Genomic DNA, 56,794 nt, shown 5'->3' with positions numbered 1-56,794 from the left:
CACGGTCACCCCGGTCGAGGCCACCAGGCGGCCCAGAGCGCGGGCGGGGCAGCTGTGCGGACCGGCGCCGAAGGTCAGGTGGGCGCGGCTGCCGCTGGAGAGCCCGGTGTCCGGGTCCGACCTGCCGCGCCGCACGGCCGGGTCGCGGTGGGCCGCGTCGACCCCGAGGTACAGGGCGTCGCCCTTGCGGACCCGCGCGTTGCCGATCCGCACGTCCTGGAGCGCGACCCGCCCCGCCAGCAGCTGGAGGGGGCTGTCGTTCCACATGACGTGGTCCAGGAGGTCGTGCGTGGACAGGCGCGCGTCCGTGTTGGCGGAGCGGATGCGGTCGTCGGTGAGCAGGGTGCGCATCGTGTTGCCGATGAGGTGGACGGTCATCATGTGGCTGGCGCTGACCACCAGGGACGCCGCGTAGGCGACCTCCTCCTGGGTGAGGTCCGTGGAGCGTTCGAGGATCCAGCTGGTCAGGTCCTGCCCGGGCTTGCTCGCCTTGCGGGCGACCAGCCCGGCGAAGTACTGCTGGAGGCCGGTGATGGACCCCTCCGAGCGCTGGGAGTCCTCACTGAAGATGGCCGCGGTGAGGTCGTTGAGCATGTGGCCGTAGCTGTCGGGCAGGCCGAAGAGCCGGTTGGCGACCAGCGCGGGGAGCATCTGGGAGTACTCCCCGATGAGGTCGGCCTCGCCGTCCTCGACGAACCGGTCCACCAACCCGTCGGCGATCCGGTGCACGGTGCGGGCCATGGCGGTCATGTCGATCCTGGCCAGACCGTCCATGATCGGAGCGCGCAGCCGGACGTGCTCGGACCCGTCCGCGTAGAAGGCGTTGGGCAGCCAGGTCATCATCGCGACGGTGTTGTCGAGGTCGACGCGGCCCTCGGTCGCCTCGCGCCAGTTGCGGGTGTCCCGGGAGAACAGGTGCGGTTGCTGGAGGACGGCGAGGCTCTCCTGGTAGCCGAGCAGCAGCCAGGCGCGCACCCCGGGTTCCAGCTGGACCGGGACGATCGGACCCTGCCGCTCCCGCAGGTGCTGCCAGAGTTCGGCACGCCCCTCGGGCGGGGTGGGGTCGTAGAGCCGGACGTGGTCGACCGGGCACCCCTGGGTGGGGGGTCCGGAGTTCTGGGCGCCCTGGTCCGCCCCGGACCCCGTTTCCTGGGATTCACCGTGCTGAGTCGTGGTCATTTCGGGTGCGGACACCCGGAAAAAGGTTCGCGGGGCCGCTTCCCTCCCTTCGAGGAGACGTGGCACTGGCGTGGTGACGGGAAGGGGGAAGCGGGAGATCCCGAAATCGCTTCGGGGCGGCGGCCGGGGATCGAGCCAACCTGGTCGTGGCATTCTAGGATCGTCGACACCGGATTTTCAACAGGAACGGATTATCTGGGTCGCCCCCTTTGTTATCGACGATTGTTTTATCTTGTTTGTCCCGTCCTGGGTGACTGTCCAGAGGGTCCCGGATTGTCAGTGGTGCTCCCTAGAGTTACCTGTGTGAGCGATCGATGGAGTACCGACGAAGTCTGGGCTCTGGCTCCGGACCCCTCTTCACACAAGGCCGCTCTCAAGGTGGCCAAGGCGGGATCGTGGCCCCAGAGCGGAGTGGTCGCCGCCGACGGCGGCGGCACCTCGGCCGTCTGGGGTGAGTGCAAGGGGAGCGGGAGCAAGCCCTATCTGGCGGCAGCACACCTGGACGGGGACAAGGGCCCCGCCTACAAGTGCAGCTGCCCCAGCCGCAAGATCCCCTGCAAGCACGTCCTGGCCCTACTCTCCCTGTGGAGCCAGGGCACGGTGGCCGAGCGCGAGGACCGGCCCGAATGGGTCACCGCGTGGCTCTCCGGCCGGGTGGCCCGCCAGGAGCGCGCGAGCGCCGCCGCCTCGGCGCCGGTCGACCCGGAGAAGGCCGCCGCCACCCTGCGCGCCAGGGAGCGTTCGGTCACCGCCGGGCTGGAGGAGCTCCGCCTGTGGCTGCACGACCAGGTGGACGGCGGCCTCGCGGAGGTTTCCCAACTCGGCTACGGGCACTGGGACCGTATGGCCAAACGCCTGGTGGACGCCAAGGCGGGCGGTGCCGCCACCCTGGTCACCCAGCTGCCCCAGAACGTCGGGGCCGACGGCTGGACGAACCGCCTCCTGGAACGCCTGGGCATGCTGCACCTGCTGGTCGACGGCTACCTCGCCGGTGAGGGCGGTGACGACCCCCGGACCCGCGCGGTGCTCCGCTCCCGCGTGGGGATCGCCACCCGCGCCGAGGAGGTTCTGTCCAGCGGGGAGCGGGTCCGGGACACCTGGCGGGTGCTCGGCCACCGCGACGCCCTCACCCCGGACCGCATGCGCGGCCGCCGCCAGTGGCTGCACGGCGCGACGACCGGCCGCCACGCCCTCTCCCTCACCTTCGCCCGGCCCACCGAGACCCCCGACTCCGCCTTCCGCCCCGGTACCGAGTTCGAGGGCGAACTCGCCTTCCACCCGGACGGCCGCCGCGCGGTCCGGGTCGGCAAGGGAGACGAGGCCGCCCCGGCCACGCCCCCGCCCGGGGGCACCGTCGAGCAGGCCCTGGACTCCTTCGCCGCGGCCCTGGCCGGGGACCCGTGGCTGGAGGCCTGGCCGGTGGTGCTGGAGAACGCGGTCCCCGCCCGTGCCGAGGGCTGGCACCTGGCCGACCCCACCGGGGCCTCCCTCCCCCTGACCGGAGGCGAGCTGTGGCGGTTCCTCGCCGCCACCGGCGGACGCCCCGCCACCATCGCCGCCGAGTGGTCGCCGGACACCGGCCTGAGCCCCATGACCCTGTGGGACGCCGACGGAAAGGCAGTCGCCCTGTGAACCCGACCCCTCCCGACCCCGCCGGGTCGGCCTCCCCCGAGACCCCCTCCTGGGACCGGCTGGTCTCCACCGCGCTGGTCGGCACCGCCCGACGCGCCGTCCCGGACCTGCCCGACCTGCCCCGGGGCACCCGTGACGGCGCCGCCGGGCTGCTGGACCTGGTCGCCCTGGACGCCGTGCGCACCCGCGCCGGGTACACGGCACACACGGCGGAACCCGTCACCCCCGACGCCCCCGACACCCGTCCCGAGGTCGGACCGGCCGCCGACCACCGGCTGGCCGTCCTCCTCGCCAGCCGCTCCGAACTCCTCCCCGAGTGGCTGGAGCACGCCGCCCGGGGCGGGCGCCGGGTCAGCCACGTCCACATCCCCGAGCTGCTGGAACGCGCCTCCCGGGACAGCTCGCTGCGCCCCCTGGTCGCCTCCGTCGTCGGTGACCGGGGCACCTGGCTGGCCACCCACAACGGCGCGTGGTCGTTCATCGCCCGGGAACCCCTGCCCACCGACGTCCACACCGACGCCGCCTGGCACGAGGGCACCCCCGCCCAGCGCCGCCGGTCCCTGTTCGCCCTGCGCGCCACCGACCCGGCGGCCGCCCGCGACCTGCTCTCCGAGGCCCTGCCCAAGGAGAGCAGGGGAGAGGAGCGGCGCGGCCTCCTGGAGACCCTGGCCGTCAACCTCGGACCGGACGACGAGGCGGTGCTGGACCGGGCCCTGGACGACCGCGGCGCCAACGTGCGCGGCCTCGCCCTGGCCCTGCTCACCCGGCTGCCGGACAGCGCCCACGCGCACCGGCTCCGCGCGCACCTCCGCGCCCACCTGGGACGCGACCAGGGGCCGCCGCGCGCCGTGGACGTCGTCGACATGGCCGTCCCGACCGCCGAACGGCTCCGCGACCTCGCCCTGGTGGCGCCGAAGGAGCGGCCGGAGACCCGTCGCGCCCGCTGGGAACTCGGCCGCGTCCTGATCACCCACGCGCCGCTGGACACCTGGACCGCGTTCCTGGACACCGACCCGGCGGGGGTCCTCGACCTGGCCGAGGACGAGCAGGACCTGCGCGAGGCGCTGGCCGACGCGGTCTGCCTCCAGGCCGACCCCGTGTGGGCCCGCGCCCTCCTCGACCACCCCCGGAGCGGGCTGGCCCAGCTGCTCGGCGCCCAGGGCCGGAACCGGCACTGGCCGCGCACCCGGGAGCTGCTGGCCGCACTGCCGGTCGAGGAGCGGTGCGACCGGGTCGTGGCCGCACTCGGCTCCGACGGGAACGGCCCGGCCCTCGGCGGGAGCGACGTCCTCGGCCAGGTCCTGCACGCGGTCGACGCCCCGTGGACCCGCCCGCTCTCCGACGCGGTCGTGCGCCGCCTCACCGGCCCGATCACCACCCGTGACTCACGCGGCTACCGCTTCCTCTGCGAGGCCGCCGCCGAGCACATGCCGCCCGAACACCTCGACCTCCTGCCCAGGGAACCACCCCACGAGGAGGAGGGACCCTCCTACCTCCGCCTCCGCGACACCCTCCGATTCCGGCTCGACATGCACAGGGAGCTCTAAGTTGACCACCTCCGCCACCGGCTCTGGCCTCAGCACCGACACGGCCAGCGCACTGCGCCCGCACGCCGAGCAGACGTACGCCGCCGAGCTCGAGGCCCTGGCCCAGGCCGACGACCGCCAGCGTCCCCCCGGCTGGCGGCTCTCCCCGTGGGCGGTCACCCGGTACCTGCTGGGCACCACCCTCGACGACGGCACCGAGATCACGCCCAAGTACATCGGCTCGCGCCGCGTGGTCGAGGTGGCCGTGGCCACCCTGGCCACCGACCGCGCACTGCTGCTCATCGGGGTCCCCGGCACCGCCAAGACCTGGCTCTCCGAACACCTCGCGGCGGCGGTCTCCGGCGACTCCACCCTGCTGGTCCAGGGCACCGCCGGGACCTCCGAGGAGGCGGTCCGGTACGGCTGGAACTACGCGCGCCTGCTCGCCGAGGGTCCCTCGGAGGCCGCGCTCGTCCCCAGCCCGGTGATGACCGCCATGGCGCGCGGCACGATCGGCCGCATCGAGGAACTCACCCGCATGCCCTCGGACGTGCAGGACGGCCTCATCACCGTGCTGTCGGAGAAGGCCCTGCCCGTCGCGGAACTCGGCGTGGAGGTGCAGGCCCAGCGCGGGTTCAACATCATCGCCACCGCCAACGACCGCGACCGGGGAGTCAACGACCTCTCCAGCGCGCTGCGCCGCCGCTTCAACACCGTGGTGCTGCCCGTGCCGGACAGCGCCGAGGACGAGGTCCGCATCGTCACCCAGCGGGTGGAGCAGCTGGGCCGCTCCCTGGAGCTGCCCGAGGTGCCCACCAGCCTCACCGAGATCCAGCGCGTGGTCACCGTCTTCCGCGAGCTGCGCTCCGGGGTCACCGAGGACAACACCACGAAGGTCAAGTCGCCCAGCGGCACCCTGAGCACCGCCGAGGCGATCTCCGTGATCACCAACGGCATCGCGCTCGCCGCGCACTTCGGTGACGGTCAGCTGCGCCCCGCCGACGTCGCCGCGGGAATCCAGGGCGCCGTCGTCCAGGACCGCGTCTCCGACGGCGTGGTCTGGCGCGAGTACCTGGAGACCGTCGCCCGCGAACGCGACGGCTGGGGCGACTTCTACCGCGCCTGCCGCGAGGTGGGCGCCTGATGGGACGACCCCGACAGGGCACCGACAAGGTCAGTGTCCTCGGTGTCCGCCACCACGGTCCGGGTTCGGCCCGGGCCGTGGCGGCCGCCCTGGACGAGATCAAGCCCGACATCGTACTGATCGAGGGGCCGCCCGAGGCCGACGCGATCACCTCCCTGGTGGGCGGCCTGGAACCACCGGTGGCGCTGCTCGTCCACCTGGCCGACACCCCCAAGGCGGGGACGGCACGGTCCCGGGAGGGCTGGGGGTTCTGGCCGTTCGCGTCCTTCTCCCCGGAGTGGGCCGCCCTGGTCCACGCCCACGGACGCGGTGTTCCGGTGCGCTTCTGCGACCTGCCCGCCTCCCACACGCTCGCGGAGCGGATCGAACGGGCGGAGGCCGCCGAGCAGGAGAGCGGACCGAAGGAGCCCTCCCCGAGCGAACCCGCCAGGGTCCGGACCGACCCCCTCGGGGTGCTCGCGGAGGCCGCCGGGTATGACGACGCCGAACGCTGGTGGGACGACGTCGTGGAGCAGCGCGGCGACGGCGAGCCCTCGCCCTTCCCCGCGATCACCGACGCGATGGCGGCCGTCCGCGCCGAGGCCGGCCCCGAGACCGGCCGCGACGCGCGCCGCGAGGCGTACATGCGCCAGACCCTGCGCGCCGTGCTCAAGGAGGGGTACGAGCGGGTGGCCGTGGTGTGCGGAGCCTGGCACGCACCGGCCCTGCGCGACCTCTACGACCACCCCGTCAAGGACGACGCCGCCCTGCTCCGGGGGCTGCCCAAGGTGAAGACCACCGCCACCTGGGTGCCGTGGACGCACGGGCGGCTCGCCACCGCCAGCGGCTACGGCGCCGGGGTGACCTCACCCGGCTGGTACCACCACCTGTTCACCTCGCCCGACCTGCCGATCCACCGGTGGCTCACGGAGGCCGCCCGGCTCCTGCGCGACGAGGGCCAGCCGGTCTCCTCCTCGCACGTGATCGAGGGGGTCCGGCTCGCCGAGAGCCTCGCCGTGCTGCGGGGACGGCCGCTGGCCGGGATCGACGAGGTCTCCGAAGCGGTCACCGCCGTCCTCTGCGAGGGCGAACAGACCCGGGCCGCCCTGGTCCACGGGCGGATGGTGATCGGTGAACGCCTCGGCTCGGTGCCCGCCGACACCCCCATGGTGCCGTTGCAGCGCGACCTCATGGCCGCGCAGAAGCGGCTCCGCCTCAAGCCCGAGGCCTTCGACCGCGACCTCGACCTCGACCTGCGCAAGGAGAGCCAGCGCGAACGCAGCGTCCTGCTGCACCGGCTGCGCGTGCTCGGGATCGAATGGGGTGTGCCGCGCGCCTCCGAACACCACGCGAAGGGAACCTTCCGGGAGTCCTGGCGGCTGCGCTGGGACCCCGACATGGACGTGGCGCTGATCGAGGCCGCGCCCTGGGGGACCACCGTGGCCTCGGCGGCCACCGCCCGCGTGGTGGAGGTCGCCGCCGACGCGGAACTGCCCACCCTGACGGCGCTCACCGAACAGTGCCTGCTCGCGGAGCTCGGTGACGCGCTGCCGGACGTGCTCGCCCTGCTCACCGACCGCGCGGCCACCGACAGCGACATCACCCACCTGATGGCCGCGCTGCCGCCACTGGCTCGCGCGGCCCGGTACGGGGACGTGCGCGGGACCGACGGCGCGCACCTGCGCGCCGTCGCCCTGCAGATCCTGGCCCGGGTGTGCGTGGGCCTGGCCCCGGCCGTACGCGGGCTGGACGACGACGCGGCGGCCCGGTTCGTCACGTCGATCGACCAGACGCACGCCGCCGCCTCCCTCCTGGACGAGGAGGCACGGGGCTGGACCGAGGCGCTGGAGGCACTGGCCGGGCGCGACCAGGTCCCGGGGCGGATCGCCGGAAGGGTCAACCGCATCCTCGCGGACGCGGGCCGCATCCCCACCGAGGAGCTGCACCGCAGGCTCGGACTGACGATGTCACCCGGCACCGAACCCACCCGCGCCGCCGCCTGGCTGGAGGGCTTCCTCCAGGGAAGCGGGCTGATCCTGGTCCACGACGAGCGGTTGCTCGGCCTCATCGACACGTGGCTGCTCAGCCTGTCCGAGGAACGGTTCGTCGCGGTCCTGCCGCTGCTGCGCCGCACCTTCGGGGCCTTCGGCTCGGCCGAACGCCAGGAGATCGGCACCGCCGTCACCCGGGCGGACGGCGGCCGCACCACCACGGCGCGCGTACGCCGCCCCGTCGACACCCGCCGCGCCGCCCCGGCGGTGGCCGCCGTGGCGGCACTACTCGAAAGGAGCCGCGCGTGAGCACGGAGACCACCGAACGCGCCCGCCGCTGGCGCCTGGTCCTGGGCGCGCCGTCCCAGTGCGCGACCCTGGCCGGGGCCGACCAGACCATGGACGCCGCGCTGGCCGCCCTGTACAACAAGCGCGACCGCTCCACGACCTCGGGAGACGAGCGCGGCGCGGACCTGAGCGGTTCGGCGCCCCGCGTCGCCCGCTGGCTGGGCGACATCCGGGAGTACTTCCCGTCCACGGTGGTGCAGGTGATGCAGTCCGACGCCATGGACCGCCTGGGCCTGCACCAGCTCCTCCTGGAACCGGAGATGATGGAGGCCGTCGAGCCCGACGTGCACCTGGTCGGGACCCTGCTCTCCCTCAACCGGGTGATGCCCGCCGAGGCGAGGGAGAGCGCCCGGGCCATCGTGCGCCGGGTGGTCGACGACCTGGAGCGAAGGGTCGCGCAGAAGACCCGGTCGGTGATCCGGGGGGCGATCGACCGCTCCGCGCGCACGCACCGCCCCCGCCGCGTCGCGGACATCGACTGGAACGCCACCATCCGGCGCAACCTGGCGCACTACCTGCCCGAGCACAACACGGTCATCCCGCAGACCCTCGTGGGGTACGGCCGCCGCAGCCAGGGTGTGCAGAAGGACGTGGTCCTGGCCATCGACCAGAGCGGATCGATGGCCTCCTCGGTGGTCTACGCGAGCGTGTTCGGCGCCGTCCTGGCGTCCATGAGCACCCTCAGGACGTCCCTGGTCGTCTTCGACACCGCCGTCGTCGACCTCACCGACCAGCTCACCGACCCGGTGGAGGTCCTCTTCGGCACCCAGCTCGGCGGCGGTACCAACATCAACAAGGCCATCGCCTACAGCCAGACGCTCATCGACCGCCCGCAGGACTCGATCTTCGTCCTGATCAGCGACCTCTACGAGGGCGGCGTCCGCGCCGAGATGCTGCGACGGGTGGCCGCCATGAAGTCCGCGGGCGTGCAGGTGGTGGTCCTGCTGGCCCTCTCCGACGAGGGGGCGCCCTTCTACGACCGCCAGAACGCGTCGGCCCTCGCGGACCTCGGCGTCCCGGCGTTCGCCTGCACCCCCGACGCCTTCCCTGAGCTCATGGCCGCGGCCATCCAGGGCCAGCCCCTGGACGCCTGGGTCGACAGGCACCTCGACGAGTGATCCGACCCCGGGCGGGGCCGAACCCCCTGCGGACCCGCCCGGCACTCAGTCCAGGCAGAACTCGTTGCCCTCGATGTCCCGCATCACGATGCAGGACTCGTTGAACCCGTCGGCGCGCATGACGCGGACGCACTCGGCGCCGAGCGCCTCCAGCCGCTCGCGCTCGGCCTGGAGCGTGGAGAGGCGTTCGTCCCCGACGAGACCGGTACCGACACGCACGTCGAGGTGCACCCGGTTCTTGACGGTCTTGCCCTCGGGGACGCGCTGGAAGAACAGGCGGGGACCCTTGCCCGAGGGATCGACGCAGGCGAACGCGGAATCCTGCTGCTCGGGCGGGAGCGCGCGGTTGAACTCGTCCCAGTCGGCGAACCCCTCCGGGGGCGGTGGCACGACGTACCCCAGCACCTCGCACCAGAACCGTGCCACGCGCTCGGGATTCGCGCAGTCGAAGGTGACTTGGAACTCTCTGATGGTGGTCATCGACCCACCCTAGACCGCGGACCCCCGCACGCCCAGGGAATATCACTGGCCCCGGGGGAGCGGTTCGGGTTAGCCTGCGACCATGCCGCTCGCGAAAGAGCTGGCCGCCCTCTAGCGGCGGCCTGATCCCTCACAGTTCCGACCGCCGCATCAGCTTCCATGCCGGTGCGGTCCCTCGGGCTGCCCGGTGTCCATCTCTCCACACCGGACGTACCCGTGAACACTTCCCTGTCCACAGGCAGAGGCGGCGGCACCATCGTGCTCGTCACCGTCCTGCTCTCCACCCTCCTCCTCCCGCTGGCCCTGACCGGGGCCTCGGTCGCGCTGCCCGACATCCAAAGCGACCTGGGCGTGGGGCTCACCTCCGCGCAGTGGGTGGTCAACTCCTACAACGCCTGTTTCGCCGCCTTCCTCGTCAGCGCCGGGTCGATCGCGGACGCGGTCGGACGCCGCCGGGTCTACGCCTTCGGCGTGGTCCTGTTCTTCGCGAGCGGTCTGCTGAGCCTGCTCGTCCAGGACATCGGGGCGCTGGTGGCCCTGCGCGCCCTGGGCGGCGTGGGCGCGGCCGCCGCCGTGGCCGGAGGCGGCTCCATGCTCGCCCTGGCCTTCGAGGGACCGGCGCGTGCGAGGGCCTTCGGGCTGCTCGGGACCGTGCTGGGCGCCGGAACCGCCTTCGGCCCCGCCGTGGCCGGACTGCTGGTCGAGAACCTGGGCTGGCGGTTCGCCTTCGCCGGGCCCGCCCTGGTGGCCGGTGCGGTCCTGCTGCTGGTGACGCGGGTCCCCGCGATGCGCGGCGACGGGCGACCCGTGGACTGGCTCGGCGGAGCCCTGTTCACCGCCGCCCTGCTGACCCTGATCGGCGGCCTGGTCGAGGGCCCCGGCCGAGGTGTGCCGGTGCTGGCCGGGTTCCTCGCCGTCTCGGCGGCCCTGTTCGGCCTCTTCACCGTGGTGGAGCGCCGCCGGGAGGAACCCCTGGTCGACCTCGGCCTGCTCGCCAACCGCCGGTTCGTGGCCTACGCGCTGGCCGCCGCGACCTTCATGTCGGTGCTGGTGCCGTTGCTGGTGTACCTGCCGTCCTACCTGATCAACGTGGTCGGCCTCGGTGCGGGCACGGCGGGGTTGTGGCTGCTGCTCCTCACCGTCCCCACCCTGGTGCTGCCCACCGTGGGCGCCGAACTGGCCAACCGGTTCCCGCCCACGGCGGTGGTCGTCGGCGCTCTCCTCCTGCTGGGGGCGGGTGTCCTCGGCTTCACCACGCTGGGCCCCGACTCCACCCCGTGGACGGTTCTGCTGCCGTTCCTACTGGTCGGAACGGGTGTGGGCCTCACCGGAGGGATGATCGACGGTCTGGGGCTGGGCGCCGTCCCGCCGGAGCGGGTGGGCACCGCGGCCGGGGTGTTCAACGCGACCCGGCTCAGCCTGGAGACCGTCTCCATCGCGATCGTCGGCGCGGCCCTGGCGGTCCTCACCGGCGGTGAGCTGGTCGGTGCCGCCTTCACCGGGGCCCTGCACGGCGTCGCGCTGGCGCTGGGCGGGTTCGCGCTGCTGGTGGTGGTCGCGGTCCTCGCCCTGACCCGGGCACCGCGCCCACGGGTCACTGTCGGGTCCTAGGTGGTCCCGGGGCCCGGCGCCGTGGCGCGCCCGGGCCCCGGCCCGCGGCGGCCCGAACTCGGGCACGGCCGGAAAACAAGATCCTCCGATTTCGTGCTTCTCCGGCGGAACTGGGTACCACCTGGGCATCGTTGTGGGGATGATCGGAGGACGACGCATGACCGACTGGCCGCCGGGCAGCTTCATGTCCAGGCTCGGTCCCCGGGCCGTGGACCGTCTCCTGACGCTCGCGCCGCCACGGCACATCCCCGCCAACCGGGTCCTCATCGCCCAGGGCGACGCCGAGGAACAGGTCATGCTCCTGAGCCCGCCGGAGAACGGCACCCCGGCGGACCCCGCGTGCGTCAAGATCACGTCGGTGCTGCGCAACGGCACCGAGGCGATGTTCGGCATCCGCAGGTGGGGCGACCTCGTGGGCGAGCTGGGCATGTTCCGGGACGCACGGCCCAGCGCCACGGTCACCTCGTGCGCCCCGCACACGATCCGGATCTACCCGCACCAGGTCTTCGAGGTGTTCCTGGAGGAGCACCCCGACGCGTGGCGGGCGATGCTCGCCGTGATGGGGGAGCGTCAGGAGTGCGCGGACCGCCAGCGGGCCGAGTTCGCGGGCTACGAGGTGGAGGCCCGGGTGGCGCGCATCCTGGTCGACATGGCGCGGCGCCACGGTGTGCCCACGGACGAGGGCGTCCATCTGGGGGTGCGGCTCTCCCACACGGACCTGGGCAAACTCGTCGGAGCGCGCACGGACGCGGTGGGCAACGCGATCCGGCGCTTCCGCTCCGAGGGCATCCTGATCACCAGCTACCGGCGCGTGGTGATCGTGGACATGGAGCGCCTGAACGGTGTCTTCGAATCCGCTTTGTGACCCTTTTTGTCCTGAATTACCGATTGATCGGTGGTCCGACGGTCACCGTAGGCGACAGACTTCTCCTGGGCATCACGCCCAACCTCTCGCTCCGCACGTCAGCGCCCTCTCCTCCGGTGCCCTCCCCCTGTGCGGAGAGGAGTGGTCGGGCTGCCGGAGTGGTGAGGACGGCACCATTCCGGCAGCTACCCCCCGTCTCCACACCGCCCCGGTGGCCGTCCCCCTGCCACCGGGGATCTTCCTGTCCCCCGGGCGGACGATCCGCTCCTCCGACGCGAACCGATAACCGACGCTCCCAAGGGGAACGACGGTTACGGTATGTGCTCACAGGAGAACGGAGACGAGGATGTTCCAGGGGCTGCGCGACAGGGTCAGGCGTGCCCGACAACGGCGCGGGTTCGAGCGTGAGACCGCCGTCGTCATCCTCAAGTGCACCATCGCGGCCACCCTCGCCTGGGTCGTCGGCACCCAGCTCGGAGCCTCCAGCCAGGTCGGGTTCGCCCCCTTCACCGCCCTCCTCGTGGTCCGTCCGAGCGTGTACGGTTCCGTCCTCCAGTCGGGCCGCTACATGGCGGCGGTCTTCGCGGGGGCCCTGCTCGCCGGGCTGGCCGGACTGACGGTCGGCGCCCAGCTGTGGTCGTTCACCCTGCTGCTCCTGATCGCCCTGGTCGCGGGGCAGGCCGGGTTCTTCGGCAGTCAGGGCGTGCAGCTGCCGGTGGTCGCCGCCTTCGCGCTCGCGGGCGGCACCGCCGAGAGCGCCATGGACCTCGGGTACCTCCTGCTGATGGTCCTGGTCGGCGCCGCCTCGGCCCTGGTCACCAACACGCTCCTCGCCCCGGCCATCCGGTTCCGGGACGCGGAGAACGCGGTACGGGACCTCGCGGACGGCCTCCGCTCCCTGACCGGGGAGATGGCCGAGGGGCTGCGCGAGGGCTGCGCGGGCCTGGACCTGGACCACTGGGTGCGAGCCTCGGACGGGCTCGACGGGTCCGTCCGCAACGCCCAGGAGGCGGTCCGACGCCAGGAGGACCGGACCCGGCTCAACCCCCGGCGGCTGGTCTCCGGCACCCGCACCGACCCCCGCGACCTGGACACCTACGGGGAGTGGATCTCCGCGCTGAGCCGGGCCTCCCGGCACGTGCAGTCCCTCGTCCGCACCCTGCGCACCACCACGCGACGCGCCAGCCGCTTCCCGGAACCCGACGACGCCTTCCTGAGGGAGTTCGCGCCGCTGGTGTCCCGGGCCTCGGACGTCTTCCAGGCGGTGCACGACTCTGAGGAGACCGGGAACATGGCCGCCTCCGCCGGCCTCCGGGAGAGGGTCGAGGACGCGCTGCGCCTGGTGGACGAGGAACGCGACGCTCTGCGCGAGCGCTGGGACGACCGGAACTGGCCGGTCTACAGCGCCCTGATCACCGACGTCGAGCGGATCTTCGAGGAGATCCACCAGGGGCAGGAGAACTCCGAACGCCGCGACGGCCGCTGATCCCGGCCCGGAGGGCGTACGCGCGCGCCGAACGGGCAGGGTTCCGACATGGAACGGACACACACGGGGGCCCGTCGGCCCCTCCCGCTCACCCGAACCCTGTCCCTCCTGGGGGCCGTCCTCCTCGTGGGTTCCTGTTCCACGACCGAGGCCGGCGGGTCGGGGACGGACGGGCGGCCCGAGGGGTCGGCCGGCGGTGCCGACCTCGGTCAGCCCGAGGACCTGGCCACCGACCTCGACGTGCCGTGGGGGATCGACTTCCTGCCCGACGGCTCCGCCCTGGTGGCCCAGCGGGACTCCGCCGCCGTCGCGCACGTGACCCCGGACGGGCGCGTCACGGACGCGGGGACCGTCGAGGGCGTCCGCCACGGGGGCGAGGGCGGCCTGCTCGGCCTCGCCGTCGACCCCGACTTCCCCGAGCAGCCCCACGTGTACGTCCACCACACGACCGACACGGACAACAGGGTGGTCCGGCTGGAGTACGACGGCGGCTCCCTCGGGGACTCCGAGGTGATCCTGGACGGGATCCCCGCCGCGAACACCCACAACGGCGGCCGGATCGCCTTCGGGCCCGACGGCCACCTGTACGTGGCCACCGGTGACGCCCAGGAGGGGGACGCCTCGCAGGACACCGACTCCCTGGCCGGGAAGATCCTGCGGATCACCACCCTCGGTGAACCCGCCCCGGACAACCCCTTCGACAACCACGTGTACAGCTACGGCCACCGCAACGTACAGGGCCTGGCCTGGGACGACGAGGACAACCTGTACGCGACCGAGTTCGGCCAGGACACCCTGGACGAGGTCAACCTGATCGAACCCGGGAACAACTACGGCTGGCCCGAGGTGGAGGGGCCCGGCGGCGGTGACGGGTTCACGGACCCGCTGGTCACCTGGGAGCCCGCCGAGGCCTCACCGAGCGGCGCGGCGATCGTCGGGGACTCCCTGTACGTGGCGGCGCTGCGCGGAGCCCGGCTCTGGGAGATCCCCCTGAACGGCGACGGCACCGTGGGTGAGCCGGAACCGCACTTCGTCGACGAGTTCGGCCGCCTGCGCACGGTGGTCGCCGCCCCTGACGGGGACGCCCTGTGGCTGAGCACCAGCAACCTCGACACCTGGGGTTCCCCCGCCGATGACGACGACCGGATCATGACCGTCCCGCTGGAGTGACCGGGCGCTCCGGGCCTAGGCCGTGTTTTTTGGATCATTCCGCGCTCGCGACCACCAGGCTGCCTCTCGCCGCGCCGATGAAGCTCGGACAGCCAAACCCGGGCTGACCTTCACTCATCGTCTTGCGAGAGATTGCCTGGACGGCCGCTCGCATCGATGGCGGCTCCGCCGCCACCGGCGAAAGCATCCAAAAAAACACGGCCTAGCCGAGCAGGCCGCGCGTGATGACCTCCTCGGTCAGGACACGGCGGATCTCGTCGTCCTCACCGACATGGCCGGGGTGCTCGGCGCTCTCCCGCAACCGTTCGCGCACCGCCGCCACCACCTCGTCGGTGATCAGGGCACCGGACAGCGGTGCGGCCTCGGCCGTCTCACGCCAGCGGCGCATCGCCTCCAACCGGCCGTGTTCGACGGACTCACGGGTGAGGAGGAACAGACCGTCGACGTTGCGGTCGTGGGCGTCCTGGTCCAGCAGGTCCACGTCCACGACGGCCACCGGCTGCGGGGCGCCGCCCTCGGAGTCGGGGCGCAGGTGGTAGACCCGCCAGACCCGGCCGTTGGTGAGGAACACCCAGTCCACACCCCGCTCGACGGCCAGGCGCCGCGCCATCTGGATGTTGCGCAGGTCCAGGTCCTGGCCGATCCGGCGCACCTCGACCGGGGCGAAGAGCTCACCGTCGAGGACGATCGCGTAGTCGATCGAGTCCCCGCTGGTGCGGTACTCCGTGGTCAGGTCCTGGTACTTGCTGAAGTTCAGGCCGACGCTGAAGAAGTCGGCGACCAGCAGACGGGTGTCGCCGTCGTTGGCGTCGCGCTCCGCGAGGTCGGCCAGGGGACCGGCGAACCGGTCGACGGCGGCGGCCACCCGACCCCTGACGGCGGTCTCCCAGCTCACCGTGGTGGTGAACTGGCCCGTCCTGGTCATGACCTGGGTCTCTTCCGTGTCCATGCCGTCCGTTTCCGTGTCTGGGGCAGCCCCGCCACACGGCTTTCTCCGGGGGCCGGGGAACACGCGGACGAGGGGGAGAATCCGCCTCAGATGCTACATCTCCGGGATGTGACCGCCGTCCCTGAGGGGCGGCGGGAGCGGGGCGGGCAGGGCGCTTTCGGCGTCCCTGGCGGCGGCCAGGAGGAGCGCGTCCCCGTGGTGCCGCGCCACGAGGTGCAGACCCACGGGCAGACCGTCCCCGGTGAGCCCGGCGGGCAGGCTCAGGGCCGGGTGCCCGGTGAGGTTGAACAGCCAGGTGAACCCCACACTCATCACCTCGCCCGGCCCCGCGTGCGGATGGGCCCGGTTCGGGGTGGTGGGCGTGGCGATCAGGTCCGCGGAGGACAGGACCGCGTCCAGCGCGGACAGGTCCCTCCGCCGGAGGGAGGCGTCACCGGGGGGAGTACCCCGTTCCCGGCGGGCGAGCCAGGCCTCAGCGGGGTCGGTGAGCGCGAGCCGGGGCACCGACACCGTCACAGCGGGGGGCCGGGCCCAGCGCCGCAGCGCCCGTTCCGCGAGCTCCACCACCTCCGGATCCGGGTCGTTGAACCCCAGCGTCGGGGACCACGCGACGCGCAGGCGCCGGGGAGTGGCCACGGGAAGGCCACCGAGCACGGCGCTCCGGTACAACTCGACGTCCGCGACCGTGCGCGCGATCGGCCCGCCGACCGTCAGCCCGGCCCGGTCCCGGGCCGGAAGCAGCCCGGTGGTCGGTTTGTAGCCGACCACACCGCACCAGGCGGCGGGGATCCGCGTGGACCCGGCGCCGTCGCTCGCGGTCGCCAACGGGACCGCCCCGGTGGCCACCGCGACGGCGGACCCGGCGGAGGAGCCGCCCGGAACCCGGTCCGGTCGCCAGGGGTTGAGCGTGGGGCCCGCGGCCGTGTTCCCCCAGGTCTTCCACGGGGTTCCGGGGCCGGGTACGGAGGTGGACCCGACCGGGACCACACCAGCCGCGACCAACCGCCGGGCCTGGTGGGAGCCGGTTCCCTCCGAGGCCTTGACGGCCAGGGGCACCCCGGCCAGGGGCAGCCGGACACCGTCGGCCACGGCCGCGTCCACCCGGGCCGCGCACTCCAGCGCGGACTCCGGCCAGACCTCGACGAAGGCGCGCAGGTGTCTGATCCGGTCGACGCCCTCCAGCGCCTCCCGGACGGTCTCGACCGCGCTGGTCACACCCCGGGTCACCCGGTCCGCCGTCTCACCCGCCGTCCGCGGTGTCTCGTTCCTCACCGGACCGAGGTTAGTGCGGTCGCGTCGTGACACCGAGAGAGGCTCGGCCCCGGCCCTTCCGGTACTCCGGGGACCCTGACGGTCTCGGCGGCTCCAGCGCGTGGACGGTGTCGCAGGCGTCCCGGACGGCCTCGTCATGGGTGGCGATGACCACCGCGCAGCCCTCCCGGCTCATGCCACGCAGGACGTCCACCACCATCGCGCCGTTGTCACCGTCCAGGGCCCCGGTCGGTTCGTCCGCGAGCACCAGGGAGGGCCGTTTGACCAGGAGCCGGGCCAGGGCCACGCGCTGCTGTTCGCCGCCGGACAGGTGGTGCACGCGCTCTCCCTCCCGTCCGGCGAGGCCCACCCGGGCCAGCGCGGCCGCGGGGTCCGGCCGGGCTCCGCACGGGCGGGCGACGTCGAGGTTGGCCCGGACGGTCGCGTTCTCCATCAGGGCGTAGTTCTGGAAGAGGTATCCGAGGTGGTCGCGGCGGAAGCGGCGCCGCCCGCGCGCGCCCAGCCGGGTGAGGTCCGTCCCCCGGAACTCGATGCGTCCACGGCTGGGCCGGTCCAACAGTCCCATGCAGTTGAGCAGGGTGGTCTTGCCCGAGCCGCTGGCACCGACCAGCGCGAGGAGGCGGCCGGGTTCGACGGTCAGGTCGAGGTCCCGCCACAGGACGCGGCGGCCGAAGGTCCGGGTCAGACCGGTCAGGGTGATCATGCGTCTCCTCGTGGGCGGGGGATCAGGCCCGGGTGGCGCCCTCACGGACGATACGGCGGTGGAGCAGGGCGAGCACGCCCAGGGTGAGCGCGAGCGAGGTCAGGGCGATCCCCGCCGCGTGGAGCGGTTCGGCCCCGGTGACGGGCACACCTGGCCGGGCGGGGTCGTCCGGCGCGGACAGCCGGACGGCGGTGTTCCCCACGGCCCAGCCCACGAAGCCGACCGCGAGGACGGCCTCCGTGGCCAACAGGCGTCGGTGCGTGGCCAGGAAGCCCCACCCGCTGATGTGCCGGACGAAGATCTCCTGTGCCCGGGTGCGCACGTGGACCACGCAGGCGGCCATGGCGGTCAGCAGGAGCACGGCGCCCGCGCCGACCAGGTTGAACGCCTCGGTGTGCAGGGCGTGCACGGCGAGGGCGTGGGCTCTGCGCGCGCTGGTCCCCAGGGTCTCGACCATCGAGACGTAGCGGGAGGCCTCCGGGCTCCCCGCACGGAACGCCTCCACCACCCCGGGATCGGGGAAGACCGTCTGTCTCGCGGACATGTGGTTCACGTAGGCGTTGTCGGACAGGACTGCCTCGTTGGGCAGGACGACGACGAGGGGCTCGTACAGCAGGGGCAGGGCTCCGCCGAGGCGTTCCTGCGCACCGTAGGTGAACAGGGTCTGACCGTCGGCGGCGGGCAGGACCCGCACGTCGAACCGGCCGCCCGGGTCCCCGTTCACCGCCAGCCAACCCGTCACCCCTTCGACCAGCGGCCCGGTGTCTCGGGAGGCGGACTCGGGCAGGAGGACCCGCACGGTCCCGGCGGCCCCGTACCGCTTGCCGGTCGGGGCGAGGACCTCCTCCTCGGCCAGGTAGGTGTCGTTGACCAGGAGTACCGGGCGGTCCGGCGTGGTGCCTCCGTCCGGGACGATCTCGGAGAGGCGCATCTGGACCGCCAGGACCAGGTCGCCCGCCGCGTCGGCCCTCCGCAGCCACGGGCCGAGCGTGTCGTCCACCGCCCGTTCGTCCGCCCAGCCGTAGTTGGCGCTCAGCGCGGGCCGGGACGTCTGCCCGTACCGGTCGTGGACCTCCAGACCCAGCCGGTGGTCCCGGACCTCCCGTGCGGTGGCGACCAGCGAGCCGATCAGCACGAGGGTCAGCGCGAACGCCGGGACGCGCACCAGGTAGACGGCGGCCATGGTGCCGCGCACGGGCAGCCGTCCCCGGAGCGCGGGCAGGATACCCGTGGTGCCGACCAGGGCCAGCGCCGCCGCGTGGGTGACGAGGCAGGGGAGGGTGAGCGAGCCCAGGAGGGCCAGCGCCAGGACCGAGTAGAAGCCGATCTGGTTCCCGCCGTTGTAGAGGCCGAGGAGCCCCAGCACGGCCACGGCCGCCACGGGCAGGACGACCGCCCACAGCCGCAGGACCCGGCCCAGCTCCCCGGCGAGCAGCCGCCCGTAGGAGTGCCCCTGGAGCCGCCGGACGGCGTGGTCCCGGGAGGCGAGCAGGACCCCGGCCCCGGTGGCGGTGACCGTGGTGAGCACGGCGACCGCCACCAGGTGCCACAGATGACCGCCGGTGAGGAAGTGCCACAGCCGGGTCCTCTGCACACCGGGCGCCTCGGACAGGCCGTGCCCGGCCAGTGCCTCGCGCAGCGCGGGAGCGGCCTCCGGAGCGCCGAACACCAGGTAGTAGCCGTGCGGTCCCACCTCGCCGAACTCCTCGATGGGATGGGTTCTGACCGTGAAGGAGCGGCCGAAGGACGGATACCCCTCCTCCAGCCAGCGGCCGTACCGGGATCCGGTATCGGAGACCGCCAGATAGAGGTGGGCCAGCGAGGACGGCGTGCGGACGTCCAGGACGCTGTAGCCGATGGCGGCGTCATGGGCGTCCGCGACCTCCCGCACCGTTCGCGCCACCTCGTCGGTGTCGTGGGTGCCGTCGCTCTCGGTGATCCACACCAGGTCCGGGTCGTCGAGCACGTGCACGGTCCGCTCGGCGGTGGCGGCCAGGAGGAAGGCGAGCAGCGAGGCGAAGGCGACGCACGCGGTGTAGGCGAAGGAGAGGGTCCGGTTGGGCACCTGGCGGTCCTGTCGGGGAGGGGGAACCCGTGGCTCCCGGGGCGGTCAGCAGCCGTTGCGCCAGTACTGCTGGTTGTTGGCCATGGCCCGCGAGGCCTCGGCTCTGGCCCAGATACCGGCCGAGGCGTTGACCCGCTCGGTGTGGGTGCCCACGGCGGTGGCTCCGTGGCAGTTCTTCGGGTGGTGGTAGTGGGACCGGACGAACCCCTGCCCGGGAACCCCGGTGAGGCTGCGCTCCCACACCCCGCCACCGACGTGGGAGGTCTGGGCGAGGGCGGTTCCGGCGGCGATGACGACGACGGCGACCACGGTGACGGACAGTCGGAGGAGGAGGGCTTGCATCGAGGACTCCCTGCCGGGGTCTAGCAGTTGTTGCGCCAGTAGCTCTGGTTGTTTCCGTTGGCACGCGGTGCGTTGGCCCGGGCCCACTGCCCGGCGTTCCTGTTCACCCGGACGGTGCGCGTTCCGACCGCGGTGGCCCCGTGGCAGGCGGAGCCGTGGAGGTAATGCGAGTAGACCTCGCCCGAACCGGGAATTCCGGTGATTCCCCAGAGCCATTCACCGCCGCCCACGTAGGAATGCGCGGCCAGGGCGGCGGTGCCGCCGCCCAGGGCGATCACGGCGGCGGTGAGAGCGGTGGCGAGTGCACGAACAGCGGTGTTCACGGCGGCTCCCCTAACAGCCGCTGCGGTAGTACGACTGGTTGTTGGTCCAGGCCTTGGGGGCGCTGGCGTAGGAGGTGTGGCCGGGGGCGGCGTTCCTGGAACGGTCGGTGTAGGTGCCCACGGCGGTGGAGCCGTGGCAGTTGCTGGAGTGGTGGTAGTTCGAGTACACGGAGGAGGTCGTGACTCCGTGGTACCAGGTGCCCCCGCCGATCCGGGTTCCCGCCAGGGCCGCGCTCGCGGCCCCGGCGGTGACCCCCGCGACGACGAGCGCGGCGACGATTCCCTGGTTGACTGTTTTCCGCATTCGAGAACCCCGGTCCTGTCGTTCTCCGTCGCATCGAAACGGAGAATAGGAGAATTCACAGAAGAGGAGATGCATTGCCCCTCTGAAATCCATTACTACCGCGCCCTTCAGGGTGTTTCCCTTTTGTGGCCGGATGCGGACACGATCCAGACGCCTGCTCCGACCTGGGGTAACGGGGTTCGCGAATCGGGTTTCTGTGGACTTGTCCGGTGGTCTGCCCACAGGCTGTGGACAGACCACCGCCGTCAGGGCTGCTCCTCGACCTCCGCGACCCAGGCGGTCTCCGAGATCACCACGTACTGGTTCACCATGGGGAGCTCCACACCTTCGATCTCCTCCTCCGACTCCACCGTGACCACCTCGAAGTACAGGGGCGCCCCGGTCTCGGAGTCGAACAGGATCCGGTGCTCCAGCCGTCCGCCCTCCTGGGTCTCCGAGTCCTCGATCACGAACAGCTCGCCCTCGCGGCCCTGCCGGTCCCTGTGCTCGCCCGCGTAGAGGACCCCGTCGTGCTCGGCCAGGGCCCGCAGGGCCGCGGCCTGGACCTGCGGGCTCACGGGGGCCTCGGTGTACAGGCTCTGGAGCCCGAGGAACAGGGTCGTCACCCGCGCACCCGTCTCGTGGCTCGCCCCCTGGACCAGCTGTTCCTCCAGCTCCTCGGGATCGGTGGACAGCGCGTGCGGCTCCCACGTGAAGAACATGCCGTCGCCCCCCTCACCGTCGCCCCAGGTGAACCTCTCGGAGCCGCCGCCGGACAGGAAGTCCAGCGGCCCGCGGTCACCGCCCCGGTACTCGGCCTCCCCGGTCACGATGACCTCCACCCCCGACTCGTCGGGGGCCCGCCACACACGGCGCTCCTCCGGCAGGATGCCCCAGCCCGTCTGCCCGTTGTCGGCGTTCTGGGCGTAGGTGAAGATCCATTCCGAGGTGCGCACGTAGGCGACGTCGCCGTTCCGCTCGGGGGCCTCCGCGGCCTCGGCGGCATCGGCCAGGTCGCGCAGGTGCTCCTCGGCATCGGTCAGTTCGGTCATGGGCACGTTCAGGGGGGCTGGCGGCGGGGTGGCGTGGGCGGGAGCGGAGTCCCGGAGCACGAACGGGGCCAACAGGGCGGCGGCCGCGACAGCGGCGGCGGTTCCCATCACCGCGGGCCGGGTGAGGGTCCCCCATGACAACAGGGGCGGGGTCCGTCTCGGCTGGCTCGCGGAGGCGATGACCTCGATCCTCGCCCGCTCCATGGCCTCGTGGTCACCGGGGTGGTCTGCGGCGGGGTCGTGCGCGGACAGAAGGTTCCGGACGGCGCGCACGTCCTCGTGGGTGTTCCTCACGACTTCTCCTTCAGGACGGGACGGACGGCGTGGGGGGTCGGGGCGGGGCGCGGTGGCGGGTGTTCGAGGAGGCGCTCGATCCTCTTGCGTGCCCGGTACAGGCGGACCCGGGCCGTGGGTGTGCTGCACCCGAGGGCCCGAGCGGCCTCCTGGATCTCCAGGCCCTCCCAAGCCAGCAGCATGACGAGTTCGCGGTCGGTGTCGCTCAGCCGCCCGATCACCAGGAGCGCGCTCTCCCGGTCCACCACCGTGCCGGTCGGGTCCGGGGTCCCGGGATCCGTGTCCAGCGCGGTGAGTCGTCCTTCCCGTCGCATCTCCCGCATCCGTGCGCGGGTGATGTTGCGGGCCACCCCGTACAGCCAGGGGAGCAGTTCCTCCCGGGGCATGCGGTCGAACCGTCGCCAGGCCACGGAGAAGGTCTCCGCCGCGACGTCGTCAGCCGAGTCCGGACCGAGCCGGCGCAGCGCGTACCTCCTGACATCGTGGTAGTGCTCTCTGAAGAGGCGGGTGAACACACCCCCCTCGACGCCGTCGGTGTCATCGCCGCTCATCGCTCTCCTTCCGGTTGGCCGTCACCCTCCTTCTGTCTGTGGTGCGCCGTTTGTTACAGCCGAATCTTCTGTCCACAGGCTGTGGACGAACACCGCGAGGCCCCGACCCTCCTGGGGTCGGGGCCTCGCGGATCCGGGTGTCAGCCCCGAACGGAGCCGACGGTGGCGGTGATCCAGTCCGCGTGCGCCACGGGGTCGGTGAAGACCATCGGGCCCACACAGAGCGGGCTCTCGTCGAAGTCGCCGTCCCGGCTGACGACACCGACGAGTTCCCAGGCCCCCTCCTCCTCGCGGACCAGGGGGCCGCCGGAGTCGGAGATGCACATCTGCGCCTCGTCGGTCGGGTGCTCCGAACAGAGGTCGCCCTCCGGGTCCATCTCCGCGCAGCGGTCCGGTGCGACGACCTCGGTGTCCAGCTGCTGGAGGGTGTCCGGCTTCCCCTCCTCACCGAACTCGTCGAGCATCCCCCAACCCAGACCGCGCGCCTCGGAGCCCGGAGCGGCCGACTCCTCCCCGATGCCGACGGGGGTCTGCTCGACCGGAGCGTCCAGCCTGAGCAGCGCGAGGTCGTTGCGCAACAGGTACTGCGAGAGCGGATAGTCGGGATCGTCGCTGACGTCCTCCACCTCGTACTCGGGGTGGAAGACGACCTCGACGACGGTGCGCTCGCTGCCGCCCGCGTTCACGTCGGTGCTGCCCACCCGCGCGGTGAGCTCTTCCGGGCTGGTGCAGTGGCCCGCGGTGAGCACCCACTCCTCGTCGACCAGCGCGCCCCCGCACAGGTGCTGGCCGTTGTCGTCGTACAGGGCCGTCATGAACCCGTACTCCTCGGTGGCGTCGACACCACCGATGACCGCCACCGCCGGAGTGGCCAGAGCGGTCGCCCCCAGGAACGCCCCCACTCCCAGTGCTCCGGCGATCGTCGTGCTCCTGCGGCTGTCCGCCATGCCAGACCCTTCCCGCTCGTGTTCCGTCACATCCCAAGCTAGGAAGCGGAACCCTCCGGGACATCGGCCCCGAGGACCACCTGGGCCTCCGACGAAAGTACGCACACGGCAGCCGAAGGGGCTACGGAAGGTCAACCGGCCGGGAGGCGGGACCCGAGGGTCAGCCCGATCCCCTCGGTGTCAGGCTCGACGGCGCTGATCACCCACACACGTTCGTCGAGGCGGGTCCCCTTCTCCGTGGAGTAGCCCTCCACCACCAGGACCCCGGAGTCCCCGTCCCGCAGGACACGAGCGGTCGACCGGGAACCGTCGGAGAACCCCAGGGGAAACGACTCCGGCAGCTGGGCAAGGTCCTCGGCCGGGGTCTCGACGAACACCCGGGCCCCGGGGAACAGGTGGCTGTACCCGGCGTGGGCTGTCGTTGGGCTCATACGCTCTCCCCGAAGAAGGCCGAAGACCACACTCCCAGAACACCGCACCCCCGGCCGCGCCCCGAACCCCGCGTGTCCTCACACCGGGGGCGGTGTCTCCTGCTGATCGGATGTCGCTCTCGCCCCCCCTGAGGGACCCGTTTCCAGCCGGTCGTGCCCGTCCTGACATCCCTGTGTATCCGGTTGGACAAGGGAGTTCCCAGGTCCAGGCCGCGACGGGGGGCAAGAACCCCAACACGAACCCGAACCTGACCGAACGGCTGGTGCGACCGTCGAACGCGCGGTCGGATCAGGCTTCGCGGAGGAACTCCTCCGCCTGGCTGCGGAGTGGTTCGGGAGCGACGGCCCAGATCGGGAAGCTCATCAACTCGCGCAGCTTGACCTCCTTGACCTCCCGGGGGGCGTCCTTGCGCAGGCCGAGATGGGACCAGGCCTGGTCCAGCTCCTTGTAGGGAAGGTCCCAGGAGACACCGATACCCCCCTCCACATTGCCGGGCTGAGAGGAAACCACCGCGACCTCGTCGGCGGTCGCTGCCGGTTCGATCTGGAGGAGCGAGAGCCCGAGCTGTTCGATGAGGTCGCGGAACAGCACCCGGTGGCTTTCGACGGTCTCGGTCGAGGGCCGTCCTCCCTTCTGGAAGTACAAGGAGAGGAGCCACCCGTCCTCGCCGGTGCGACCGAGCTCCAGGAGGAGGTGTTCGGTGCCGTCGGTGAAGGTGCGGTGCGCGATGCTCGTCTTTGCCCCGTGGCCCTCGGTGCGGGGCGTTCCCTCATCGAGTCGAAGCGTCTCGTGTAGCCATTGCACCTGGCCGGAGGTGAGGTCTCCATAGGCGTGGGCCACGAGCGCGGGTAGGAGCATGGGAAGGATCCCTTCTTCGGTCTGGGCTGCGCGGGCCTTGAGGGGCAGGCGGGTCCGGCACTGTCCAGGGAGCACGGCGATCGTCTGCCACGCTAGCGTTGCCGTTCGCGAGTGTCATGGGGCTGGCAGGAGGCCTCGGCGCTCGGTCGACCGGAGCGAGCGTCGGGAAGAGCGCCTCCGGGCGCGCCGTGCATGGCCCTGTGCGCCCCCGAAACGAGAACGGCCCCTGGTGGGCGAGGTGTCCTCGCGACCAGGGGCCGTTCTCGTGCTGGAGCGGATGACGGGAATCGAACCCGCGTTATCAGCTTGGGAAGCTGAAGTTCTACCATTGAACTACATCCGCGTCGGGTTGCCTCGGGGGCTGTCCAACGCTGGCTATCCTAGCCCAACTCTGGGCCCGGTAGGCAAGTCGGTGGGGTGTCGAGTGCTGCCCTCGGCCCGTTCTCGCAGGCGGTAGGTTCGGAGCGTGCTGCTCTCCGATCGCGATATCAGGTCAGAAATCGACTCCGGGCGGGTCCGGATCGATCCCTTCGACCCCTCTCTTGTCCAGCCGTCGAGTATCGACGTCCGCCTCGACCGGTTCTTCCGGGTCTTCGAGAACCACAAGTACCCCCACATCGACCCCTCCGTGGAGCAGCCGGACCTGACCCGGCTCGTCGAGACCGACGGGGAGGAGGCCTTCATCCTCCATCCCGGCGAGTTCGTGCTGGCTTCCACCTACGAGGTGGTGTCCCTCCCGGACGACATCGCGAGCCGGTTGGAGGGCAAGAGCTCCCTCGGGCGGCTGGGTCTGCTGACCCACTCCACGGCCGGGTTCATCGACCCCGGTTTCTCCGGGCACGTCACCCTCGAACTCTCCAACGTGGCCACGCTCCCGATCAAGCTCTACCCGGGCATGAAGATCGGCCAGCTGTGCATGTTCAGGCTGACCTCTCCGTCTGAGCGTCCGTACGGTTCGGCGGCCTACGGCTCCCGTTACCAGGGGCAGCGCGGCCCCACACCGTCGCGTTCGCACCAGAACTTCGCGCGGACCCGGATCGTCGAGGGCTAGCTGGACGGTCTCCTCTGGTCCCGCGGAAACGCTTACGGTACGGTTATGTACTGACACGTTCTGTCGCATTGAGTGCATGTCGCGGAATTGTGATCCAAGTCACCATAAAATGGTCAGTGGCATAGATCACATACGCGTGTTTTTCGAGGTCGCCATCCCTTGCCGCAGGTCGGCAGACGGGTTTTATGGCGGTTAAACACGTTATCTGGTAGTGACATGCCGCCTGAACTGTGCGTTCATATCTCGGTAAGGTGGCGCCCCGACGTGAACCAGGTAGTGGTTTCGCCCGATTCGGGCGCGCACGGAGGGGGCTCTGCGCGGACCGGCTACCTGAGGTAACCGCAGGTCGAGCGCTGGGTGCACACACCCGGCCCGGCCTCGCGACAGGGACAGCCCCTTAGAGGAGACCGTGCCAGTAGTACGCGCAGACCACCTGTACAAGGTGTTCGGTAAGCAGTCGAAGGCGGCCGTGGAACGGCTCGCGGACGGCAGTCACCGTGACACCATCGCCGACCTCGACGTGACCGCAGCCGTCATCGACGTGTCCTTCGAGGTCCAACCCGGCGAGATCTTCGTCGTCATGGGCCTGTCGGGTTCGGGGAAGTCCACCCTGATCCGCATGCTCAACGGACTGCTCGACTCCACGTCCGGCTCCGTCGAGATCGACGGCGTGGACATCACCACGCTCAGCCGCAAGAACCTGCTGAAGCTCAGGGGCGAGAAGATCAGCATGGTCTTCCAGCACTTCGCCCTGCTTCCCCACCGGTCGGTGCTGGAGAACGCCGCCTACGGGCTGGAGCTGCGCGGGTTCTCCCGCGCCGAGCGTTACGCCAAGGCCAAGGAGACCCTCGCCCTCGTGGGGCTGGAGGGCTGGGAGGACAAGCTCCCGCAGCAGCTTTCCGGCGGCATGCAGCAGCGCGTCGGCCTGGCCCGCGCCCTGGCCGCCGACACCGACATCATCCTGATGGACGAGGCCTTCAGCGCGCTCGACCCGCTGATCCGGCGGGACATGCAGACGCAGCTCCTGGAGCTCCAGGAGACGCTGGGCAAGACCATCATCTTCATCACCCACGACCTGAACGAGGCCATGCGCCTCGGTGACCGGATCTGCGTGCTCCGGGACGGTCGCGTGGCCCAGATCGGTGAGGCGTCGGAGATCCTGAACTCGCCCGCGAACGAGTACGTCGAGCGGTTCGTGGAGGACGTGGACCGCAGCCGCGTGCTGACCGCCGCCGAGGCGCTCGCGGACGTCGCCGTCGACGACGGCGCCCCGCAGGTTGCCGCGGACACTCTGGTCGCTGACCTGTTCACCAGCGTCGCCACCGAGAACCGCCTCCGAGTGGTCTCGGCCGACGACGAGGTGCTGGGCATGGTCACCCGTGAGTCGGTGCTCGCCGCACTGGTCCAGGAGGTGGCCAAGTGACCCCCGTCAACTTCCCTCCGTCGTTGCCCATCGGTGACGGCTTCGAGGCGTTCAACTCCTGGCTGAAGAGCAACTTCGGGCTGTTCTTCGACCTCACCGGCGACTTCATCCGCTGGGCCGTCTCGGTCCTGTCGGCCTTCTTCGTCGAACCGGCGGCCGGACAGCTCGCCTTCATCGCGGCCGTGATCATCGCGGTCCCGCTGGTGCGCTCGCGCCGGGTGCCGCTGCTCGCCATCGTCGTGGTGATCTCCCTCCTGTACATCGCGGAGGCGCAGTTCTCCCTGGTGACCGGCTTCATCAACAGCGTTCCGGGGCTCTTCGTCTGGGCCATGAACCTGTTCGACACCAACGTCGAGCCCACCTTCGTCGTCTCGCTGGTCTTCCTGATCGCGACGGCGGCCCTGGGCCTGGTGGACCGCGCCAACCGGGTGCGCACGGGGGTCGTCGCGGGCGGCTGGCTCGCGCTGGTGCTGCTGGGCTGGCTGGTCCTGCCCATGCTGGTCACCAACCCGATGTCCCTGCTGATGATCCTGCTGCTGAGCCTGCTCGCGCTCTCGGTGGCCGGGTGGCGCCTGGGCGTCTTCGCGCTGGTCGCCCTGACCGTCGTTGCCTCGGTGGGCCAGTGGACCAACGCCATGGACACCCTGGGCCTGGTCCTGGTGGCCAGCCTCATCGCCGTGGTCATCGCGATCCCGATCGGCATCCTGGCCGCCTACAACGACTACGTCAGCAAGGTCGCCAAGCCGGTCCTGGACCTGATGCAGACGCTCCCGGCGTTCGTCTACCTGATCCCGGCGATCTTCTTCTTCTCCATCGGCGCGGTGCCCGGTGTGGTCGCGACCATCGTGTTCGCGATGCCGCCCGGTGTGCGCCTGACGGAGCTCGGCATCCGGCAGATCGACAAGGAGCTCGTCGAGGCGGGTGAGGCCTTCGGTGCGCCCAAGCGCAAGATCCTCACCGGCATCCAGCTCCCGCTCGCCCTGCCGACGATCATGGCCGGCGTCAACCAGGTCATCATGCTGGGCCTGTCGATGGTCGTCATCGCGGGCATGGTCGGCGCGGGCGGCCTCGGCAGCCAGGTCTACCAGGGCATCACCCGCAACGACGGCGCGCTGGGCTTCGAGGCCGGAATCGCCGTGGTCATCCTGGCGATCTTCCTGGACCGACTGACCGCCGCCGTCACCCGCAAGAGTCCTCAGGCCAGGGTCAGCAGTTCCTGACACCGGTCTTTTTCGAGCAGTCCTGATGGAAGGAATCCAGATGTACAGCCGTAAGCGCATGATGGGCCTGGCCGCGGCCGGTATGAGCGGGGTGCTCCTCCTGACCGCCTGTGGCGGCAACGGCGAGGACCTGACCGGCGGCTCCGGCGAGGGCCAGGGCGGTTCGGGCACGGGTGACGACCTCCAGGACGTCAACATCGCGCTGATCGCCTGGGAGGAGGCGATCGCGGTCACCCACATGTGGGAGGCCATCCTGGGCGAGAAGGGCTACAACGTCGAGGTCACCGACGTCGACGTCGCCCCGATGTACCAGGGCGCCGCCAACGGCGACGTGGACCTGTTCCTCGACACCTGGCTGCCCGCCACCCACCAGCAGTACTGGGACGACTACGGGGACCAGCTGGAGGACCTCGGCTCCTGGTACGACAACGCGATCCTCACGCTGACCGTCCCCACCTACATGGAGGACGTCAACTCGATCCCCGACCTGCTCGACCACGCGGACGAGCTGGACAACCGGATCGTCGGCATCGACCCGGGCGCCGGTCTCACCGAGACCACCCAGAACTCCGCGATGCCGGGCTACGAGCTGGACGACGACTTCGAGCTGGTCACCTCCTCCGGTGCGGCGATGCTCGCCGAGCTGGACTCCGCGATCGCCGACGAGGAGCCCATCGTCGTGACGCTGTGGCGTCCGCACCCGGCCTACGCCAAGCACGACCTGAAGGACCTCGAGGACCCCGAGGGCCTCATGGGCGACGCCGAGACGATCCACGCGGTGGGCCGTGACGGCTTCGCCAACGACTACCCGCAGCTCGCCTCCTGGCTCGAGGGCTGGGACATGAGCGACGACGAGCTGGCCAGCCTGGAGGCGCTGACCGTCGGTGACGACGTCGACGACCCCGACGCCGGCGCCCGCCAGTGGCTCGCCGACAACCCCGAGTTCCTGGAGCGCACCCTGGGCGACGACGCCGAGGGCCTGAACTTCTAGGACTCAGAGTGTGTCCCCCGTCACGGGGTGTACCACTCGCCCCTTTTGATGGGGTAGACATACGATGACGGCCGCCTTCACCGAGTGTGGGGGCGGCCTTCGTCTGGGCGAAGTTCCGGAGCCGTACCGATGGCCCCCTCGGGCTCCCCTCTCTTCGGTCGGCTCCGCACGTGTGCGTAGCGAGGGAAACGATTACATGAAGGTCGGTCGTAGCCGAGGAACGGGACTGGCCGCCGCCGGTCTGAGCGGTGCGCTCCTGCTGTCCGCCTGCTCGGGGGGCTCCGACGGGGCGGACGCCGGTGAGGACCTCCGGGAGGTCGACATCGCGTTGATCCCCTGGGAGGAGGCCGTCGCGGTCACCCACATGTGGGAGGCGATCCTGGAGGAGAAGGGCTACGACGTCACCGTGACCGAGGTCGACGTCGCCCCGGCCTTCCAGGGGGTGGCCGACGGGGATCTCGACCTGTACCTCGACATGTGGCTCCCGGTCACCCACCACGAGTACATGGAGAAGCACCGGGACAGCATCGAGAGCCTGGGCTCCTGGTACGACAACGCCGTCCTCACGCTCGCGGTCCCGGAGTACATGGAGGGCGTGCGGGAGATCGACGACCTCCCGGCGCACGCCGACGAACTCGGGGGCACCATCGTCGGCATCGAGCCGGGCGCGGGCCTGACCCAGGTCACGCGGGACCAGGCCATGCCGTTGTACGGGCTGGACGAGGGCTTCGAGCTGGAGACGTCGTCGGGCGCGGGGATGATGGAGCGGCTGGACGCGGCGATCGCTGAGGAGCAGCCGATCGTCGTGACGCTGTGGCGTCCGCACCCGGCCTACGCCCAGTACGAGCTACGGGACCTCGAGGACCCGCAGGGCGGGATGGGCGGCACCGAGGGGCTGCACTCGATCGGCCGCGCGGGGTTCGCCGAGGACTACCCCGAGCTGGCCGGGTGGATGCGCGACTGGACCATGGACGACGAGGAGCTGGCCTCCCTGGAGGCCCTCACGGTCGGCCCCGGGGTCACCGACCCCGCCGCCGGCGCGCGTCAGTGGCTCGCCCAGAACCCGCTGTTCCTGGAGCGCACGCTGATGGAGGCCGCCGAGGGCCTGGAGTTCTGACCGGTCCGGACACGACGACGGGGCCGTCTCCCGGAGGGGAGGCGGCCCCGTCGTGTGCGGTGCGTGTGGGGTCAGGGGGCGTAGTAGCCGCCCTGGGCGCCACCGATGCTCCCCTGGTTGGCCTGGCCCGGCTTGTCGCGCCTGGGCAGCACGTAGGCGGACAGGAGCCCGCCCAGGAAGCCGAACAGGTGCGCCTGCCAGGAGACTCCGGGGTGCTGGGGCAGGACCCCCCAGATCATCGTTCCGTAGAAGATGACCACGCAGATCATGATGACGATGTCGACGGTCCGGCGTTCGATGATGCCGCGCAGCACCGTGTAGCCGAAGTAGCCGAAGACCAGCCCGCTGGCTCCCACCGTCACGACGTGTGAGGGGGTGAAGAGCCACACGCCGACGCCGCTGACGACGGCGACGATCAGCGTGGTGAGCAGGAACCGGCCCAGGCCGCTGAAGGCGACGAGGGCTCCGAGCACCAGGAACGGCAGTGAGTTGCCGATCAGGTGGGCGAAGTTGCCGTGCATGAAGGGCGCGGTCAGCACGGTCCAGGGTGCGTCGGCGTTGCGGGCCTGGATACCGAACTGCCGGTCGAGGTGTCCCCCGAGCGGGGTGTCGAGGATCTCGAGGACCCACATGGCCGCGAGCATCCCCGCGACGGTCAGGATGGCGGTGATTCTGGACTGCTTCACCCCATCGAGACTAGATGAAGCTGCCTTGCGTCGGTATGTTCCTGAGGCGCGTGTGGGCGAAATGATCTGTTGTGTTCACAGATGACTGCTCTGTCGTGACCGCTCGGGGTGGGGTTTCGGACGTCAGGAGGAGAGCGAGCGCTTGCGCGGGGGGATGCCCGCCACGGCCATGAAGGCCTCCACCCTCGCCGGGTTGGTCATCCCGGTCAGCGGCAGGTAGGTGCGTGAGGTCCGGCGGCTCTTGAGCGAGGGGAAGCGCTTGGGGCGCCCGGTGTGGTCGCACAGGCCCAGGGAGCGGATGCGGCCGGGGAGTACGTAGTAGGAGCCGATGTCGACGAAGGGCACCCGGACGACGTAGGCGCCGCGCCGGTAGCGGAACTCGTCCTCGGTGACCTCCAGTACCGGGGCCTTGATCCGGTGTCCGTCGACGGCCGAGGCGGCGCCGAGGAGCACGAGGATGACGCCGAGCACGATGTTGGCCCAGTGCGTGGGGTCGACGGCCACGACCACGACGCCCAGGGCCACCAGAGCGTAACCACCCCACAGCTCCACGTACTTGCGGCCTACGGGGCAGACCAGGCGGACCGGTTCGGACACGGCGGATGCCTCTCTCGCTGGGCGGGGCGCTGAGGATGACGGAGGTCGTCACTGGGAACCCTATCCGCTTCGCGGGTGCAAGCATCGCGGTTTCGGTCGGTTCGCGCGTGGGGTTCAGGACAGGCGCAAGGAGGTTTCCTCCCTCGTGTCCCCTTTGGTGGAGTGATGATCGGGTTGTCCCATGAATATCTCGCCAGGAAAGGCGAGGGTGGGGCAGGGGGTATTAGATGCCTCCGGGTGTATGTATTGAGTCGCATGTGAAGTTTGGGTTGTTTGTCCTGTTCTCTCTCGGTAGTTGCGTGCGCCGAGGCCGTAGTTAAACGGCGTTTACGTTTGTGCTTTTGCTGTGGAAGTCCTTGATTGATCCCCAATGCTTTTCCGGTGTGTCCGAATCCCGCTCACCTGGGCCCCTGTTCCAGTTGTCCGCTTGACCTGGCATGATGTGGGGATGTCCTGGTTGTTGCCGGTGTATTGAGAGTTCGTGACCCGTTCTGGCGTGCGGGAGCGCGGGCCGGTTGCGGATGGGTCACGAAACCGGCATTGGGGCTATACAGACATTTCCCTTAATGGTCTTCTAATCGACTAATCGCCTAGTTTTGGTGGGTTGTGCCCCGTGGGCACCAACCCGTGGCCTGTTCGCATGAGTGATCAAGGGTGTGACTATGTTCAAGCGCCGAAAGACGTTGGCACTCGCCGCCGCGGCGACGTCAGCGGTCATGGTGGCCAGCGGCTGCGGAGGCGGAGGGGGTGACGGTGGCGACGGCGGAGCCAAGGAGGTCACCTGGGTCATCAACAGCCTCCCCGGCGCCTGGCAGGCCACCAGCCTCGCGGGCGGCAGCGTCTACGTCATCCAGATGCTCTCCGGTGTGCTCCCCTACACCGGGCAGTGGCAGCCGGACGCGACCTACGAGTACGACATGAACGTCCTCGCGGAGGAGCCCGAGCTCATCAACGACGACCCCGACGAGGGTCCGTTCGAGTGGTCCATCACCCTCGCCGAGGACGCCGTGTGGAGCGACGGCGAGCCGATGACCGGTGAGGACCTGCGCGTCTCCTGGATGCTCGGCACCTCGCCCGACGAGGGCTACTGCGGCGGCTGCGACCCCCGCGCCGCGGCCAGCAACGACAAGGTCGATTCCGTCGAGGTCGACGGCAAGACCGCCACCTTCAAGCTGAAGGAGGGGCTGGCCGACCCGGAGTGGATGGGGCTGTTCGACGCCCACAGCCAGTCCGGCGGCTTCCTGCCCGCCCACCTGGCCGACGAGAACGGCTGGGACGTCGACGATCCCGACCAGCTGGGCGAGTACTACGACTGGCTGCACGCGGAGCGCCCCGAGTGGTCCGGCGGCCCGTACCAGATCACCGCGGGCGACCTGGAGAACGAGGTCGTCAAGGAGCCGAACCCGAACTACTTCGGTGACGCGCCCCCGCTCGACAAGATCACCATGCCGTACAACACCGACGAGGGCACCTTCGTGAACGCCTTCGTCAACAACGAGATCGACGGGGCCAACCCGGCCGACTACAGCGAGGACGTGATCCTCCAGCTCCAGGACATCGCCAACGCCGAGCTGACCGTCGCCGAGGGCGCCACCTGGGAGCACGTCGACCTCAACCTGAAGAACGAGGCGCTCCAGGACGTCGAACTGCGTCGCGCCATCTTCACCGCGATCGACCGGGACGACATCGCCAACCGCAACTTCGGCGCCGGCTACCCGGAGTACGAGCTGAAGAACAACCACGTCTTCGGCAACGACAGCCCCTACTTCGTCGACCACTTCGCGGACGAGCCCCAGGGCACCGGTGACCTCGACGAGGCCAAGGGCATCCTCGAGGAGGCCGGCTACGAGCTCGACGGCGGGACCCTCACCCTCGACGGTGAGGAGATCGGCCCGTTCCGCCTGCGCAGCACCGACTCCACCGTGCGCAACACCTCGGTCCAGCTCATCCAGGCCCAGCTCTCCGAGCTCGGTATCACCACCAACATCGAGATGACCGACGACCTGGGCGGGATGCTCGCCGCGGCGGAGTACGACATCGTCCAGTACGGCTGGTCCGGCTCCCCGTACTTCGTCTCCGTCCCGGAGCAGTACTGGAGCTCCGAGAGCGGCAGCAACTTCGGCGGCTACGCCAACGACGAGGTCGACGAACTGGTCGGCCAGGTGGCCAACGCCCCCGACCTCGACACCGCCGCCGAGCACGCCAACGCGGCCATGGAGATCCTGGTCCCGGAGGCCTACGTCCTCCCGATCATGGCGGAGCCGAACTACTTCTTCGCCAACTCCGACCGCCTCGTGAACGTGCACGACAACCTTCAGTCCAGCTACCGAGCCACGTACAACATCGGTGAGTGGGACGTCGCCAGCTAGTCCGGCGAACCACCCAGGTCCGGCCCCGGGACACCCTCCCGGGGCCGGACCGGTCCTCGTCCACCCCTGAAGGATCACTCCCATGCTCGTTTACACGATGCGGCGCATCCTGGGCGCGCTCCCCGTCCTGGTCCTCGCATCCATCCTCACCTTCGTGATGATCGACATCTCCGGTGACCCGCTCGCCGACGTCCGGATGGCCCAGCCACCGCCCACAGAGGAAGTACTGCAACAGGCGGAGGAGCGGCTCTACCTCGACCGCTCCATGCCGGAGCGGTACTGGCTCTGGGTGACCGGAATCGGCGGAAACGGCGACATCGGACTGCTCCAGGGAGAGTTCGGGCCCTCCACCCAGGGCCCCCACTACGACATCGGCGCGGCCATCGCGGAACGCCTGTGGACCACCCTGCGCCTGGTGGGCGCGTCCATGGTCTTCGCGCTCGGCCTGGCGATCATCACCGGTGTGATCAGCGCGCTGCGCCAGTACTCGAAACTGGACTACACCCTCACGTTCGTCGGCTTCCTCGCCCTGGCACTGCCGACCTTCTGGTTCGCGGGCATCATGCAGGCGGCGGGGGTCAAGTTCAACCAGCTGGTGGGCGACCAGGTGTTCGCCACCATCGGTGACGGGCGGTTCCGAGCCGAGGGCGCGCCGCTGTGGGACCAGTTCCTCAACGCCTTCGCGCACATGGCGCTGCCCACCATCGTGCTCATGCTGATCAGCTTCGCCTCGTGGAGCCGCTACCAGCGCACCTCGATGCTGGAGGTGATGAACAGCGACTACGTGCGCCTGGCCCGGGCCAAGGGGCTGCGCAACCACACGGTCATCAGGCGTCACGCGCTGCGCACCGCGCTCATCCCGCTGACCACCGTGGTGGCGATCGGCGTCGCGGGCGTCATCGACGGGGCCATCCTCACCGAGGTGGTCTTCCAGTGGCGCGGTCTGGGTGACTTCTTCATCACCGCGGTGGACAACAACGACTCCTTCGCGCTGATGGGATGGCTGCTGCTCAGCGGCACCATCGTCATCCTGGCCAACCTGGTGGCCGACCTGTTGTACGCCGTGCTGGACCCGAGGATTCGCTATGAGTGAGAACGGCATGTCGAAGAGCGCGCGCCGTGACCCGGCGAAGAAGCGGAAGAAGAGCAGCGCCGACCAGACCCAGCTGCAGACCATCCTGATCCGGTTCACCCGACACCGGCCCGCGATGATCAGCCTGGTGCTCCTGGCGATCATCGCCCTGTTCGCGTTCGTCGGACCCTTCCTCTGGACCTGGGACCACACGGTCTACAAGGAGATCCCCAGCAACCAGCCGCCGTCCGGGGTCCACCCGCTGGGCACCTCGGCCGCCGGACACGACGTCCTCGGCCAGCTCATGCGCGGTGCCCAGCAGACCCTGAAGGTCGCCTTCACCGTCTCGCTGCTGTCCACCGCGGTCGGCTCCGTGTGGGGGGCCACCGCCGGATACTACGGCGGCCGGGTGGACGCGTTCATGATGCGCGTCGTGGACATCTTCCTGATCGTCCCGCTGCTCGTGGCCGCCGCGGCGATCGCGGGCAACAGCGGGGCCGGGACCTCGTGGTCCGCCATCGCGCTGATCATCTCGATCTTCTCGTGGGCCACCATCGCCCGCGTGGTGCGCGGCGTGGTCCTGTCCCTGAGGGAGCAGGAGTTCGTGGAGGCGGCCCGCGCGTCGGGGGCCTCGGCGCCGTGGATCATCCTCCGGCACCTGCTGCCCAACGCGGCGGGGCCGATCATCGTCGCCGCCACCCTGCTGGTGGCGGTGGCCATCCTCGCGGAGGCGGGCATGTCCTTCCTCGGGCTGGGCATCCAGCTGCCGGACATCTCGCTCGGCCAGATGATCGGCAGCGCGCGCACGGCGGTGTCCACGCGCCCGTGGCTGTTCTATCCGCCGGGTGTGCTGCTGGTGCTGATCTGTCTGACGATCAACTTCATCGGTGACGGCCTCCGAGATGCCCTCGACCCACGACAGACCAGGGTGCGGCGATGACGACTGAGTACGAGAACAAGGGACACACCGCCGTGGCGGACACCGACGACGTGGTGCTGGAGGTCAGCGACCTCAGCGTCACCTTCCCCTCCGACGACGGCCCGCTGCCCGCGGTCCGGCAGGTCTCCTACAAGGTGCGCCGGGGCGAGGCCCTGGGCATCGTGGGGGAGTCGGGGTCGGGCAAGTCCGTGACGTCCATGGCGATCATGGGCCTGCTGCCCAGGAACGCGCGGGTGGAGGGTTCGGCCCGGCTGCTGGGCCAGGAGATCATCGGGCTCGACGACAAGCGGATCAGCGAGGTCCGGGGACAGCGGATCGCGATGATCTTCCAGGATCCGCTGACCTCGCTCAACCCCGTCTACACGATCGGCTACCAGATCGCGGAGGCGGTGCTCGCCCACCGCAAGGTGGGCAAGAAGGTCGCCATGGCGCGGGCGCTGGAGCTGCTGGAGATCGTGGGCATCCCCTCCCCCGAGCAGCGGCTCAGGCAGTACCCGCACGAGCTGTCCGGCGGTATGCGCCAGCGCGTGGTGATCGCGATCGCGATGGCCAACGACCCGGACGTGATCATCGCGGACGAGCCCACGACGGCGCTCGACGTGACGGTCCAGGCGCAGGTGCTGGACGCCCTCCAGCGGGCCCGCCAGGAGACCGGGGCCGCCCTGGTGCTCATCACCCACGACCTCGGCGTGGTGGCCGGGCAGGTCGACCGGGTGGGCGTGATGTACGCGGGCCGGATCGTAGAGATGGGGTCGGTGGAGGAGGTCTTCTACCGGCCGCGCATGCCCTACGCGCTGGGGCTGCTCGGATCGCTGCCGCGTCTGGACGGCGACCGGGGCGACCGGCTCACCCCCATCCTCGGAACCCCGCCCTCGCTGCGGGACCTGCCGGGGGGCTGCGGGTTCGCGCCGCGCTGCCCCATGGCCAGAGAGCGCTGCCACGAGGAGGAGCCCCGACTGCTGGTCATCGAGAACGGGGCACCGGAGAGGGGGACGGGCGACGGGCTCTCCGGGCACACCGCCGCCTGCCACTTCAGCGAGGAACTGGTCGGCGCGGAGGCGGGCGACCTGTTCCGGGCGACCTCCGTGGACACCGAGGGCGTGGGGTCCGTGGCCGAGATGGAGGCCGCCGAGTCCCAGGTGGCCGAGGCCCGCGAGGAGTACCTGGGGGAGCTGGACGCGGAGAGCGACCGAGAGGCTTCCGGCGCGGCCGGACCCGAGGTCCTGCTCACCGCCACCGACCTGGTCAAGCACTTCCCGATCCGCTCCAAGGGGCTGCTGAGGCGCAGGGTCGGCGCGGTGCAGGCGGTCTCCGGGATCTCCCTGGACCTGCGCGAGCGGGAGACCCTCGCGCTGGTGGGTGAGTCGGGCTGCGGCAAGTCCACGACGGCGCGACTGCTGCTGAACCTGATCAAGCTCACCTCGGGCGAGGTCACCTACCTGGGTCAGCCGCTGCACGGGCTGTCCGACCGCAGGATGCGTCCGCTGCGCAAGGACCTCCAGCTGGTGTTCCAGGACCCCTTCGCCTCCCTGGACCCGCGCATGACGGTCGCGGACATCATCGCGGAGCCCATGCGCATCCACGGGACCGGGCACCGGGGCGCCCGGAAGCGGGTGTCCGAACTCCTCGAACTGGTGGGGCTCAACCCCGAGCACGGGTCGCGGTACCCGCACGAGTTCTCCGGCGGGCAGCGGCAGCGCATCGGCGTGGCCCGGGCGCTGTCGCTCAACCCCCGGGTGCTGGTGCTGGACGAGCCGGTCTCGGCGCTGGACGTGTCCATCCAGGCGGGCGTGATCAACCTGCTGGAGGACCTCCAGGACGAGCTGGGGCTGTCCTACCTGTTCGTCTCGCACGACCTGTCGGTGGTCAAGCACATCGCGGACCGTGTGGCCGTGATGTACCTCGGCAAGATGGTGGAGACGGCCACGACGGACCAGCTGTTCAGCTCGCCGGCGCACCCGTACACCCAGGCGCTGATCTCGGCGATCCCGCTGCCGGACCCGGTCAAAGAGCGGACCCGGGAGCGGATCACCGTCACCGGTGACATCCCGAGCCCGGCCGATCCGCCCTCGGGCTGCCGGTTCCGGACGCGCTGCCCGAAGTTCGCCAACGAGCTCTCGGACGCGGAGCGCACCAAGTGCGTGGAGGAGCCGCCGGAGCTGAGGGACCGGGGCACCGGGCACCGGGACGCGTGCCACTACTCGAAGGCGATCGAGCTCATCTAGGCACGGGGCGGGTCGGGGTCTCCCGGCCCGCCTCGTGCGTGTGTGCCCCGCTTCGGGGCGTCACGGCCGAATCGCCGGTCGTGTTGTGGCGGTGCGGACGACCGTCGGCTAGGTTCTCCTGATCGGTACTCCCAGAGGAGAGAGATGACCCCCACTACCCCCCGACGATGGCTGACCGCCTTCGCCGCCGCTCCGTTGGTGGCCCTCGCCCCGGTCGTACCCGCGTGGGCCGACACCGCCGACCAGAGTGAACGCGCCGCCGACCTGCGCGCCGACCTCGACGCCATCCTGGCGGACCCGGCCCTGGAGGGCGCGACCTCCGGTGTGGTGGTCACCGACGCCGACTCCGGCGAGGTGCTGTACTCGCGTGACGCGGACACCCAGCTGTTGCCCGCCTCGAACACGAAGATCTTCACGGCCGCCGCCGCCCTGGAGGTGCTGGGAGCCGAGCACACCTTCGGGACCGAGGCCGTCGTGGCGGAGCCGGGCCGGGGCGACGTGCCGGAGCTGTACCTGGTCGGCGGCGGCGACCCGACCCTGAACGCGGAGGACCTCGACGCCATCGCCGCGGACGTGGCCGCATCGGGCATCACCTCGGTCGGTGAGCTGTACGCCGACGACTCGTGGTTCGACGACCAGCGCCTCGTGGACGACTGGTGGCCCGAGGACGAGCCGTACGCCTACTCCGCGCAGATCTCCGCGCTCACGGTGGCGCACGGCGAGCGCCACGACACCGGCGTGACGGAGGTGACCGTCACGGGCGCCGCCGAGGGCGACCCCGTCAACGTGGACCTGGGTGCCGCCGACGGCTACGTCGAGCTGGACAACCAGGCCGTCACGGCCCCCGCCGACGGCGGCGAGGGCATCACGATCGACCGCCCGGTGGGCACCAACACCATCAAGGTGACCGGGTCGCTGTCGGAGAACGCCGACCCGGTGGTGGCGCTGCGCACCGTGGACGAGCCCGCCGGATTCGCCGGGCACCTGTTCGCACGGGCCCTGGAGGAGAACGGGGTCACGGTGAACGGCGAGGTCGCCCAGGGCGACGTGCCCGCCGAGTGGCAGGACCCCGAGGTCGTGGGCGAGCACACCTCCATGCCGCTGGGCGAGGTCCTGGTCCCCCTCATGAAGTTCAGCAACAACGGGCACGCGGAGATGCTCACCAAGACCCTCGGCCGCGAGGTCGCGGGCGAGGGCTCGTGGGCCGCGGGGCTGGCCGCCGAGGACACCGCGCTCCAGCAGCTGGGTGTGGACACCTCGGACCTGGTCCTCACCGACGGCTCGGGCCTGTCCCGGGGCAACCTGGTCACCGCCAACACCGTCGTCGACCTGCTCGACAGCGCGCAGGACGCCCCCTGGTACGACGTGTGGCACCACTCGCTGCCGGTGGCGGGCGACAGCGACCCGTTCGTCGGGGGCACGCTGGCCAACCGGATGCGCGGCACCGCCGCGGAGAACGCGGCCCAGGCCAAGACCGGCACGATGTCCGGGGTGAGCGCCCTGTCGGGCTACGTTCAGGGCCCGGACGGCGGTGAGCTGTACTTCAGCGTCGTGAACAACGACTACACCGGTGGCGCCCCGCTCGGCGTGCAGGACGCCGTGGTGGTCCGGCTTGCCGAGCACCTGGGCAACGAGGCCCGCACGGGCACGCTCGCGCAGCGCGCCGAGGTCACGGGCGGCGGCGAGATCGAGTGCTCGTGGGAGCTGACCTGCTGATCCGCTGACCGAGCAGAGGGGCCCACGGGAGAGGAAACCCGTGGGCCCCTCGCGTGTGCGGAGTGCGGCGCGGGGTTGTCCACAGGCCGGGGATCGGGGCTGTCGGCGGTGTCCCCGGGGTGGCAGTGTTGAAGGTCCCCACTCTCCTCCGGCTGAAGGACGTTGATGGAAACACTGACCGTGACCTCGGTGTTCGGCATGGTCGTCAGCCAGGTCGTGTCGCTGGTCGTGCTGGTCCTGGTCCTGTTGGGCCTGGGCAAGCTGGCGAGTCGGCTCATGGACGTGCCGTTCAACCTGCCGAGGCTGGCCCTGGCCGCGATGGTCGGGGCTCCGCTGGGTTCGGTGGGCGCGATCCTGGCCTACTACGGCAGCTTCGAGGCGCTGAACTCCCTCGAACCGGCCGACATGGAGGATCCCGGGTACATGTCGCTGATGCTCTTCGCCATGGCGGTGGGCGCCATGCTCGCCTTCGTCGGCCTGGAGCTCCTGCTGCCCCGGGGCACCCGGTTCCGGCCGCTGGCCATGGTCCGGGAGGCCCGCGACTGGTTCGGGCGGCTCGGCAGGTACCGGCGCATCCTGTGGATCCTGGCCCGGCACGGGCTGGGCGGCTACGTGCTGGGCGGGCGGAAGGGGATCGAGGACACCTCGGTCCAGCGGCGTCTGGCGCGTTCCCTGGCCCGGTCCATGGAGGAGGCCGGGGTGGTGTTCGTGAAGCTGGGGCAGGTGCTGGCCACCCGGCGGGACCTGTTGCCCCCGGTGTTCGTGGAGGAGCTGGGCCGTCTGCACAGCGAGGTGGCGAGGGTGCCCTTCGAGCGGATCCGCGAGTGCGTGGAGGGCGAGCTCGGGCGCCCCCTGGAGGAGGTCTTCGCCGAGTTCGACCCCGAGCCCCTGGCCGCGGCCTCGATCGCGCAGGCCCACCCGGCGCGGCTCCACGGGGGCGAGGAGGTCGTGGTGAAGGTGCAGCGGCCCGGGATCGTGCCGGTGGTCCGGCGGGACCTGGACATCATCCGCAGACTGGCCCGCCGCTTCGACGAGCACACCGACTGGGGGCCCGCGATCGGTGTGCTCGATCTGGCCGACGGGTTCGCCGAGGCGTTGCTGGAGGAACTCGACTTCGAGGTGGAGGCCGCCAACATCGCGGCGGTCGCGGACGCCACGGGTGGTGCGGCGGTGCGCATCCCGCAGGTCTACGAGGCCTACACCAGCCGCCGTGTGCTGGTGATGGAGCGCCTGCACGGGACCCAGGTGGGTATCGGGGACCTCTCGGCGGAGGAGGGGGAGCGGATCGCCAGGGTCCTGCTGAACTGCCTGCTGGAGCAGGTGTTGATGAGCGGGATCTTCCACGCCGACCCGCACCCGGGCAACATCCTGGTGCTCGACGGGGGCGGCGTGGGGTTGTTGGACTACGGGTCCGTGGGGCGTCTGGACGCCAGGACCCGGGAGGCCCTCCAGATGATGCTGCTGGCGATCGACCGGGGTGACGCGGTCCTGCTGACCGACACCCTGCTGGACGTGGTGGACGACCCGGGGGAGATCGACGCGGAGCGGCTGCGGAGGTCACTCGGCCAGTTCATGGCGCGCTACCTGCACGGGGGCGCCACCGCGAGCATGCGGATGTTCACCGAGCTGCTGATGCTGGTCACCCGGTTCGGGCTGGTGCTGCCCGGGGAACTGGCCGGGGTCTTCCGCGCGCTGGCCACGCTGGAGGGGACGCTGGTGCACCTCTCGCCCGGGTTCGACACCGTGGCGGAGGCCAAGCGGTACGCCGGGGCCCGGATGTCCGAGCAGCTGGGGACGGGGAACCTGCGGGAGATGGCGTCGGCGGAGCTGATCGCCCTGCTGCCCACGCTGAGACGGCTGCCGCGCCGACTGGACCGGATCACCGACCAGCTGCACAAGGGCCGGTTCACGGTGCAGGCGCGGTTGTTCGCCCACCCCGAGGACCGAAGACTCCTGCGCTCGGTGGTGTGGCGCGCGGTGATGACGCTGCTGGCCGTGGTCACGGGGTTCATGTCGGTGGGGCTGTTCAACGTCACCGAGACGCAGGGGGTGTCCTGGCCGGATCTGGCCACGCACACCAAGGCGCTGAACCTGTTGGCGTGGGTGCTGCTGGCCGCCACGGCGATGTTCGTGCTGCGGCTGCTGGTGGACATGGTCCGGGACGGCGGTGACCGGGGGAGGCGGTGACCGGGTCAGCCGGTGATGAGGCGGCGCAGGACCCGGTGGACCTCGTCGGCGTCGGGTGGGGGGCTGGTGGTGCAACAGCAGAGGAAGTAGCCGTTGGCCGCCGCGGCCACCCCGGCCCTGACCTCGGGATCGGGGAGGTAGGGCACGAGGAAGGCGTCCACCGCCGCCGTCCAGCGGTCGGTCTGCTCACGTAGGGCGGGGCGGCGTGCGGCGAGGAGGAACAGCTCCATCTCGGCCAGGGCGTGGGTCCGGTCGGTTCCGGTGCCCTCCGCGATGAGGACGGCGAAGCCGCGCAGGGCCTCGGCGGGGTCGTCGGGGAGGGTGTCCATGTGCTCGACGTAGGAGTCGTTCACCCTGGTGAGTGCGGCGACCAGGAGGTCGTCGACGCAGGAGTAGTAGTAGGTGACGGTGCTGGGCGGGACCCCCGCCTCGGCCGCCACCCGGCGCTGACTGACGGCGGCGACGCCGTCCCGCGTGATGACGTTCATGGTGGCGTCCAGGAGCAGCCGACGCCGCAGCTCGCCCTTGCGTCGGCGGCCGTCGCTGATGTTCTCCGGGTCCTCCGGCTTGGTACTCACGTCACCATTTTGCCGGTCAGTGCTGTCCTCCCATCTCCAGGGCCATGACCCCGGCGATGACCATGGCGATGCCGCCCACCTGGATCCAGGTCAGGGACTCACCGAGGAAGAGGACCCCGATCACGGCGAGGAGTGCCACCCCCAGCGCGGCCCACACCCCGTAGGCGACCCCGAGCGGCATGCCCCGGTTGAGGGTCTGGGAGAGCATGTAGAACGCGCCGACGTAGCCGACGACCACGAAGATCGAGGGCAGGAGTCGGGTGAACCCCTCGGAGAGTTTCAGGGAGGTGGTGGCGAAGACTTCCAGGACGATCGCTCCGGCGAGCCAGAACCAGGGCATGCGTTTCCCCTTGTCACGGGTGGGGTCGGAGTGACCCCGAAGAAGTTGTCCGGTCGAACAGGTTTCCTGGGAGAAACAACCTGAGCGAACGAACAAGATTCTATGTCGGGCATGATGGCAGGGGCAAGCGGAGACGCTTCCGGACGGTCACAAACCCCGCCCCCCAGTGGACCGACCCTGTACCCCCTGGGTGTATTCTCAGCCGTTCCGGGAGCGGTAGGTGGACCGTCCCGGATAACCGCTCTATACCGATGCGCACGAGTTCAGAACCTTTTCCGTGCCGGAGCGTCTTACTCAGAGCAGTAGGTCGGGTTCGAGTTTCAGCTATGGAGGTCCAGACGTGACGGGGAAGTCCCACCCGGCGGTGACGCGTCGGTTCGGCATCGGTCTGGTGGCGCTCGCTCTCGCAGCGACCGCCTGTACGTCCGGTGACGCCGAGACGCAGAGCAACGCCGATCCCGACGCCGAACCGGCCGAGCTGAGCATCACTCCGGAGACCGGCAGCGAGGAGATCGCGCCCAACACCCCCATCCGGGTGAACGCCGAGAGCGGTGTCATCACCGACGTCAAGGTCGAGCAGATCGTGGTCGGTGAGGCGGCGGCCGAGGGCGAAGGTGACGGGGAGGGCGACCTCTACGACATGACCGGCACCCTCAACGAGGACGAGACGGAGTGGGTCAGCGACTGGAACCTGCGCCCCGGCTCGGAGATCGTGGTGACCGCCACGGCGGCGAACGAGGCCGGTGAGGAGAGCGAGTTCACCACCGAGTTCACCACCCACGAGGCCGCCCCCGGGCAGCGCCTCGAACTCGTCTCCAACTTCCCGAGTTCCGGCGACACCGTCGGTGTCGGTATGCCCGTGGTGATCAACTTCGACCTGCCCGTCACCAACAAGGCGCAGGTCGAGAACTCCATGAACGTGGTGGCCGAGCAGGAGACCGTCGGCGCCTGGAACTGGGTCACCGACCAGATGGCGGTCTTCCGGCCGGAGGAGTACTGGGAGCCGTACCAGAACGTCACCGTGGACCTGAACCTCGCGGGCGTCGAGGCGTCCGAGGGCGTCTTCGGGGTACGCAACTACCAGATCGACTTCGAGATCGGTCGTGAGCTGATCGCGACCATGCACGTGCCGGACCACGAGATGGTCATCGAGATCGACGGCGAAGAGGAACGCGTCATCGAGGTGAGCAACGGGGCGGCCAACCGTCGCTTCGACACCACGACGACCGGCACCCACGTGATGATGGAGCGCTACGAGCAGCTCACCATGGACTCCGCGACCGTCGGCATCCCGGAGGACGCCCCCGGCTCCTACCGGGTGGACGTGCAGTACGCGGTCCGCACCTCCAACAGCGGCGAGTTCGTGCACGAGGCGTCGTACAACGGTGCCATCGGCTCGGCCAACACCTCCAACGGTTGCACCAACCTGCGGATGGACGACGCCCAGTGGTTCTTCAACAACACCCTGATGGGCGACATCCTCGACACGACCGGCACCGACCGCGAGTTCGAGTGGGACAACGGCTGGGGCTACTGGCAGAAGTCCTGGGACGAGTGGCTCGACGGCAGCGAGACCGCCGAACCGCAGTCGACCACCTACGGGACCCCCGGCCCCGTGCACGGCGAGGACCTGTAGTCCAGTAGGCAGGGCTCGGAGCCCAGGGGCGTCACGGTGCGAACGGCACCGGGGCGCCCCTCGCGTCGTCCTGGGTACTCAGTGCTCGGCGGCCTCGCGGGTGAGCCGCGCGACGACGGCGTCCACCACCAGCTCGGTGACGGCGGCCATGTCCACCGCCTCAGGGTCCAGCAGCCACTGCACCTGGAGCCCGTCCATGGCGGCGAGTACCGCAGTGGCCGCCGACCGTGCGGGGGAGTGGCCGTGCGGGCCCGGCGTGCTCGCGGCCTCCCGGTGCTCGGGGCCGATCCGGTCCAGGACCGCCGCCTCCGCCTCCTCGCGCAGCACGGAGTAGCGCTCCCGGAACCACTCCTTGGCGGGGTGTTCGGCGGTGGCGCTCTCGGCGGAGAGCACCGCGTACAGCTGGGTGGTGCCCGGGCGTTCGGCGTTGCGGCGTGCGGTGGCGACCAGGTGGTCGAGCATGGCGCTGCCCTCGGGCGCCGGGTCGTTGCTGTCGCGCAGCTCCAGCACGGCGGTGAGTAGGTCGGTCTTGGAACCGAAGTGGTGCAGCACCCCGGCGGGGGTGATGTCGAGCAGCGCCGCGATGTCCGCCAGTGAGGTGTTGTGGAAGCCCTGCGTGGCGAAGACCTCGGCGGCGGCGCGCAGGATGCGTTCGCGCCGGTTCACCCGTCGGCGCGGTGCGCCTCCGGGCGTCGGTCCCTCCTCCGAACGCGTCCGCGCGGGGGTCGTCTCGCTCATGCCTGCTCTCCACTTCCTCGTACCGCTCGGGTACTCCGGGCCACCGGAGGCGCCCGCCAACTCCCCACGCTATCCAGGCTCCTCGGGGGTTCCGCCTCTCCCGGGGCCGCTCGGACTCACCCCGGAAGGCCGCACAAAGGGTCGGCGCAGGCTGGCGTACGCGCCGAGCAGCTGACCGGGGATCAGGGGGAGTGCGGTGACCGCCAACAGGACGAACGGGTGGCGGGCGTAGTGGGCGAGGGGGAACCACAGGACGGAGCCGAAGGTGCGCGGAAGCCGGGGGTGCGACACGAGGCCTCAGGGGGAAGGGGGATCGGGGCGGGGACAGACTACCGGTGGCCCCTGATCTCGCTGAGGCGGGCGTTCGTGGCGTGTGCCAAGGAGCTGGCCGGGGACGGTGACGGAGCTGCTCCACCGCCGCCCCCGGCGTGTGCACGGCCGTTTGGGGCCGGTGCCGGGCTCACGTCGCACTGGTGACGCGGCGGCGGAAGAGGGTGTAGTCGGCGCCGCCCTTGAAGGTGGTGCTGCTCAGCCGCTCGAAGCTGGCCGGGTCGAAGGCTGCGCCCTCGAAGAGGGGGCGTCCGTGCCCGGCGACGACGGGGTAGCGCTTGATCATGAGTTCGTCGATCTCCGGGAGCAGGTAGCCGGCCATGGCCGGGCCGCCGACGATGACGATCCCCAGGGGGCCCTCCTCCTTCTTGAGCTCGCGGACGGTTTCCAGGGGATCCGTGGCCACGACGGTGACGTTGGGGTCGGTGTCGGCGGGCAGGCTGCGCGAGAACACGATCTGGCGCATGTGGTCGTAGGGGCTGGTCACGCCCTCGTCCAGGGCGACCTGGTAGGAGCCGCGGCCTTGAAGCATGGTGTCGAAGTGCTTGTTGGGTACGTCCAGCCCCAGCGGGGTGCGCGCCACGGTGGGGAGGAGTTCGGGGTACTCGTCGACGTGGAAGCGGCCGTTGTCGCCGAGTTCGCCGCCCGGGTCGGGGGCCTCGTAGAAGTCGTGCGAGTTGTCGGGGCCACAGGCGTAGCCGTCGATCGATACCGCGACGAAGTAGGTGAGGGTTCGCATGTGTCTCCTTGGAAGGGGTACTCCTGCGGCCGATTGACCACTAAGCTTGAAGTACTTCGATTAAAGTACTCCACGCATAGTGGTTTGCCAAGCGGTCGCACGGGATTTCTTCGCACGAAGGGAAGAACACATGGTCAGGAACCCTGAGCGGCGTGCCGCGCTGCTCGACGCCGCCATCGACGCGCTCGCTGAGGAGGGCGCGCGCGGACTCACCTACCGGGCCGTGGACACCCGCGCGGGCGTGCCCGTGGGAACGGCCTCCAACTACTTCTCCAGCCGTGAGGACCTGCTCGCCCAGACCAGCGTCCGCACCTACGAGCGGTTCATGCCCGAGCAGGAGGAGTGGGCCAACGTGCTGGAGGGCCCACGGGACCGGGCCAAGCTCGCGGAGGTCATGCGCGCCACGGTCACGCGCATGGCGGCGAACCCCAACGTCCACCTGGCCACGCTCGAACTCCAACTGGAGGCCACCCGCCGTCCGGAGCTGCGCGCCGACCTCACCGCCCGGGTCCGCGCCGACCTGGACGCCAACATCGCCTTCCACGAGCAGAGCGGCATCCCCGGCGGCCGACACACGGTGGTGGTGCTGTACCTGGCCCTGAACTGGCTGGTCACCGAGCACCTGACACTGCCCGGGGTGCTGGCCGCGGAGGGGGACCTGGAGGGGCTGGTGGACCTGGTGGTCGGCCAGCTCACCCTTGAGGGCTGAGGCCCGTGGCCGGGTGGCGCGGGGCCGTCACGCCCCGCGCCGGAGCCGGGGTCACCAGGCGCGGACGCCGACCGGGGCGGGCAGCCGCTCCGGCAGCCAGGTCCACGTGCCGTCGTTCTCGGTGAACCGGCGCTGGACGCGGCTCACCTCCCCGATCGGGTTGCTGAACACCTGCCGCCAGTCACCGGCCGCGCGCTCCTCCAGGTAGAGGCTGCTCGCGTCGGTGCGCATGCGCACCGCCTGGAGGGTGTGGGAGGAACCGTCGTTCAGCTGGATGCGGTAGTAGGCCATGGGAGTCCCCTGAGTGTCGTCCTGGAAAGTGAGGACGGTGGAGTCCGGTACACGCGCGTTCGAGGCTGGAGGATCTGTCTCCCGGGTGCGGCGTGGCCTCGGGGCGGTCCACGAGGCCGGGCCGAGGTTGTGTTGGCGCGGTGCCAAGGCGGGAAACAGGTGCGGGTGCCGGGGCACCGTGCTGTCCGCGTGTGGGGACTCTACTCCGGCGGGTTCGACGACACAGCGTGAACAGGCGAATCCGAAGTGAAATCGGGGAGAACGGTGTCTCCGCTCAGTCGGCCTCCCCGGAGAGCCGGGCCCTGGCCTCCATGAGGGCGAAGCCCAGCAGGTTGCGGCCGCGCCAGAAGCGGGGGCGCTCGGCGTTCTCGTGGGTCCGGCCCAGGCCGATGCCCCAGATCCGGTCGCGGGGGCTGGCCTCGACCAGCACGCGCTGACCGGTGCCGAGCAGGAACGCGCGCAGGTCCTCGTTCTGGCCGAACTTGGCGACACTCCCCCGCACGACGATCTCGAAGCGCTCCCGCTCCCAGACCTCCTGGTCGAAACCGCCGACCTGGCGGCCGATCACCTTCGCGTCGCGCGGGTGATCGGCCGCCACGATCCGGTCGGCGGCCTGGGGGTCTCCGAAGAGCCGCGCCTTCCCGGCCATCATGAAGTGCTCGGCGGTGCGGTAGGTGGTTCCGTCCACGGTGAAGTCGGCGGGCCACCACTGGGAGAGGCAGCTCGACGACACCCCGCTGGGCGGCGGCTGGTGTCCCCAGAAGTGCAGGTACCTGATGCGACCCTCGACCCGGAGCAGGTCCGCCACTGACCTCGCGTCGGCGGGGTGGTGTCCGTCGTTCATGGCAGGAGTCTGCCAGCGCCCTGTGACGTTCCGGCGGGTCAGTCGAACTGGAACGACCGCTTGGCCAGCCCGTGCCAGAAGCCGTCCACCGTGGACGTGGCGGTCCGGCGGTCGTCCAGCCCCGCGCCGAGCGCGACGAACAGGGGCGCGAAGTGGTCGCTGCGCGGGTGGGCGAGGGCTGCGGCCGGGGCCTTGTGCCGGAAGTCCAGGAGCGCGTCGACGTCGTGGTCCAGGACGGCCCGGTGGGTCCAGTCGTCGAACTCGACCGACCACGAGGGCGCGTCGCCGTGGGTCTGCCGGGACATCTCCCGGAGGTTGTGGGTGGTGAACCCGCTGCCCATGATCAGTACGCCCTCCTCGCGCAGGGGTGCGAGGCGGCGGCCGAGTTCGAGGAGGCGTGCCGGGTCGAGTGTGGGCATGGAAACCTGGAGGACCGGGATGTCGGCCTCCGGGTACATCTCCTTCAGCGGGACGTAGGCGCCGTGGTCGAGGCCGCGGGCGGGGTCCTGGTGGAGGGTCTCACCTGGACCAGTGGTGAGTTCGCGGACGCGTCCGGCGAGTGTCGGAGCACCCGGGGCGGCGTAGGTCACGTCGTAGTAGCGTTGCGGGAAACCCCAGAAGTCGTAGGTCAGAGGGGTGCCGTCCGTGGTCGCGCCGACGGTGAGCGGCGCGTCCTCCCAGTGCGCGGAGACGACGAGGATCGCCTTCGGGCGGACGAGGTCACCAGACCAGTCGGCCAGCTGGCGGGTCCACTCGGTGTCGTCGGCCAGGGGTGGTGCGCCGTGGCTCAGGTACAGCGTGGGCATGCGTGTCGCCATGGCGGCGCCTCCGGGTTCGGGGTGGTGGTCCGTGTCCGGTAGAAACACAATTGAACGCTCAAGTATTTCAGGGGGCACAGGTCCGATGGCCGAGACGCGCTGGCTCGACGACGGCGAGCAGAACACGTGGCGTGCCTTCCTGATGGCCGTCAACCTGCTCGACGGCGCACTGGACCGCCAGCTCAGGCACGACTCCGGGTTGCCGCACGCGTACTACCAGATCCTGGCCATGCTGTCCGAGGCGCCGGGGCGCGAGTTGACGATGACCCGGCTGGCCCGCCTGCTGCGCTCCTCGCCGAGTCGCCTCTCGCACGCGGCCGCGCGGCTGGAGGGCGACGGGATGATCCACCGCCACAAGCGGCCGGAGGACCGGCGCACCGTGATCGTGGAGATCACGCCTGTGGGGATGAAGGCGCTGGAGGACGCGGCGCCGGGTCACGTGCACGAGGTGCGGCGGGTCCTGTTCGACACGCTCAGCTCCGAGCAGGTGGGTCAGCTGCGGGAGATCTCCGAGTCCATGCTGTCCGCGCTCGACCCTCAGGGTGAGGAGCCCAGGTACCCGGACCCCGACGGGACCGGCACCCGGGACTGAGCGGAGTTCTGTTACCAGCCCTGACCTGGGCGGATGTCGAGCATGTCGAACCCGTTCCCCCGGACTCTATGTGTTCGGCCGGATACGTACTACCATGCTGCTTCCCGGGAAAAGGTTGTGGCCTCAAGTGTTGCAGTCTCTGCAAGAGGTGGCAGCTGACACCGGGATACCCGCTCACAGAACAGGAACACCATGAACGAATCACTCAAAAGCAGGGCCGGCGATGTCGTCGCCCTGCTCTCAAGGGCCGTGATCGGGGGGCTGTTCATCCTCCACGGGCTCCAGAAGGCCGTTGACCTGGGTGGCGCCACCGAGGGCTTCGCGGCTCTGGGTGTGCCCTTCCCGACCCTGTCCGTCCTCGTCGCCGTGGTCGTCGAAGTGGGTGCCGGTGTGGCGCTCGTCGTCGGCTTCGCGCTTCCTCTCGCGGGCCTGTCCCTCGCCCTCATGATGGTTGGGGCGTACGTCTTCGCCCACGTCGGTACCCCGCTGGTCGGCGGGTACGAGCTGGTGCTGGTGCTCGGCGTCGCAGCCCTGGCCCTCGGGTTCTCGGGGGGTCGCCACGCGGTGGACCGGCTGCTGCCCTGGGGCCGCGTCCGCCACGCGCGCGGAACCGAGGAGTCCGTGTCGGCATGAACCGCACGGACTGATTCGGCGTCCGTCCTGACCAGGGGCCCGTGATCTCACCCCCTGTCCGGACTCGCACCGCTGACGCGGCCGTCCACACCGGTGCTGGGCGGCCGTTCGTGCTGTCCGGGGTCCCCGCGCGGGAGACTCCCGGCCCTGCCCCTCAGTGGTAGGAGATCGACACCAGTCCCGCCGCCGCGAAGTTCCCCGCCGCGAGCTCGTCGCGCTGGATGATCCAGAACACGCACGCGGTGAAGCCCGGGTCGTCGGGCATGTCCAGCTGCGTCTGGGCCAGCAGCACCCAGCCGCCCTTCTCGTCCTCGGGGGAGGAGCCCATGATGGGCGGGTCCTGCGGCGAGTAGGCGTATCCGCCCAGGTACAGGCTGACTTCCCATTGACGGGATCTCTGGTCGAGGTACTCCAGCTCGTGCTCGAAGTAGAGGTCGCTGATCTCCGGGTGGAGGAGGACGGCGTCGTCGGCGTGCGACGGGAGGCTCGGGAAGGTCCGGGCGTAGAGGGGGCGTCGGTCGAGGGCGGGGAAGGGCTTGCCCATTTCTGGAAGCGCCCGCTCGGTCGTGGGCGTTCCCGCCGGAACGTGGATCACGGAGCGGGAGTTCTCCATCAGGGCGAACCCGGCGGGGTCGGTCCGGTCAGCGAAGAACAGCAGGTGGCCGTCGCGCGGCAGGGTGAGGTTGCAGGCGTCCGGGGGGAGCGCGGCGCAGTCGACGGACGCGATGAAGTCCAGACCGCTGTCCCACTCGACGCCCTCGGGGAGCGAGGGGAGCCCGCCGTACTGTCCGACCAGAACGCCGCCGTCCTTGTTCGACGGAGTGAGTTCGGCCTGGGGAAGGGCGAGGTTCAGGGCCAGTTCGATGGCGTGTTCGGGGACGCCCTTGGCTCGGGCCTTCTCGCGGTACGTCTGGGTGCTGTACATACCGGACATGCTGCCGCAGCGGAGGGACATTTTCGGAACGGTGACGAAAGCGCTGGTCGCGCTGGGCGGTACCTGTGCAGCTGGTTTCCATGTCCCTTTCTGAACCCGGTTCTCTTCTAGCCTGGTTCCAGGTGAGTGGAGGGGAACACGGTGGGAGAGAGCTCGTCGAGCAATACGGCAGGGAACGTCGGACCGGGCGCGTCTCTGTTCCAGGCAAGGAGCATCGGCCAGGTCAACCAGTATTTCCATGGGGAAAGGCCGCCCCTCGAATCAGCCGACCAGGATCCCTGGGTGGAGAGGGCCGGGGAATCTCCGCTGTGGAGACTCGTCCCGGTCGATCGCGATGTCGAACCGTTCCGCCGGGCCACCGTCGAGTTCGTCGGGAAACTGGTCCCTCTGCGCGATGAGGCGGACTCCCGGCTGTCCGACGATCCCTGGCTCGACCCCGGTGTACCTCTACGCTTCCATGAGCGGCTGACCCAACTGCTCGATTCCCCTGGACGGGGCGAGGACACGGACCTGTATCCGGCCGAGGCAGCCCTTCTGGTACTCATTCCCTTCCTCTTCCGCGTGTACGAACTCCGCAGGGCAGCGGAACGGGCCACACTGGGTCCGGGCACTCTCGCAGCCGTCGCTTCGCCCTCTCCGTCGCGCGCCTCCTTCGAGGCGTTCGTCGCCGAATACCGGGGCCTCACGGAAAGGGTGCTCCGCCGGAGCCAGGACGAAGAGGCCGTGGGCTGGTGGCTGTTCCACCGCTGGATGGCGAAGGCGGAGAACAGTACCGGGGTCGAGGACCTCTGGGGAATGGCCCCGGACCTTTTCCACAGGCTGTGGAAACCCGATCGGATCCGGCACGTCCTCCACGGACTCCGCCTCGGCCGCGGGGTCTGCAACGGCGAATACCTGGCTGGCCTTCGGGAGGACGAGTACGTGCCCGCCGAGGGTGCACAGCACCTCCGCGAACGCCGACTGGTCCTGATCCTGGCCCTGGGGATCGGAATGGCCCCGGAACCGACCTCACTTCCGGACACCGTGGTCGAACACCTCGCCATCCCGTTCCCGGTGGACCCCGCGCGGGTGCGGGAGACGGTGTCCCGGGCCTGGTGGGGCGGGGACCCGCACCTGCTCAGCCTGAACGCGGAGTGTGGCCACGAGGCGGTGATCGAGGGCCTGCACCAGTACGTGCAGCGGGTGGACGAGCTGTTGCACGGCATCCACCTGGCCCTGCGCGGGCGCTTCGCGCAGCTGCCTGCCCGGCTCTCCTCTGACCGGGTCGAACCAGCCAAGGGCTCCTTCGAGAGCTGGGCGCGGTTCCGCATCGACGAGCGGCGGGCCCGCGAGTTGCTCACCGGCGAGCAGTTGTACAAGAACAAGGATCTGGCGATCCGGGAGTTGTACCAGAACGCCCTGGACGCCTGCCGCTACCGCAGGGTGCGGACCGAGTACCTGGACCGAACTTCCCTGCCCAGCGTCAGCCACACCTACGAGGGTTCGATCGAGTTCACCCAGGGCGTGGACGAAGACGGGCGCCCCTACGTCGACTGCTCCGATGACGGCGTCGGCATGGGGGAGGAGGAGCTTCGAGGGGTCTTCTCCCACGCGGGCTCGCGGTTCGCGGAGGAGTCGAGCTTCCTGATGGAACAGGAGCGCTGGGCGCGGGAGGACCCACCGATCCGGCTGTACCCGAACAGCCGGTTCGGGATCGGGGTGCTGAGCTACTTCATGCTCGCCGACGAAATCAGGGTGACCACCTGCCGCATGGGCGCGAACGGTGCGCTGGGGCCAGAGCTGGAGGCGGCCATCCACGGTCCGGGGCACCTGTTCCGCGTGGTCCGGACCGAACGGGCGCGGAGGGCCCCCGGCACAACGGTCCGCCTGTACCTGCGACCGGACACTCCGCAGACGGAGTGGTCGTGCCTGGAGGTGCTGAGGAGCGTGCTCGGTATCGCCGAGTTCCGCACCACCGCCAGCGCGTGCGACGACCAGCACGTGTGGGAGCCGGGCGTCTTCGCTCTCCGGTCAGTAGGAGGGGCGTCCCGGGACCGATACTCGGCTAGTGGAGCCGTCCGTGTCTGGAAGGAACCCCATGAGTGGGCGGACGTCATGTGGTGCGAGGAGGGTGGAGCTCTTCTGGTGGATGGTCTGCTCACCCGACCCGGAACACATGGAAAGGTGTTCTCGGAGTTCGGCACGGGGTTGAGCGGTGTGGTCGTCAATCTGCGAGGCTCCGGTTCTCCCCGGACTCTGTCTGTGGACCGTTCCCAAGTCCTGAGTGATGTGGAGAGCCTGGTCAGAGACGTTCTCGGTATGGCCGTCGCCGCTTTGATTGAGTCCGAAACCCGTCTGCTGCGCACGGACTGGGTGGCGCGCGTGGCGGAGGGCAGCCTCGCCATCGCGGATGTCATTGCCGAGGCGGCGATCCGTGTTGGGTTGCATGTCTCCCCGAGCATCCGGAGTCGTACCCCCCAAGTACGGGGCTTCTTTCCCGGAGACCTTGGCCTCCCGGGTGTGGGTTCCGCTATGTACGGGAGTTCGAGGATCTTCCGTGGCCTGCCCAGAATGAATGGTTTCCCCGCTAACATCCTACTGTGGAGATTTCTGGCCCGCGGTGAATCGCAGGTGCTCGAAGAATTGACTGATCTCTGCCCTGGGCTGCGCGACGTTTCCAGCTTGAGAAGAGCCCTCCCGTCCGACCAGACGGTCGCGGGGGTGGGGTATGCATACTTCTTTGGTCAGTACATGAGATCTGACAAGGAGCGTGAACTATCTAGGATTCTTTCATCGATCGACGCAAGTGCGGAAGAGTTCCTGATGAGGCGGTGTGATCTTGGTCTGCTGCGGATCCCTCGCTCTTTGCTTGCTTCGGCCGACCTTCGGCTCTCTCGCGCCGAACGGTTCCTCCAGATCCTCGCCCTGGAGCTTGAGCCCGGGGAATTCGTGGCCCCAATTACCCTGTCCTGGTTGTCTCGTGTACTCGGGATCGGACTCCGGGATGCGGTACCCCTACTCCGGGCCGAAGGGTTGGATCTGCCGGACAGCTCGGTTGCGGCGGCGGGAGAACCGGTCATGGACGTACTGCTCCAGATGCTGGGCCCCGAGGGAGCAAAGGCGATCTCGACGAAGAGCGGTCGACTGTCGGCAGTGGCTCTCGCGGGAATTTCCGAGTGTATGGGGCGGCCAGTCTCGGAAATTCGTGGGCTTCTGAGGGAATGCGGTGTAGAGGCGGAGCCGTTCTCGATCCCTGAGGAGCTGGACTCGCGGTTCACGGAGTACCTCGGTAGGCGGGGTAAGTGGGTCCTCCCCGGGGACGAGGTTCTTATCCCTCCCGTGATGGTGATCGTAAGCGCTCTGTCGACGGGAGTGGAACCAGGAGTTCTGGCGAATGACCTACGGGAGAAGGGGCTTCCCGTGTCACTTCATTTTCCCATTGATGCCTGCGAAAGGGATCTCGACATCCTCTTTGAAGAGGGGGATGAGGTTGGTGCTTCGCCGACCTCGGGGGTCGGCTATTCGGACGTCATGAGGAGGGGGTGTTTGGAGGATTTTGGTGGGTTTTTTGCCCGTCTGCGTGAGTTCGGTTTCGAAGTACCCCTGACGCTTCCAGAACACCTGGATGATCTCGATGAGAAACTTCTAGTGAAATCACAACAGTACGGGTGGGGTGTGCGAACGGGTGAGGTTATGCCGCTGATGACCGTCATTCGGCTGGCAAGAGAGATGAATGAGGGTGTGGAGATCATGGTGAGACGTTTGTCCAGCTACGGCTTGGAAGTCTCACATCCGACCCTGCCCGACGGGCTTTCCTTCGGGGAGACTGTCCACCTGCTCACTCTGCTTGACCGGGAATGGGAGGACGCGGACCTCTCAGCTCAACTCGGTCTGGGAGACCTGGTCCACCTCGCCCACGTGATGCGCACCAGCATCACGCAGGTCGCGTCGTGGCTGGAACAGCTCGGACTCTCCGTCGTGGACCCGGCCCAGGTGATCCGGGAGGCCATCCCGCACATCCCGCGCAGGTGACCTGCGGGTCGCTAGTCAGGGCTGAACGCGTGCCGGTGGGGCGAGTGCCCTGGTCTCTGCCTACTATGGCTAGCCATGCGTATTCTCGTGGTCGAGGACGATGACCGGGTGGCGCGCGGGCTGGTCACCGCGCTCCGGGCAGCCTCCTTCGACGTACAGCGGGTGGCCACGGCCGAACGGGCCCTCTCGGCGCCCTCGGCGGACGTGGTCCTGCTCGACCTCGGCCTGCCCGACGCCGACGGGATCGACCTCCTGCGCAAGCTCCGCGAACGCCCGCAGACCGCGATCATCGCCGTCACGGCCCGGGGCGAGGAACGCGACCGGGTCCGGGGCCTGCGCGCGGGCGCCGACGACTACGTGGTCAAGCCCTTCGGGGTCGCCGAACTCCTCGCGCGCATCGACGCCGTGCTGCGCCGCACCCGGACGGCGCGCGCCGAACCCGAGCAGGTCGACCCCCCGTTGCGGGTCGGGAAACTGACCCTGGACGTCCACTCCCGGGAGGCCCGTATGGGGGCCGAGCCCCTGCCACTGACCCGCAAGGAGTTCGACCTCCTTCGTCTGTTGGTGGAACGCTCCCCCCGGGTGGTCGCACGGGACCAGATCCTCGACCAGGTGTGGGGCGCCGCCTGGGAGGCCTCCTCCCGCACCCTCGACACCCACATCGCCTCCCTGCGCGCCAAGATCGGCCCCGGTCCGCGTATCCGCACGGTGCGCGGGGTCGGCTACATGCTCGACGAGGCCTGAGTGCTCCGCCGCCTCCTGACCATCCTGCTCCCCATTGCCTTCGTGCTGGTCGGCGCGGTGCTGGTGCCCATCGCGACGGTGATCGCCCAACAACAGACCCAGGCGGTGTACGTCGACCGGCTGGGCGACGCGGGCCGGTTCGCCTCGTTGGCGGGGACGGCCCTCCAGGCCGAGCGGAGCAACGCCCTCACCCAGGAGATGTCCCGGTACGAACAGCTCTACGGCATCCCCGTGGTGCTGGTCGCCCCCGATGGAGAGGTGATCGCGGGCTCCGGCGAGTCCGACCGGATGCGCACCCTGGTCGCGGACGTGGGCATGGGTTCCGTGATCACGGTGGCGCTGGCGGGCGAACGCCCGGAACCCCCGACCACGGTGTGGCCCTGGCGGTCGGACCCGCTGGTCATCGCCGAACCCATCGGCCGCGACAGCGAGGTGGCCGGGGCGGTGGTGCTGGTCGCGCCCACCGACGTGCTGGGCGCGGAGATCCTCACGACCTGGGGCTGGATGGTGCTGTTCAGCGTGCTGCCCCTCGGGCTGCTGGTGGCGGCGTCGCTGCCGCTCTCGCGCTGGGTCCTCCAGCCCATCCACCGACTGGACGCCGCGACCACGGCGGTGACCTCGGGCGACCTGGACGTCCACGTGGACGCGGAGAGCGGCCCGCCG

The 56,794-nt window shown here is 70.2% G+C and carries 51 protein-coding genes and 1 tRNA gene (2 of these 52 only partly in view); 27 read left to right on the top strand and 25 right to left on the bottom strand.

The genetic code is table 11. The annotated features are described in order from the left end of the window. Nucleotides 1-1,179 carry the 5' portion of a cytochrome P450 family protein gene (locus AC0VYL_RS26560; RefSeq protein WP_475481793.1) on the bottom strand. The gene continues 243 nt to the left of window position 1, outside the view, so the window shows 1,179 of its 1,422 coding nt (coding positions 1-1,179); its start codon is at nucleotides 1,177-1,179; its stop codon lies beyond the left edge, outside the window. 378 nt (nucleotides 1,180-1,557) lie between these two features. On the opposite strand from AC0VYL_RS26560, the gene AC0VYL_RS26555 reads away from it, so the two are divergent. The 5 genes from AC0VYL_RS26555 to AC0VYL_RS26535 are packed head-to-tail and all read left to right on the top strand — an operon-like array spanning nucleotide 1,558 to nucleotide 8,917. Next, nucleotides 1,558-2,811 carry an SWIM zinc finger family protein gene (locus tag AC0VYL_RS26555; protein ID WP_475483582.1) on the top strand — a complete coding sequence of 418 codons (1,254 nt, stop codon included), beginning with the start codon at nucleotides 1,558-1,560 and terminating at the stop codon, nucleotides 2,809-2,811. Next, nucleotides 2,808-4,358 carry a DUF5691 domain-containing protein gene (locus tag AC0VYL_RS26550; RefSeq protein ID WP_475481792.1) on the top strand — a complete coding sequence of 517 codons (1,551 nt, stop codon included), beginning with the start codon at nucleotides 2,808-2,810 and terminating at the stop codon, nucleotides 4,356-4,358. Before AC0VYL_RS26555 ends, AC0VYL_RS26550 begins: the two co-directional genes overlap by 4 nt. A gap of 1 nt (nucleotide 4,359) precedes the next feature. Then, nucleotides 4,360-5,481 carry an ATP-binding protein gene (locus AC0VYL_RS26545; protein ID WP_475481791.1) on the top strand — a complete coding sequence of 374 codons (1,122 nt, stop codon included), beginning with the start codon at nucleotides 4,360-4,362 and terminating at the stop codon, nucleotides 5,479-5,481. Next, complete coding sequence (locus tag AC0VYL_RS26540; RefSeq protein WP_475481790.1) at nucleotides 5,481-7,760, top strand: DUF5682 family protein; 2,280 nt, start codon at nucleotides 5,481-5,483, stop codon at nucleotides 7,758-7,760. The genes AC0VYL_RS26545 and AC0VYL_RS26540 overlap by 1 nt, the downstream gene beginning before the upstream one ends. Beyond that, nucleotides 7,757-8,917 carry a VWA domain-containing protein gene (locus tag AC0VYL_RS26535; protein WP_475481789.1) on the top strand — a complete coding sequence of 387 codons (1,161 nt, stop codon included), beginning with the start codon at nucleotides 7,757-7,759 and terminating at the stop codon, nucleotides 8,915-8,917. Before AC0VYL_RS26540 ends, AC0VYL_RS26535 begins: the two co-directional genes overlap by 4 nt. Before the next feature lie 45 nt (nucleotides 8,918-8,962). Here AC0VYL_RS26535 and AC0VYL_RS26530 read toward each other — a convergent pair whose 3' ends face one another. Beyond that, nucleotides 8,963-9,397, bottom strand: coding sequence for a VOC family protein (locus tag AC0VYL_RS26530; RefSeq protein ID WP_475481788.1), 435 nt, complete (start codon nucleotides 9,395-9,397; stop codon nucleotides 8,963-8,965). A gap of 258 nt (nucleotides 9,398-9,655) precedes the next feature. Here AC0VYL_RS26530 and AC0VYL_RS26525 point away from each other — a divergent pair, with 258 nt between their 5' ends. The 4 genes from AC0VYL_RS26525 to AC0VYL_RS26510 all read left to right on the top strand — a co-directional run bounded on the left by AC0VYL_RS26525 (nucleotide 9,656) and on the right by AC0VYL_RS26510 (nucleotide 14,529). Further along, complete coding sequence (locus AC0VYL_RS26525; RefSeq protein ID WP_475483581.1) at nucleotides 9,656-11,008, top strand: MFS transporter; 1,353 nt, start codon at nucleotides 9,656-9,658, stop codon at nucleotides 11,006-11,008. A gap of 157 nt (nucleotides 11,009-11,165) precedes the next feature. Then, nucleotides 11,166-11,873, top strand: coding sequence for a Crp/Fnr family transcriptional regulator (locus AC0VYL_RS26520; RefSeq protein WP_475481787.1), 708 nt, complete (start codon nucleotides 11,166-11,168; stop codon nucleotides 11,871-11,873). Between the two features lie 346 nt (nucleotides 11,874-12,219). Next, the gene (locus tag AC0VYL_RS26515; RefSeq protein WP_475481786.1) at nucleotides 12,220-13,359 is read left to right on the top strand and encodes an FUSC family protein; all 1,140 of its coding nucleotides are present in this window, start codon (nucleotides 12,220-12,222) and stop codon (nucleotides 13,357-13,359) included. Nucleotides 13,360-13,407: 48 nt separating this feature from the next. Further along, the gene (locus tag AC0VYL_RS26510; RefSeq protein WP_475481785.1) at nucleotides 13,408-14,529 is read left to right on the top strand and encodes a PQQ-dependent sugar dehydrogenase; all 1,122 of its coding nucleotides are present in this window, start codon (nucleotides 13,408-13,410) and stop codon (nucleotides 14,527-14,529) included. Between the two features lie 202 nt (nucleotides 14,530-14,731). Here AC0VYL_RS26510 and AC0VYL_RS26505 read toward each other — a convergent pair whose 3' ends face one another. The 13 genes from AC0VYL_RS26505 to AC0VYL_RS26445 form a co-directional block, all read right to left on the bottom strand. Next, nucleotides 14,732-15,478 carry a hypothetical protein gene (locus AC0VYL_RS26505; protein WP_475457016.1) on the bottom strand — a complete coding sequence of 249 codons (747 nt, stop codon included), beginning with the start codon at nucleotides 15,476-15,478 and terminating at the stop codon, nucleotides 14,732-14,734. Between the two features lie 93 nt (nucleotides 15,479-15,571). Then, nucleotides 15,572-16,750: an amidase gene (locus AC0VYL_RS26500; protein ID WP_475481784.1), complete on the bottom strand. Its 1,179-nt coding sequence runs from the start codon at nucleotides 16,748-16,750 to the stop codon at nucleotides 15,572-15,574. A 10-nt stretch (nucleotides 16,751-16,760) separates the two neighbouring features. After that, entirely contained in the window at nucleotides 16,761-17,453 is a 693-nt protein-coding gene (locus AC0VYL_RS26495; protein ID WP_475481783.1) for an ABC transporter ATP-binding protein, read from the bottom strand. A gap of 22 nt (nucleotides 17,454-17,475) precedes the next feature. Then, a complete protein-coding gene (locus AC0VYL_RS26490) occupies nucleotides 17,476-19,518 on the bottom strand; it encodes a bacteriocin-associated integral membrane family protein (protein ID WP_475481782.1) in 2,043 nt (680 codons plus the stop codon). Between the two features lie 45 nt (nucleotides 19,519-19,563). Next, nucleotides 19,564-19,860, bottom strand: coding sequence for a lactococcin 972 family bacteriocin (locus AC0VYL_RS26485; RefSeq protein ID WP_475481781.1), 297 nt, complete (start codon nucleotides 19,858-19,860; stop codon nucleotides 19,564-19,566). A 20-nt stretch (nucleotides 19,861-19,880) separates the two neighbouring features. Then, complete coding sequence (locus tag AC0VYL_RS26480) at nucleotides 19,881-20,183, bottom strand: lactococcin 972 family bacteriocin (RefSeq protein WP_475481780.1); 303 nt, start codon at nucleotides 20,181-20,183, stop codon at nucleotides 19,881-19,883. Nucleotides 20,184-20,193: 10 nt separating this feature from the next. Then, nucleotides 20,194-20,487, bottom strand: coding sequence for a lactococcin 972 family bacteriocin (locus tag AC0VYL_RS26475; RefSeq protein WP_475481779.1), 294 nt, complete (start codon nucleotides 20,485-20,487; stop codon nucleotides 20,194-20,196). 245 nt (nucleotides 20,488-20,732) lie between these two features. Further along, nucleotides 20,733-21,812, bottom strand: coding sequence for a CU044_5270 family protein (locus AC0VYL_RS26470; RefSeq protein WP_475481778.1), 1,080 nt, complete (start codon nucleotides 21,810-21,812; stop codon nucleotides 20,733-20,735). Then, on the bottom strand, nucleotides 21,809-22,363 hold the full coding sequence (locus AC0VYL_RS26465; RefSeq protein WP_475481777.1) for an RNA polymerase sigma factor: 555 nt from the start codon (nucleotides 22,361-22,363) through the stop codon (nucleotides 21,809-21,811). The genes AC0VYL_RS26470 and AC0VYL_RS26465 overlap by 4 nt, the downstream gene beginning before the upstream one ends. Nucleotides 22,364-22,503: 140 nt before the next feature. Then, nucleotides 22,504-23,310, bottom strand: a complete 807-nt coding sequence (locus AC0VYL_RS26460) for a S1 family peptidase (protein WP_475456998.1) — start codon at nucleotides 23,308-23,310, stop codon at nucleotides 22,504-22,506. Nucleotides 23,311-23,441: 131 nt separating this feature from the next. After that, nucleotides 23,442-23,741: a hypothetical protein gene (locus AC0VYL_RS26455; RefSeq protein ID WP_475456996.1), complete on the bottom strand. Its 300-nt coding sequence runs from the start codon at nucleotides 23,739-23,741 to the stop codon at nucleotides 23,442-23,444. Nucleotides 23,742-24,030: 289 nt separating this feature from the next. After that, nucleotides 24,031-24,600, bottom strand: a complete 570-nt coding sequence (locus AC0VYL_RS26450; RefSeq protein ID WP_475481776.1) for a hypothetical protein — start codon at nucleotides 24,598-24,600, stop codon at nucleotides 24,031-24,033. Between the two features lie 269 nt (nucleotides 24,601-24,869). Next, nucleotides 24,870-24,943 (bottom strand) — tRNA-Gly (locus AC0VYL_RS26445). Between the two features lie 123 nt (nucleotides 24,944-25,066). Between AC0VYL_RS26445 and dcd the strand changes: the two genes are divergently transcribed. From dcd to AC0VYL_RS26420, 5 genes are all read left to right on the top strand, one after another. Further along, nucleotides 25,067-25,651, top strand: coding sequence for a dCTP deaminase (gene dcd, locus AC0VYL_RS26440; RefSeq protein ID WP_475456988.1), 585 nt, complete (start codon nucleotides 25,067-25,069; stop codon nucleotides 25,649-25,651). A 409-nt stretch (nucleotides 25,652-26,060) separates the two neighbouring features. Further along, nucleotides 26,061-27,074 carry a quaternary amine ABC transporter ATP-binding protein gene (locus tag AC0VYL_RS26435; protein WP_475456986.1) on the top strand — a complete coding sequence of 338 codons (1,014 nt, stop codon included), beginning with the start codon at nucleotides 26,061-26,063 and terminating at the stop codon, nucleotides 27,072-27,074. After that, nucleotides 27,071-28,294, top strand: a complete 1,224-nt coding sequence (locus AC0VYL_RS26430) for an ABC transporter permease (protein ID WP_475481775.1) — start codon at nucleotides 27,071-27,073, stop codon at nucleotides 28,292-28,294. The genes AC0VYL_RS26435 and AC0VYL_RS26430 overlap by 4 nt, the downstream gene beginning before the upstream one ends. 40 nt (nucleotides 28,295-28,334) lie before the next feature. Beyond that, entirely contained in the window at nucleotides 28,335-29,285 is a 951-nt protein-coding gene (locus AC0VYL_RS26425; RefSeq protein WP_475456982.1) for a glycine betaine ABC transporter substrate-binding protein, read from the top strand. 196 nt (nucleotides 29,286-29,481) lie between these two features. After that, nucleotides 29,482-30,402, top strand: coding sequence for a glycine betaine ABC transporter substrate-binding protein (locus AC0VYL_RS26420; RefSeq protein ID WP_475481774.1), 921 nt, complete (start codon nucleotides 29,482-29,484; stop codon nucleotides 30,400-30,402). Nucleotides 30,403-30,473: 71 nt separating this feature from the next. Here the strand turns inward: AC0VYL_RS26420 and AC0VYL_RS26415 are convergent, their stop codons facing one another. Beyond that, nucleotides 30,474-31,088, bottom strand: a complete 615-nt coding sequence (locus tag AC0VYL_RS26415; RefSeq protein WP_475456978.1) for a rhomboid family intramembrane serine protease — start codon at nucleotides 31,086-31,088, stop codon at nucleotides 30,474-30,476. Between the two features lie 123 nt (nucleotides 31,089-31,211). After that, nucleotides 31,212-31,685 (bottom strand): hypothetical protein, encoded by a 474-nt coding sequence (locus AC0VYL_RS26410; RefSeq protein ID WP_475456976.1) that lies wholly within the window; start codon nucleotides 31,683-31,685, stop codon nucleotides 31,212-31,214. A 662-nt stretch (nucleotides 31,686-32,347) separates the two neighbouring features. Between AC0VYL_RS26410 and AC0VYL_RS26405 the strand changes: the two genes are divergently transcribed. From AC0VYL_RS26405 to AC0VYL_RS26380, 6 genes are all read left to right on the top strand, one after another. Further along, a complete protein-coding gene (locus AC0VYL_RS26405) occupies nucleotides 32,348-34,054 on the top strand; it encodes an ABC transporter family substrate-binding protein (protein ID WP_475481773.1) in 1,707 nt (568 codons plus the stop codon). An 82-nt stretch (nucleotides 34,055-34,136) separates the two neighbouring features. Next, entirely contained in the window at nucleotides 34,137-35,147 is a 1,011-nt protein-coding gene (locus tag AC0VYL_RS26400; protein WP_475456972.1) for an ABC transporter permease, read from the top strand. Continuing rightward, a complete protein-coding gene (locus AC0VYL_RS26395; protein WP_475456970.1) occupies nucleotides 35,140-36,066 on the top strand; it encodes an ABC transporter permease in 927 nt (308 codons plus the stop codon). The genes AC0VYL_RS26400 and AC0VYL_RS26395 overlap by 8 nt, the downstream gene beginning before the upstream one ends. Continuing rightward, the gene (locus AC0VYL_RS26390; RefSeq protein WP_475481772.1) at nucleotides 36,063-38,291 is read left to right on the top strand and encodes an ABC transporter ATP-binding protein; all 2,229 of its coding nucleotides are present in this window, start codon (nucleotides 36,063-36,065) and stop codon (nucleotides 38,289-38,291) included. Before AC0VYL_RS26395 ends, AC0VYL_RS26390 begins: the two co-directional genes overlap by 4 nt. Before the next feature lie 144 nt (nucleotides 38,292-38,435). Next, complete coding sequence (gene dacB / locus AC0VYL_RS26385; protein WP_475481771.1) at nucleotides 38,436-40,007, top strand: D-alanyl-D-alanine carboxypeptidase/D-alanyl-D-alanine endopeptidase; 1,572 nt, start codon at nucleotides 38,436-38,438, stop codon at nucleotides 40,005-40,007. A gap of 165 nt (nucleotides 40,008-40,172) precedes the next feature. Beyond that, the gene (locus AC0VYL_RS26380; RefSeq protein WP_475481770.1) at nucleotides 40,173-42,194 is read left to right on the top strand and encodes an ABC1 kinase family protein; all 2,022 of its coding nucleotides are present in this window, start codon (nucleotides 40,173-40,175) and stop codon (nucleotides 42,192-42,194) included. Nucleotides 42,195-42,199: 5 nt separating this feature from the next. Here the strand turns inward: AC0VYL_RS26380 and AC0VYL_RS26375 are convergent, their stop codons facing one another. Both AC0VYL_RS26375 and AC0VYL_RS26370 read right to left on the bottom strand, forming a co-directional pair. Further along, nucleotides 42,200-42,772, bottom strand: a complete 573-nt coding sequence (locus tag AC0VYL_RS26375) for a TetR/AcrR family transcriptional regulator (protein WP_378735944.1) — start codon at nucleotides 42,770-42,772, stop codon at nucleotides 42,200-42,202. A gap of 16 nt (nucleotides 42,773-42,788) precedes the next feature. After that, nucleotides 42,789-43,112 (bottom strand): DMT family transporter, encoded by a 324-nt coding sequence (locus AC0VYL_RS26370; protein WP_475456962.1) that lies wholly within the window; start codon nucleotides 43,110-43,112, stop codon nucleotides 42,789-42,791. A 340-nt stretch (nucleotides 43,113-43,452) separates the two neighbouring features. On the opposite strand from AC0VYL_RS26370, the gene AC0VYL_RS26365 reads away from it, so the two are divergent. Further along, nucleotides 43,453-44,748, top strand: a complete 1,296-nt coding sequence (locus AC0VYL_RS26365; protein WP_475481769.1) for a L,D-transpeptidase — start codon at nucleotides 43,453-43,455, stop codon at nucleotides 44,746-44,748. Nucleotides 44,749-44,826: 78 nt separating this feature from the next. Here the strand turns inward: AC0VYL_RS26365 and AC0VYL_RS26360 are convergent, their stop codons facing one another. Together AC0VYL_RS26360 and AC0VYL_RS26355 are read right to left on the bottom strand one after the other, a co-directional pair. After that, complete coding sequence (locus AC0VYL_RS26360) at nucleotides 44,827-45,486, bottom strand: TetR/AcrR family transcriptional regulator (protein ID WP_475481768.1); 660 nt, start codon at nucleotides 45,484-45,486, stop codon at nucleotides 44,827-44,829. Nucleotides 45,487-45,946: 460 nt separating this feature from the next. Further along, a complete protein-coding gene (locus AC0VYL_RS26355; RefSeq protein WP_475481767.1) occupies nucleotides 45,947-46,555 on the bottom strand; it encodes a dihydrofolate reductase family protein in 609 nt (202 codons plus the stop codon). 130 nt (nucleotides 46,556-46,685) lie between these two features. Here AC0VYL_RS26355 and AC0VYL_RS26350 point away from each other — a divergent pair, with 130 nt between their 5' ends. Next, the gene (locus AC0VYL_RS26350; protein ID WP_475456954.1) at nucleotides 46,686-47,264 is read left to right on the top strand and encodes a TetR/AcrR family transcriptional regulator; all 579 of its coding nucleotides are present in this window, start codon (nucleotides 46,686-46,688) and stop codon (nucleotides 47,262-47,264) included. Nucleotides 47,265-47,315: 51 nt separating this feature from the next. Here AC0VYL_RS26350 and AC0VYL_RS26345 read toward each other — a convergent pair whose 3' ends face one another. The 3 genes from AC0VYL_RS26345 to AC0VYL_RS26335 all read right to left on the bottom strand — a co-directional run bounded on the left by AC0VYL_RS26345 (nucleotide 47,316) and on the right by AC0VYL_RS26335 (nucleotide 49,217). After that, entirely contained in the window at nucleotides 47,316-47,555 is a 240-nt protein-coding gene (locus AC0VYL_RS26345) for a hypothetical protein (protein WP_475456952.1), read from the bottom strand. Between the two features lie 274 nt (nucleotides 47,556-47,829). Then, nucleotides 47,830-48,399, bottom strand: coding sequence for an NADAR family protein (locus tag AC0VYL_RS26340; RefSeq protein WP_475456950.1), 570 nt, complete (start codon nucleotides 48,397-48,399; stop codon nucleotides 47,830-47,832). A 38-nt stretch (nucleotides 48,400-48,437) separates the two neighbouring features. After that, the gene (locus AC0VYL_RS26335) at nucleotides 48,438-49,217 is read right to left on the bottom strand and encodes a dioxygenase family protein (protein WP_475481766.1); all 780 of its coding nucleotides are present in this window, start codon (nucleotides 49,215-49,217) and stop codon (nucleotides 48,438-48,440) included. 85 nt (nucleotides 49,218-49,302) lie between these two features. Here AC0VYL_RS26335 and AC0VYL_RS26330 point away from each other — a divergent pair, with 85 nt between their 5' ends. Both AC0VYL_RS26330 and AC0VYL_RS26325 read left to right on the top strand, forming a co-directional pair. Then, a complete protein-coding gene (locus tag AC0VYL_RS26330; RefSeq protein WP_475481765.1) occupies nucleotides 49,303-49,809 on the top strand; it encodes a MarR family winged helix-turn-helix transcriptional regulator in 507 nt (168 codons plus the stop codon). Nucleotides 49,810-50,001: 192 nt separating this feature from the next. Continuing rightward, nucleotides 50,002-50,442 (top strand): DoxX family protein, encoded by a 441-nt coding sequence (locus AC0VYL_RS26325; RefSeq protein WP_475456944.1) that lies wholly within the window; start codon nucleotides 50,002-50,004, stop codon nucleotides 50,440-50,442. Nucleotides 50,443-50,596: 154 nt separating this feature from the next. Here the strand turns inward: AC0VYL_RS26325 and AC0VYL_RS26320 are convergent, their stop codons facing one another. Further along, nucleotides 50,597-51,367, bottom strand: a complete 771-nt coding sequence (locus tag AC0VYL_RS26320) for a DUF1963 domain-containing protein (RefSeq protein WP_475481764.1) — start codon at nucleotides 51,365-51,367, stop codon at nucleotides 50,597-50,599. Nucleotides 51,368-51,517: 150 nt separating this feature from the next. Here AC0VYL_RS26320 and AC0VYL_RS26315 point away from each other — a divergent pair, with 150 nt between their 5' ends. From AC0VYL_RS26315 to AC0VYL_RS26305, 3 genes are all read left to right on the top strand, one after another. Next, nucleotides 51,518-55,387, top strand: a complete 3,870-nt coding sequence (locus tag AC0VYL_RS26315) for an HD domain-containing protein (protein WP_475481763.1) — start codon at nucleotides 51,518-51,520, stop codon at nucleotides 55,385-55,387. A 75-nt stretch (nucleotides 55,388-55,462) separates the two neighbouring features. Then, the gene (locus AC0VYL_RS26310) at nucleotides 55,463-56,131 is read left to right on the top strand and encodes a response regulator transcription factor (RefSeq protein WP_475456938.1); all 669 of its coding nucleotides are present in this window, start codon (nucleotides 55,463-55,465) and stop codon (nucleotides 56,129-56,131) included. Next, a protein-coding gene (locus AC0VYL_RS26305) for a sensor histidine kinase (protein ID WP_475456936.1) crosses the window boundary here: on the top strand, nucleotides 56,132-56,794 show its start. Its footprint extends 753 nt past the window's final position; 663 of the gene's 1,416 nt are visible here — the first part of the coding sequence; its start codon is at nucleotides 56,132-56,134; its stop codon lies beyond the right edge, outside the window. It abuts the gene before it with no gap.

The organism is Nocardiopsis sp. iso_238 (genome assembly GCF_056173325.1).
Note: the sequence above shows the minus strand (reverse complement) of the source record. Positions and strands in the feature narration are given on the sequence as shown.

Excerpts from the sequence above, each read along its gene's own strand:
- AC0VYL_RS26540 (WP_475481790.1), top strand. The coding sequence starts at position 5,481 with ATGGGACGACCCCGACAGGGCACCGACAAGGTCAGTGTCCTCGGTGTC.
- AC0VYL_RS26530 (WP_475481788.1), bottom strand. The coding sequence starts at position 9,397 with ATGACCACCATCAGAGAGTTCCAAGTCACCTTCGACTGCGCGAATCCC.
- AC0VYL_RS26520 (WP_475481787.1), top strand. The coding sequence starts at position 11,166 with ATGACCGACTGGCCGCCGGGCAGCTTCATGTCCAGGCTCGGTCCCCGG.
- AC0VYL_RS26515 (WP_475481786.1), top strand. The coding sequence starts at position 12,220 with ATGTTCCAGGGGCTGCGCGACAGGGTCAGGCGTGCCCGACAACGGCGC.
- AC0VYL_RS26510 (WP_475481785.1), top strand. The coding sequence starts at position 13,408 with ATGGAACGGACACACACGGGGGCCCGTCGGCCCCTCCCGCTCACCCGA.
- AC0VYL_RS26505 (WP_475457016.1), bottom strand. The coding sequence starts at position 15,478 with ATGGACACGGAAGAGACCCAGGTCATGACCAGGACGGGCCAGTTCACC.
- AC0VYL_RS26495 (WP_475481783.1), bottom strand. The coding sequence starts at position 17,453 with ATGATCACCCTGACCGGTCTGACCCGGACCTTCGGCCGCCGCGTCCTG.
- AC0VYL_RS26485 (WP_475481781.1), bottom strand. The coding sequence starts at position 19,860 with ATGCAAGCCCTCCTCCTCCGACTGTCCGTCACCGTGGTCGCCGTCGTC.
- AC0VYL_RS26475 (WP_475481779.1), bottom strand. The coding sequence starts at position 20,487 with ATGCGGAAAACAGTCAACCAGGGAATCGTCGCCGCGCTCGTCGTCGCG.
- AC0VYL_RS26465 (WP_475481777.1), bottom strand. The coding sequence starts at position 22,363 with ATGAGCGGCGATGACACCGACGGCGTCGAGGGGGGTGTGTTCACCCGC.
- AC0VYL_RS26460 (WP_475456998.1), bottom strand. The coding sequence starts at position 23,310 with ATGGCGGACAGCCGCAGGAGCACGACGATCGCCGGAGCACTGGGAGTG.
- AC0VYL_RS26455 (WP_475456996.1), bottom strand. The coding sequence starts at position 23,741 with ATGAGCCCAACGACAGCCCACGCCGGGTACAGCCACCTGTTCCCCGGG.
- AC0VYL_RS26450 (WP_475481776.1), bottom strand. The coding sequence starts at position 24,600 with ATGCTCCTACCCGCGCTCGTGGCCCACGCCTATGGAGACCTCACCTCC.
- AC0VYL_RS26425 (WP_475456982.1), top strand. The coding sequence starts at position 28,335 with ATGTACAGCCGTAAGCGCATGATGGGCCTGGCCGCGGCCGGTATGAGC.
- AC0VYL_RS26420 (WP_475481774.1), top strand. The coding sequence starts at position 29,482 with ATGAAGGTCGGTCGTAGCCGAGGAACGGGACTGGCCGCCGCCGGTCTG.
- AC0VYL_RS26405 (WP_475481773.1), top strand. The coding sequence starts at position 32,348 with ATGTTCAAGCGCCGAAAGACGTTGGCACTCGCCGCCGCGGCGACGTCA.
- AC0VYL_RS26400 (WP_475456972.1), top strand. The coding sequence starts at position 34,137 with ATGCTCGTTTACACGATGCGGCGCATCCTGGGCGCGCTCCCCGTCCTG.
- AC0VYL_RS26395 (WP_475456970.1), top strand. The coding sequence starts at position 35,140 with ATGAGTGAGAACGGCATGTCGAAGAGCGCGCGCCGTGACCCGGCGAAG.
- AC0VYL_RS26390 (WP_475481772.1), top strand. The coding sequence starts at position 36,063 with ATGACGACTGAGTACGAGAACAAGGGACACACCGCCGTGGCGGACACC.
- dacB (WP_475481771.1), top strand. The coding sequence starts at position 38,436 with ATGACCCCCACTACCCCCCGACGATGGCTGACCGCCTTCGCCGCCGCT.
- AC0VYL_RS26380 (WP_475481770.1), top strand. The coding sequence starts at position 40,173 with ATGGAAACACTGACCGTGACCTCGGTGTTCGGCATGGTCGTCAGCCAG.
- AC0VYL_RS26370 (WP_475456962.1), bottom strand. The coding sequence starts at position 43,112 with ATGCCCTGGTTCTGGCTCGCCGGAGCGATCGTCCTGGAAGTCTTCGCC.
- AC0VYL_RS26360 (WP_475481768.1), bottom strand. The coding sequence starts at position 45,486 with ATGAGCGAGACGACCCCCGCGCGGACGCGTTCGGAGGAGGGACCGACG.
- AC0VYL_RS26355 (WP_475481767.1), bottom strand. The coding sequence starts at position 46,555 with ATGCGAACCCTCACCTACTTCGTCGCGGTATCGATCGACGGCTACGCC.
- AC0VYL_RS26350 (WP_475456954.1), top strand. The coding sequence starts at position 46,686 with ATGGTCAGGAACCCTGAGCGGCGTGCCGCGCTGCTCGACGCCGCCATC.
- AC0VYL_RS26345 (WP_475456952.1), bottom strand. The coding sequence starts at position 47,555 with ATGGCCTACTACCGCATCCAGCTGAACGACGGTTCCTCCCACACCCTC.
- AC0VYL_RS26340 (WP_475456950.1), bottom strand. The coding sequence starts at position 48,399 with ATGAACGACGGACACCACCCCGCCGACGCGAGGTCAGTGGCGGACCTG.
- AC0VYL_RS26335 (WP_475481766.1), bottom strand. The coding sequence starts at position 49,217 with ATGGCGACACGCATGCCCACGCTGTACCTGAGCCACGGCGCACCACCC.
- AC0VYL_RS26330 (WP_475481765.1), top strand. The coding sequence starts at position 49,303 with ATGGCCGAGACGCGCTGGCTCGACGACGGCGAGCAGAACACGTGGCGT.
- AC0VYL_RS26325 (WP_475456944.1), top strand. The coding sequence starts at position 50,002 with ATGAACGAATCACTCAAAAGCAGGGCCGGCGATGTCGTCGCCCTGCTC.
- AC0VYL_RS26320 (WP_475481764.1), bottom strand. The coding sequence starts at position 51,367 with ATGTACAGCACCCAGACGTACCGCGAGAAGGCCCGAGCCAAGGGCGTC.
- AC0VYL_RS26310 (WP_475456938.1), top strand. The coding sequence starts at position 55,463 with ATGCGTATTCTCGTGGTCGAGGACGATGACCGGGTGGCGCGCGGGCTG.